Raw genomic sequence first — 54,675 nt, forward strand, 5'->3', positions numbered from 1 at the left:
GTGGCGAAATGCCAGTCGCCGACGTAGAAGTCGATCATATCGACCACGAAGCCGTGCCACAGGCGATCGAACAAGTTACCCAGCGCACCGCCGATAATCAGGGCGTAGGCAATATTGTTCAGCTTTTGCGTCGCCTTCGAACGGTACATCAGTACCGTCAGCACCACACAAATGCCGATCGCGATCCCGGAAAAGAACCAGCGCTGCCAGCCGCCGCTGTCGGCGAGGAAACTAAACGCCGCGCCATAGTTGCGGGCATAATGCAGATTAAGCGACGGGAACAGCGGAACCGTCTCCCCCAGAGCGAAGTTCTGGAGGATCAGGAATTTGCTACCCAGATCGATAATCAGCACGGCTACGACGACCCACAGCCAGCGTAGCCCCGTTGAACAGATCGATTTACTCATCAGGCGAATTTACGTTGCTCGCCGTTACCGGCGACGTTGCTCACACAGCGACCGCAGATTTCTGCGTGTTCCGCTACCTTGCCGACGTCACTGGTGTAATGCCAGCAGCGTGGGCACTTCTCGCCCTCGGCTTTACTCAGGACCACTTTCAGCCCTTTCAGCAGATCGCTCTGCCAGGCATCAGCCGGCGCCTGCGCATAATCGGCAACGTTGGCGCCGGAGGTCAACAGGACAAATCGTAATTCATCGCCCAGCGCGTTGAGCTTGGTCGCCAGGTCGGCATCGGCATACAGCGTGACCGCTGCTTCCAGAGAGCCACCGACTTTCTTATCCGCACGCGCTTGCTCGATCACCTTGTTGACTTCGCCGCGCACCTTGAGCAATTCATCCCAGAAACCGTCGTTCATCGCTTCATCGTCGGCCAGGCCGAACAGACCTTCATACCACTCGCCGGTGAAGACATATTTCTCACGATCGCCCGGCAGGTAGCCCCAGATTTCGTCCGCGGTGAAGGACATGATCGGCGCCATCCAGCGCACCAGCGCTTCCACGATATGGAACAGCGCGGTCTGGCAGCTGCGACGCGCCACGCTGTCCGCTTTCGCGGTGTACTGGCGGTCTTTGATGATGTCGAGGTAGAACGAGCCCATTTCGATGGAGCAGAAGCGCATCAGGCGCTGTACCACTTCATGGAAGTCGTAGGATTCGTAGGCTTTCAGGATATCTTCCTGTGCCGCCTGCGCGCAGCCGACTGCCCAGCGGTCCAGCACCACCATCTCTTCCGGTTTAACCATGTCTTTCGCTGGATCGAAACCGTTCAGGTTCGCCAGCAGGAAGCGCGCGGTGTTACGGATACGACGATAGCTGTCCGCGGCGCGTTTGAGGATCTCATCGGAGACCGCCATTTCGCCGGTGTAGTCGGTGGAAGCCACCCACAGACGCAGGATATCGGCGCCCAGCTTGTTCATCACGTCCTGCGGGCTAACGGTGTTACCGATAGACTTGGACATTTTGCGGCCCTGGCCATCGACGGTGAAGCCGTGGGTCAGTACCTGGCGATATGGCGCTTTGCCTTTCATCGCCGTGGAGATCATCAGTGAAGACATGAACCAGCCGCGATGCTGGTCAGAGCCTTCCAGATACATGTCCGCGGAGTGACCGGCGAATTCCGGACGCACATCAACCACGGAAGAGTGGGTCGACCCGGAGTCAAACCACACGTCGAGGGTATCCGGCACTTTCTCGTAGCTGTCGGCGTCATCGCCAAGGATGTCGCGGGAATCGAGATCCCACCACGCCTGGATGCCGTCAACTTCAACGCGTTTCGCCACTTCTTCCATCAGTTCGAGGGTACGCGGGTGCAGTTCGTGGGTTTCTTTGTGCACGAACAGCGACATCGGCACGCCCCAGGTACGCTGACGGGAGATACACCAGTCAGGGCGGTTGGCCACCATCGATTCGATACGCGCCTGGCCCCAGTCCGGGATCCACTGCACGCCTTTGATCTCTTTCAGCGACTGCGCGCGCAGGCCTTTCTGATCCATGCTGACGAACCACTGCGGGGTGGCGCGGAAGATGATCGGCGATTTGTGGCGCCAGCAGCACGGATAGCTGTGCTGCATTTTTTCCACGTGCAGCAGCGCGCCGCTGTCACGCAGCATCTCAACGATGATGTCGTTGGCTTTGAAGACGTTGATACCATCCAGAGACGGGTAAGTACCTGGCAGGTAAGCACCGTCCGGGCCAACCGGGTTGGCGATTTCCAGACCGTATTTCTGGCTGATGGTGTAGTCGTCCGGACCGTGGCCGCCGGCGGTATGCACCGCACCGGTACCCGCGTCCAGCGTCACGTGGTCGCCAAGGATCGCCGGCACGTCGAAATCGAGGAACGGATGCTTAAAGCGCATCAGTTCAAGTTCTGAACCTTGTACCGCCGCCAGGATACGGTAATCCGTAACGCCAAGGCGCTTCATCACGCTCTCAACCAGGTCTTTCGCCAGGATCAGCGCCTGACCGTCAACCTGCACCAGCGCGTAGTCGAATTCCGGCGACAGAGAGATGGCGCGGTTAGCCGGCAGGGTCCACGGCGTGGTGGTCCAGATAACCAGGGAAACCGGGCCGTTGACGTCGGCTACGCCGAATTTCGCCAGTACCGCGGCTTTGTCTACCGCGTGGAACGCCACATCGATAGACGGAGAGGTTTTGTCGTAATACTCCACTTCCGCTTCCGCCAGCGCGGAACGGCAGTCAACGCACCAGTGCACCGGCTTAGCGCCTTTATGCAGATGACCGTTGCCGATGATTTTACCCAGCGCACGGATGATGTTGGCTTCGGTTTTGAAGTCCATGGTCAGGTACGGACGCGACCAGTCGCCCAGCACGCCCAGGCGGATAAAGTCTTTACGCTGACCGTCGATCTGCTCCGCGGCATATTCGCGGCACTTGGCGCGGAATTCTGCGGCGGTGAATTTCTCACCCGGCTTGCCGTATTGTTGCTCGACTTTCAGTTCGATCGGCAAACCGTGGCAGTCCCAACCCGGAACGTACGGCGAGTCAAAGCCCGTCAGTCCTTTGGACTTAACGATAATGTCTTTCAGAATCTTGTTAACCGAGTGACCAATATGAATGCTGCCATTCGCATAAGGAGGGCCATCATGCAGAATGAAGGTTTTTTTGCCTTTTTTGGCTGCACGAATGATGCCGTACAGGTCATCATCGGTCCAACGCGCCAGCATTCCCGGTTCGCGTTTGGCGAGGTCGCCACGCATAGGGAACCCTGTTTCCGGCAAATTCAGGGTCGATTTATAGTCACTCATCAGATTCTCGGTTCCGTATTTCGGTTTGATAAATACCAGCGGCTCAGGCCTGGCTGGTCAGCCCAAATAATTCGCGGGCCGTTAACTCATCACGTGCGATTTGCGCCTTCAGCTCGTCCAGCGACGCAAACCGCTGCTCGTTACGTATCTTTTTACGCAGTACTACATTGATATGGCGACCGTAGAGGTCCATTACAACGTCCAACAGATGTACTTCAAGCTGCTGACGCACGCCCGCGACCGTTGGACGGGTGCCAATATTGGCGACGCCCGCTATGGGTTTGTCGCCCAGCCCTGTCACTTCTACCGCATAGACCCCTTTAACCGGGGAAACCTGACGACGCAGCGGTAAGTTCGCCGTCGGAAAACCTATGGTACGGCCCAGTTCATCACCATGAACGACGCGTCCGGAGATGCTAAACGGATGGCCCAGCAGCGTCTCCGCCAGCAGGAGATCGTCATCCGCCAGCGCCTGACGCACCGCCGTACTGCTGATACGCACCCCACCTTCGCAGAAAGTCTGGGTGCTGGTCACGTCGAAGCCGTATTCCGCTCCGGCCTTTTGCAATAACAAGAAATCCCCCTGGCGACCAGCGCCAAAGCGGAAATCATCACCGACGGCAAGGAACTGCACACCCAGGCGGCGCACCAGCAGTTCGCTGATAAAATCCTGCGCGGTTAGCGCGGCGAACCGGCGGTCAAAGCGAACGCACAATACATAGTCGACCCCGCTTTCAGCCAGATAGCCCAGCTTTTCACGCAGGCGGGTCAACCGCGCCGGGGCTTTATCGGCGGCAAAGAGCTCCAGCGGTTGGGGTTCGAAAATCATCACCACCACCGGTAAACCGCGCTGGCGGCCCTCTTCGCGCAACCGCTGCAGCAGTGCCTGATGCCCACGATGCACGCCGTCAAAATTACCAATGGTCAGCACGCACCCGTGCGGCGCCTGACTGAGATTATGTATGCCGCGTATCAGCTTCATGTCTGGCTCAAAACAGTGAAAATCGTCCGAGTATACCTTGTACAACTGTCAACGTTAACCAGCGATTGCACCTCGGCAACGAAAGTTCTCAGGAATTCATTCACTCAGCGCGAGAAAGCGGGAAAACTGGCCGCGCCCGGCGATTTTTATGGTGGAAAAGCTGTATTCGACTGCAACAAGCTGGTAGAATCTTGCGCCATCACTACGTAATGAAGCGCTGTGGTGTTAAACGGCGCTTATTTGCACAAATCCATTGACAAAAGAAGGCTAAACGGGCATATTCCTCGGCCTTTGAATTGTCCATATAGAACACATTTGGGAGTTGGACCTTGGCTAATATCAAATCAGCTAAGAAGCGCGCCGTTCAGTCTGAAAAGGCTCGCAAGCACAACGCAAGCCGTCGCTCTATGATGCGTACTTTCATCAAGAAAGTATACGCAGCTATCGAAGCTGGCGACAAAGCTGCTGCACAGAAAGCATTTAACGAAATGCAACCAATCGTGGACCGTCAGGCTGCTAAAGGTCTGATCCACAAAAACAAAGCTGCGCGTCATAAAGCAAACCTGACTGCACAGATCAACAAACTGGCTTAATCGCCTGCTTGCTGAACTTTGTTAAAGAAACCCGCGAAAGCGGGTTTTTTTATGCCCGCCATCTTCCCCCGCTAACGCACGCTGGCGCGGCCAGCGCCACGCCAGCCCACGCCGGCAGGCTATCGGGGTTCGGTAAACAGGGACGAGTAATCGCGATTACAGATGCGCTGAACCGCGGGATGCTGAATCATTCGCTCGGCAAAAATAGCGTGATACTCCTCCATCACGCTATCCATGCGGCCAATTTCGATAATCGATTCGTCATAGTAGAAATCATGCGCATAGAGCGTCGGCGCGACAAATATCGCATTATGCGCGGCGCCGAAGGCTTTCATGAGCGCCGCATCGTCAAATTCGCCGAGGATCTCCACCTTCAGGCCCTGCACGTTAATCCAGTTCAGCAGTTTACGCCCCAGCATCGAACGCCGACCGGGGATCAGCAGCCGCCGCTCTTCCAGACAGGCCGGAAACGGCTTCGTCGGCGCCGGGTTCATGCACCAGAAGCTGACGCTGCACTCGCCAATCTTCACCGAAAATAGCCCTTCCTGCTGTGTCGAGTCGATCGGACAGTCAGAGATAATCATATCGAGCTTATGCTGGCTCAGTTGCTCCAGCAGCAGCTCATGGGTGGATTCAAAACAGCGCAGATGGATCTGCTCACTCTCAACGACGGCGGCATCCAGCACGCCGCTGACCAGCCGCTTGGATAACGCATCAGCGACGCCGACATCAAACAGCAGATTCGACTCTTTGCGGTAGTTGACGATGTCGAGCATCTCCTGGCTGAGGGTAAACATGCGGTCGGCATAGCGGAAGACCAGCTCGCCCAGCTCACTCGGCTCCAGTCCCCTTCCTTTTCGCTTAAACAACTTACCCTGCAGGCGCTCTTCCAGGGCTTTGATCTGCCCGGTAATCGTCTGCGGCGTCAGAAACAGCGCCTCCGCCGCGCCAACGACGGACCCTTCTTTATACACGTGCCAGAAGTAGTACAGATGGTTGTAGTTGATATGTGACATGCTTCTCTCCCTGATAATGTCCAGGAGAGCCACGCAGGCTCTCCTGCAGAAAGGTTATACCGCGAGGCGAGTCTCCGTCACGCGCTGACGCAGTATGAGATATCCGATGACTGCTGATAGCACTGAGCCAATCAGGATGCCAAGCTTGGCCCAGTTGATCAACGCGGGGTCGACGCTGCCGAAGGCCAGAGTGGCGATGAAAATCGACATCGTAAAGCCAATCCCACACAGAATACCCACCGCCATGATCTGCTTGCAGGTGGTCCCCTCCGGCAGCGAGGCCCACTTCAGCTTCAGCGCCAGCCAGCAGAACAGGCTGATCCCCAGCGGCTTGCCGATAAACAGCCCGACCATAATGCCCAGCGGCAGAAGCGACGTCAGTCCGGCCAGGGTGACTCCCTGCAGCGAAACGCCAGCGTTGGCGAAGGCGAACAGCGGCAGGATCATAAACGCGACCCACGGGTGCAGGACATGCTCAAGCGCTTTGGCCGGTGACTTGCCATGCTTTTCCTCGAGCGGGATCATAAAGCCGACGATCACCCCGGCAAGGGTCGCATGAACGCCAGACTTCAGCACCGCCGTCCACAGCACCGCGCCAACCAGAATATAGATCCCGGTACGCCGCACGCCGCTGAGGTTCAGGGCCACCAGCACCGCAATTGCCGCCGCCGCCACGCCCAGCGAAAGCATGGACAGGTCGTGGGTATAAAACAGCGCGATAATCACGATAGCCCCGAGGTCATCAATAATCGCCAGCGCCATCAGGAAAATCTTCAGCGCCGTCGGTACCCGGCTACCTAACAGCGCCAGCACACCGAGCGCAAAGGCAATATCCGTCGCCGCGGGGATCGCCCACCCCTCTCTGGCGACAGGATCCTGGGCGTTAAAAGCCAGATAGACCAGCGCCGGCACAATCATCCCGCCGAGCGCGGCAATCACTGGAAACACCGCCTGACGACGGCTCGCCAGCGACCCCTGAATCAGCTCACGTTTGACCTCCAGGCCAATCAGTAAAAAAAACACCGCCATCAGGGCATCATTGATCCATAACAGCATGTTTTTATTGATCTCCAGCGCCCCGACTCGCAGCTGAACTGGCGTCTCCAGGAAGGAGTGATACAGACCGCTGGTCACGCTGGTATTGGCCATCACCATCGCCAGCGCGGCGGCAATGATTAAGACAATGCCGCCGGAAGCATCGCTACTAAAGAATCGTTGCAGATGTTTCACTTTTACTTTCATCCTGTTGGTGAATAACTCGATAAAAGCATAATACACACACTGATAACTCGAAAAAATCAGATTTAAATTGCTTTAAAGTTCGTTTTTTACGAATAAAAGAGGAGGCGTAAGGCAAAAAAAGCCCGGGCAGCAAGGCCCGGGCCGGATATCAGGAAAAGCGGAATTAGCGGGTCAGGTCGTCGAAGAACTTCTTCACACCGTCGAAGAAGCTTTTCGAACGCGGGCTGTTGTTTTCCCCGGTCGGGCCGCCGAAGCTCTCCTGCAGCTCTTTCAGCAGCTGCTTCTGCTTCTCATTCAGCCCTACCGGCGTCTCCACCACCACGCGGCACAGCAGATCGCCCTGGGCGCCGCCGCGAACGGATTTCACACCTTTGCCGCGCATGCGGAACAGCTTGCCGGTCTGGGTTTCACCCGGCACTTTCAGACTGACGCGACCGTCGAGCGTCGGCACTTCAATCTCACCACCCAGCGCCGCCATCGTGAAGTTGATCGGGACTTCGCAGTACAGGTTATTACCTTCACGCTCAAAGATAGCGTGCTGCTTCACCTGGACCTGTACGTACAGATCGCCTGCCGGTGCGCCATGCTCGCCAGCTTCGCCTTCGCCCGCCAGACGGATCCGATCGCCGGTGTCCACACCTGCCGGAATTTTAACCGACAAGGTTTTCGTTTTCTCTACACGCCCATGACCATGACATTTGTTGCATGGATCTTTAATCAGCGTACCGCGTCCCTGACAGTGCGGACAGGTCTGCTGTACCGCAAAGAAGCCCTGACGCATCTGCACCTGGCCTGCGCCATGACAGGTCGGACAGGTCTGCGGCTTGCTGCCGGCCTTGGCGCCGCTGCCGTGACAGACGTCGCACTCTTCCAGCGTCGGAATACGGATCTCTTTGGTGACGCCACGCACCGCTTCTTCCAGCGTCAGCTCCATGTTGTAACGGAGATCGGCGCCGCGCGCCGCGCGCTGACGACCACGTCCGCCGCCAAAGATATCGCCGAAAACATCGCCAAAGATATCGCTGAAATCCGCACCGCCGCCAAAACCGCCGCCGCCGCCCATGCCGCCCTGTTCGAAGGCCGCGTGGCCGTACTGATCGTAGGCCGCACGCTTCTGGGCATCAGTCAGGATTTCATACGCTTCTTTGATTTCTTTAAATTTGGCTTCGGCCTCTTTATCACCCTGGTTGCGGTCCGGGTGATACTTCATGGCCAGGCGCTTGTAAGCCTTTTTGATTTCACGCTCTTCCGCTGTTTTGGAGACGCCTAAAATCTCGTAGTAATCTTGCTTTGCCATCGGTGTTTTTCAGCCCCTTAACATGCGTGCACGGGCGGAGAGGAAACCTCTTCGCCCGTGCCAGTGTTTTACCCGTTCAAAGGGCGATTATTTTTTATCTTTCACTTCTTCGAACTCAGCGTCGACAACATCGTCGTCTTTCGCGTTGCTCGCCTGAGCGTCAGCGGAACCCGCCTGCTGCTGAGCGTGCTGCTGCTGAGCAATTTCCATCAGCTTCTGAGAAGCCTGCGCCAGCGCCTGCATTTTCGCTTCGATGTCCGCTTTGTCTTCGCCTTTCAGGGAAGTTTCCAGCGCAGTCAGCGCAGACTCGATAGCGGTTTTGTCATCAGCCGGCAGTTTATCGCCTGCTTCTTCAACCTGCTTACGAGTGCTGTGCAGCAGATGGTCACCCTGGTTACGGGTCTGTACCAGCTCTTCGAACTTACGGTCAGATTCGGCGTTAGCTTCTGCTTCGCGAACCATTTTCTGAATTTCTTCTTCATTCAGACCGGAAGACGCCTTGATGGTGATCTTCTGCTCTTTACCGCTGTTTTTGTCTTTCGCGGAAACGTGCAGGATACCGTCAGCATCGATGTCGAAGGTGACTTCGATCTGCGGCATACCGCGCGGCGCCGGGTTAATACCATCCAGGTTGAACTGACCCAGTGATTTGTTATCAGACGCGCGTTTACGCTCACCCTGCAGCACATGGATGGTTACCGCAGACTGGTTGTCTTCTGCAGTAGAGAACACCTGGCTGTGCTTGGTCGGGATAGTGGTGTTTTTGTTGATAAGCACTGTCATCACGCCGCCCATGGTTTCGATACCCAGCGACAGCGGGGTTACGTCCAGCAGCAGAACGTCTTTCACATCACCCGTCAGTACACCACCCTGAACCGCTGCGCCGATCGCCACAGCTTCATCCGGGTTAACGTCTTTACGCGGCTCTTTACCGAAGAACTCAGCGACTTTTTTCTGCACCATCGGCATACGAGTCTGACCACCAACGAGGATCACGTCGTTGATATCGGAAACGGACAGACCGGCATCCTGCAGGGCCACTTTCAGCGGCTCGATGGAACGGTTAACCAGGTCTTCTACCAGGCTTTCCAGTTTCGCGCGAGTCACTTTGATATTCATGTGTTTCGGACCGGTCGCATCTGCAGTGATATACGGCAGGTTAACGTCGGTCTGCTGAGCAGAAGACAGTTCAATCTTCGCTTTCTCAGCGGCTTCTTTCAGGCGCTGCATGGCCAGCGGGTCGTTACGCAGGTCAATGCCCTGATCTTTCTTGAACTCATCAACGAGGTAGTTGATCAGACGCGTATCGAAGTCTTCACCGCCCAGGTGGGTGTCACCGTTGGTCGCCAGTACTTCAAAGGTTTTCTCGCCGTCAACTTCGTCGATTTCGATAATAGAGATATCGAAAGTACCACCACCGAGGTCGTATACCGCGATAGTGCGGTTACCGACTTCTTTATCCAGACCGTAAGCCAGCGCGGCCGCGGTTGGTTCGTTGATGATACGTTTGACTTCCAGACCGGCGATACGGCCGGCATCTTTGGTTGCCTGACGCTGCGCATCGTTGAAGTAAGCCGGTACGGTGATAACCGCTTCAGTTACCGGTTCACCCAGGTAATCTTCAGCCGTTTTCTTCATTTTTTTCAGCACTTCAGCAGAGATCTGCGGCGGTGCAGTTTTGGTGCCTTTCACATCCAGCCATGCGTCGCCATTGTCTGCGGCAACAATTTTGTATGGCATGATAGAAACGTCACGCTGAACTTCTTCGTCCTGGAAGCGGCGGCCAATCAGGCGTTTAATCGCAAACAGGGTGTTTTGCGGGTTTGTCACTGCCTGACGTTTAGCCGGCTGACCAACCAGAGTTTCACCATCCTGGGTATAGGCAATGATAGAAGGCGTGGTGCGATCGCCTTCGGCGTTCTCCAGCACGCGTGCAGTAGTGCCATCCATAATCGCTACACAAGAGTTGGTAGTACCCAGGTCGATACCAATAATTTTACCCATCTAAACGTCTCCACTAAAAATTCGATCAACATGTGGTTGTGAACCTGTAATAAGGGCGAAACGTGCGGTTTCAACTGCCCAGACATCATTTTTTTTCAGGTTCTTCACTGCGGTTGACTACAAGATGGGGTCGCCCACCCCGGCATCAAGGGGCAAGCCTAAAAATTTTTTGCACCGGGCCCCGACCTGAGTCGTGAAAAGCGTCCCGAGCGACATTGTCAGGCGCCAAAAGAGGCAGCGAAATGCATATATAAATGATGAATGTGAAAACAAAATATATTCATAATATCATTGACATAACCCGCAATACTTGCGCGCTAATGGCCCCACGCCCCTGGTGATAATATCCCTCGCCGTCGCACTTTACTTATTCAGGGGACAGATTGATGAAACCACTATTCCGGATTTCCGCGGGACTTATCCTCGGCTTATCGTTTATCACCTCGGCGGCCGCCAACGACCATAAAATCCTCGGTGTGGTAGCCATGCCGCGCAATGAAACCAACGACCTGACGCTGAAACTCCCGGTCTGTCGGGTCGTCAAACGCATTCAGCTCAGCGCCGAGCGCGGCGATGTACAGCTCTCCGGGGCGACGGTCTACTTTAAGGCCAGCCGCGGCGCCAGCCATACGCTGAACGTCCCCGCCGGGATAAGAGAGGGCAGCACCTCCGGCTGGATCAACATCAATAGCGATAACGACAGCAAACGCTGTGTGAAGAAAATCGCCTTCTCCGGCCACACGGTCCACTCCTCAGATATGGCCTCATTAAAAATTATCGGCGACGACTAACCTCGTTATCCTGAGGAGGGATGATTTATGCATATTAACTATCTGGCAGATGACGATCTGGCCTTTCTTCCTGAGTGCAGCGAGGCGCATCTGGAAGCTTTTACCCGTATTCTGACCCACGGCGAAAACGGCAAACCCCGTCTCTCCAGCACGCTGCTGCGCAACGAGACCTTTTTAGCAATGGAGGGCCACCCTGAACGCTATCGCCGCAACTGGCAGCTGATTGCCGGAGAGCTACAGCATTTTGGCGGCGACAGCATCGCCAACACCCTACGCCGCCACGGCAAATTTTATCGCGCGATCCTGCTGGATGTGTGTAAACGGCTGAAGGCGAAGGTCGACAAACAGATGACGACGCCGCAGATCGAACAGCAGTTACTGGAACATTTCCTGCAGCACAGCTGGAATAAGCTGGATGCGGAGCAAAAGGCACAATTTCTTGCCGCGGTGGATTGCCGGAGCCATGAGCTGGAAAATCTGTTGCCCCATCTGCTGAGGCACCGCAAGCTAAGCGAAGGGGTCGCCCTGTTGCTGGACGAGCGCTTAACCGCCATTCTGCGCACCCATGCCGCCGTAAGCGTTATTGGTCATGGTCTGGTGCGCGGCGCCGGGCTGGGCGGGCCGCTCGGCGCCGCGCTGAACAGCGTCAAAGCGGTGAGCGGCAGCGCTTACCGGGTCACCATCCCTGCGGTCCTGCATATTGCCTGTTTACGGCAAATGATCCAGCCGCCGTCGGGCGCAACAGAAATTGGTGAAAAATACCCCGCCAGATCATAGACAGCCCTTCAGCGCCTCATTATTATGCCGCGCCCCGCCGCCAAGTCGCGGGGTAATGCTTCCCTTTTAATGATAATTTTGAGGAATTATGGGCAACACTAAGTTGGCTAATCCGGCACCGCTGGGCCTTATGGGCTTCGGCATGACCACTATTCTGCTTAACCTGGCGAATAGCGGCCTGTTCGCATTCGATGTAGCTATCCTGGCGATGGGCATTTTTTACGGCGGCATTGCGCAAATTTTTGCCGGCCTGCTTGAATACAAGAAAGGCAACACCTTTGGCTTAACCGCTTTTACCTCCTACGGCAGCTTCTGGCTGACGCTGGTGGCTATCCTCCTGATGCCGAAAATGGGTCTGGCGGAAGCGCCGAACGCGCACTTCCTCGGCATGTACCTCGGCCTGTGGGGCGTCTTTACCCTGTTTATGTTCTTTGGCACCCTGAAAGCAGCCCGCATGCTGCAGTTTGTCTTCCTGAGCCTGACCGTGTTGTTGGCGCTGCTGGCGATTGGTCATCTGGTGGATAACGAAGGCATTGTGAAAGTCGCTGGCTGGGTCGGCCTGGTTTGTGGCGCCAGCGCTATTTACCTGGCGATGGGTGAAGTGCTGAACGAGCAGTTCGGCCGCACCGTGCTGCCGATCGGCGAACCACGTTAATCGTCCGCCGCCGTCCTGTCACAGGGCGGCGGCAGGTCATCATCGGTAAACCAGACTCAACGCTGCAGTTCCCCTTCCGGCAATCCCGCCGACGCCGTCATCCCCTGACGCAGCCAGATACCTAATCCTAGCCCCATCAGCGAGAGGGCCAGCACATACCAGGCTGGCGCCATCGGCGACACGCCCATCAGCATGGTGACCGCAATCGGCGTCAGGCCGCCAAAGATCGCGTACGACAGGTTGTAGGAAAATGAGATGCCGGTGAAGCGCACTTCAGCCGGGAAGGCCCGCACCATGACATAAGGCACCGCCCCTACCACCCCGACGCAGAGCCCCACCGTGCCGTAGAGCAGAAACAGCCGCTGCGGGCTGGCGCCGGACAGGTGGTAAAATGCCCAGCTGGCAACCGCCAGCAGCAGGCTGCCGACGATGAAAGTCCGGCTGGCGCCAAAGCGATCCGCCGCCAGCCCGGCGAGCAGACAGCCGATGCACAACATAATCGTGGCGATGCTATTGGCCTGCAGGGTAATCGCCGGCGCGAAGCCATAGTGTTTCTGCAGCCAGACCGGCGACATCAGGATCACCACCACCACGCCTGCCGACAGCAGCCAGGTCAGCAGCATAGAGATCACCACCGCCTTCTGGTGCTTCAGCGCTACTGCTTTTACCGGCAGCTCCTGCGCCAGCGCTTTACGCTGCTGCATCTCAAGAAAAATCGGCGTCTCCTGCAGCCAGCGACGCAGATACATCGCAATCAGACCAAATACACCGCCCAGCAGGAAGGGGATCCGCCAGCCGCCGTCGTGGATCCCCTGCGGCGTCAGGCTGGTGTTGATAAGCGTCGCCACCACCGACCCCAACAGAATGCCAACCGTCAGGCCGGCCGTCAGCGTACCGCAGGCGATACCAATGCGTTTTTCCGGGACATGCTCGGCGACAAACACCCAGGCGCCAGGAACTTCCCCGCCGATCGCCGCCCCCTGCAGAATACGCATCAGCAGTAACAGCAACGGCGCGACGATGCCCACCGAGCTATAGGTTGGCAGCAGGCCAATCGCCAGGGTCGGCAGCGCCATCAGCAGGATGCTGAGGGTGAACATTTTCTTGCGTCCCACCAGATCGCCAAAGTGGGCCATGATGATCCCCCCCAGCGGGCGCGCCAGATAACCGGCGGCGAAAATGCCAAAGGTTTGTACCTGACGGAGCCATTCGGGAATATCTGCGGGAAAGAAGAGCTCACCGACGACGGCGGCAAAGAAAACGAAAATGATAAAGTCATAAAACTCCAGCGCGCCGCCCAGGGCGGCCAGCGTCAGCGTTTTATAATCCTGGCGGTTTAGCGGTCGGTTTGCATATGACATAACGCGATTTCATCCTGAGGTGTGCAGCGTGATTTATAGCGTGTAAAGTAAACAGCACTATATCGTAAATAAAACGGCACACCATCAGCGATGCAGGTTATGTCACAAATGCATTAAATTCAGGATAAAGTTTCGCGCCTGGCGCTCTTAGGACGAAATGCTTCTACCACACGGCCATCGGTTTCCACATAAGGCCCCTCCAGCAACTGTACACAATAAGGTACACTTGCAAAAATACCGTGCACCAGTACCTTGCCGTCAGCATCTTTTACCCCTTCCAGGGTCTCCTGAATCGCTTTCGGTTGTCCGGGAAGGTTGAGGATCAACGCCTGCTTGCGGATCACCCCGACCTGCCGGGAAAGGATAGCCGTCGGCACAAAGTGTAGGCTAACCTGGCGCATTTGCTCGCCGAAGCCCGGCATCTCGCGATCGGCAATCGCCAGCGTTGCGTCAGGCGTCACATCGCGACGCGCAGGGCCGGTTCCGCCGGTGGTCAGCACCAGATGGCACCCCATCTCGTCAACCAGTTCGCACAGCGTTTGCTCAATGATCACCTGCTCATCCGGAATCAGGCGGGTTTGCAGTTCGAAAGGGGTGGTGAGGGCACGCGCCAGCCACTCTTCCAGTGCCGGGATGCCTTTATCCTGATAGACGCCGCTGGAGGCGCGATCGGAGATGGAAACTAAGCCGATTCGTAAGGTATTCATGGTTATTCCGTTCAAACTGTGGCGTTAAACGAAATGATACACTGCCGGAGGCGGGACAGACAGTGTAATGTGGCCGACGGGCGTCGGCCACCTGCGGGATTACAGCAGTTCGCCGATCATTTTTTCCAGTTTTTCCTGGTCGATCGCAAACTTACGGATACCTTCCGCCAGTTTGTCTACCGCCATCGGATCCTGGTTATGCTGCCACAGGAACTCAGATTCGGTAATACGTTCCGGACGCGCTTTCACTTCGCCGGTATAAACCAGTTTACGCTCAACGGCGCCTTCGCTTTCAGACAGCTCTTTCAGCAGCGCCGGGGCGATGGTCAGGCGGTCACAGCCGGCCAGTTCCAGGATTTCGCCAACATTACGGAAGCTGGCGCCCATCACCACGGTTTCATAGCCGTGCTGCTTGTAGTATTCGTAGATTTCGCTGACGGAAACCACGCCCGGATCTTCTGCCGGCGCGTACTCTTTCTTGTCGGTGTTGGCTTTGTACCAGTCGAGGATACGGCCAACAAACGGCGAAATCAGGAAGACGCCCGCTTCGGCGCAAGCGCGAGCCTGAGCGAAGGAGAACAGCAGCGTCAGGTTACAGTTGATGCCTTCTTTTTCCAGCTGTTCAGCGGCGCGAATGCCCTGCCAGGTGGAAGCCAGCTTGATAAGTATACGATCGTTGCTGATGCCCGCGTCGTTATACAGCTTGATGATGCGCTTGGCTTTCGCGATAGACGCTTCAGTATCATAGGAGAGGCGTGCATCCACTTCAGTGGAAATACGGCCCGGGATCAGTTTCAGGATTTCGAGACCGATGTTCACCGCCAGCTTGTCGGAAGCATCGAGGATCTGCTGTGCGCGATCGCTGCTCTGGCTACGTGCCCAGGCCACAGCGTCATCAATCAGCTTACGGTACTCAGGGATCTGAGCCGCGCCGAGAATCAGGGAAGGGTTGGTGGTGGCATCCTGAGGCTGATACAGCTTCATTGCCGCAATATCTCCGGTGTCAGCGACGACAGTGGTGTACTGACGCAGAGAAGTTAATTTATCCGTCATGATATATTTCTCTTAAACAGCAGTTAAGGGGATGTAACCGGTCTGCCCAGATGATAACACGCTGCCGGGTCAGCGCAACCGCCGACGAGAGAAGAGCGCAGAGTGTGATAAACTGTGCCGCTTAATTTGCTGAAAGCGAAAGGATTGTCACTTAATTGGTAACGCTTACACAAGCGTACCGGCATGGACAAGAGGATGTTTAATGCCTGATTTTCTCTCATTTATCAATGAAATACTCTGGGGCTCAGTGATGATTTATCTGTTACTGGGGGCGGGGATCTGGTTTAGCTGGCAAACCCGGGGTATTCAGTTCCGTTACGTGCGCAAATTCGGCCGCAGTCTGAAAAAAAGCCTGCACCCGCAGCCGGGCGGTTTAACGTCCTTCCAGGCGCTCTGTACCAGTCTTGCCGCCCGGGTCGGCAGCGGCAACCTTGCCGGGGTGACGCTGGCGATCGCTGCCGGCGGGCCTGGGGCCGTATTCTGGATGTGGGTTTCCGCCCTGCTCGGCATGGCCAGCAGCTTCGCTGAGTGTTCTCTTGCGCAACTATACAAAGAGCGCGACAGCCAGGGACAGTTTCGCGGCGGCCCGGCGTGGTATATGGCGCGCGGTCTCGGCATGCGCTGGATGGGTGTCCTGTTTTCGATCCTTCTGCTGCTGGCCTATGGATTTATCTTTAATACCGTGCAGGCCAACTCGGTGGCCCATGCCCTGCACTATGCGTTCGATCTGCCAGCGGCAGTCAGCGGCGGCGTGCTGGCCATTTTCGTTTTCCTGGCCATTCTCCGTGGCCTGCGCGGCGTGGCGCGCCTGATGCAGTGGCTGGTGCCCATCATGGCGCTGCTGTGGATCGCCACCAGTCTGCTCATCGGCCTGTGGCACGTCACCGCCCTGCCGACCATTTTTGCCACCATCTTTCGCTGCGCCTTCGGCTGGCAGGAAGCCGCCGCCGGCGCGGTGGGCTACTCCATCAGCCAGGCACTGACCAGTGGCTTCCAGCGCGGCATGTTCTCCAATGAAGCAGGGATGGGTTCTTCGCCTAACGCCGCCGCGGCCGCCGCCTCCTGGCCGCCGCACCCGGCAGCGCAGGGGATCGTGCAGATGATTGGCGTGTTTATCGATACCATCGTGATCTGTACTGCCAGCGCGATTATCGTCATGCTGGCGCCGCGCCCCGACAATGAATATACGCTCAATGGCATTCAGGACTTGCAACATGCGATGAGCGTGCTGGTCGGCGGCTGGGGAGCCGATTTTATCGCCCTCATCGTGCTGCTGTTCGCCTTTAGCTCTATTGTGGCCAACTACGTGTATGCGGAAAATAATCTGGTCTTTCTGCGTCTGGATAAGCCTCGCTACATCTGGGGGCTGCGATTACTCACCGTCCTGATGGTGCTGCTGGGAACCCTGGTTAGCCTGCCTGTCGTCTGGCAGAGTGCGGATATCATCATGGCGCTGATGGCGATGACCAACCTGACGGCCATCCTGCTGCTTTCCCCGACGGTGCGGATTATCGCCAGCGATTATCTGCGCCAGCGGCGGCTGGGTATCCAGCCCACTTTCGATGCCGCCCGCTACCCGGATATTCACCAGCAACTGGCCCCGGGCGCCTGGAATGAACTGCCGCGCGAATAGCGCGGCAATCGCAGCTATCGATCCCACCATGCACTTTTTTTGTTAAAATTCGTCGAAATTACCTGCAAGGACTGGATATGCTGATTCTGATTTCACCTGCTAAAACGCTCGATTATCAAAGCCCGCTGGCAACGACTCGCTATACCCAGCCCGAACTCCTCGAGTATTCTCAACAGCTTATCGGCATCGCTCGTAAGCTGACCGCGCCGCAAATCGGCAAGCTAATGAGCATTAGCGATAAGCTGGCGGATCTGAACGCCACCCGTTTCCACGACTGGCATCCTGACTTTACGCCGCAAAATGCCCGCCAGGCGATCCTTGCCTTTAAGGGCGATGTCTACACCGGCCTGCAGGCAGAGACGCTCACCGAGGACGACTTTGACTTCGCCCAGCGACACCTGCGCATGCTCTCCGGCCTGTATGGCGTGCTGCGCCCGCTGGACCTGATGCAGCCCTACCGCCTGGAGATGGGGATCCGTCTGGAAAACCCGCGCGGCAAAGATCTGTACCAGTTCTGGGGCGAGACCATTACCGAGAAGCTGAATCAGGCGCTGCAGGCTCAGGGCGACGATATCGTCATCAATCTGGCTTCCGATGAGTATTTTAAATCGGTGAAAACGCAAAAATTGCAGGGTCAGCTGATCAAGCCGGTCTTCCTCGATGAGAAAAACGGTAAATTCAAAGTGATCAGCTTCTATGCGAAAAAGGCGCGCGGTCTGATGAGTCGCTACATTATCGAAAACCGCTTAACCCAGCCGGAGCAGCTCAAAGCCTTTAATAGCGAAGGCTATTTCTTTGATGCGGACGCCTCGGAGAAAGGTGAGCTGGTGTTTAAACGCCACGAGCAGTAACACGTTACGGTAAAAAAAGGGGAGTCATTCCCCTTTTCAATATAATTAAACAGATTATTACTTATTTTAACGCACCCAGTTTTCCACTACGCCTTTTTCATCGAAGAAAATCATCAACGAGTTCGAATCTTTTTGGCTGGACTTATCGACCGCATCGGCAGCTTGCGATGCCCCGGTTACCGGGATCATGGAACCCGCGAGGCTGACCAGGTTGATCCCTTTATCTACTGAATAATACCAGCTCTCTTTACCCGACGCCGTCACCGTCGTATGACCAGAATCCGGGGCACCAAAATACTGACGAACCTCGGCTTTGGTGGTTTTCCCGACAATGAGATGTTGTTTCAGATAGGCTGGCGTTAATTTATCTTCATTACCGCCAATCGTTGTTCCGGAGCACCCGATTAAAGCGAACACCACGAAGAGAAGAGATAAAATACGCATGTTTCCTCCTTGAAAACCTTGTGCATTAACAATGCATCTATAACAAATTATATCTATAGCCGCATCATAATAAAATCAGCAGCATAAATATAACCAACATGAAATAATAAATAAAAAAGATAATCCAGTGAAAATACCCTGCAAAGAGGACAATCCGGAAACGAGTTTGCAATAAAAGCAGTGCGCTGACAATAAAATAGTGTGGGGAATTTAATGGAGAGAAGTTTTTTGATATGGAAAAGGTGCTTTAAATATAAAAACCGGGCAATAGCTGCCCGGTTTGATCGATCAGGTTGCCGATATTATTGCCTGGCTTAACCCATCATCAGCTTACGCAGCGCGGCGAAATCCGCCGGCAGATTGTGGGACAGCAGCGGCAGGTCGGCACGGTCGGCCAACTCCTTCGGCAGCGGCAGGGTTTCCTGCAGGATCTCTTCCACGCTCTCTTTAAACTTCGCCGGATGCGCGGTGCCGAGGAACAAGCCGTACTCTCCCGGCTGCAGCTGATCGCGCAGCGCGCGCCAGGCAATCGCCGCGTGCGGCTCAGAGATGTAGCCGATGGCCTTCAGCTCGCGCATCGCCGCTTTGGTGGTCTCATCATCGACCGCGGCGTAACCCAGCTCGCTCAGGCGCCAGATTTTACGGCGGAACAGCTCCTCGACGCGCGGCCAGTTGTTCGGCTGGCTGACGTCCATGGCGTTAGACAGCGTCGCCTGGGTGGCTTTTGGCGCCCACTCGCCGCCCTGCAGATAACGGGGAACGGTGTCGTTCGCGTTGGTGGCGGCAATAAAGCGCTTAATCGGCAGACCCAGCGACTTGGCCAGCAGACCAGCGGTCAGATCGCCGAAGTTGCCGCTTGGCACGGAAATCACCAGCTGATTGCGAGCTTCCTGCGGCAGCTGCGCCGCCGCTTCGAAGTAGTAGCAGATCTGCGCCAGCAGGCGGCTGATGTTGATGGAGTTAGCCGAGTTGAGCCCCAGCGTGGCCTTCAGCTCTTCATCGTCAAACGCCTGCTTCACCAGCGCCTGGCAGGCATCAAAGTCGCCATCAATCGCCACGGTTTCAATGTTGCCGCCGAGGGTACAGAACAGCTTCTCCTGCAGCGGGCTGATCTTACCGCGCGGATAGAGGATCACGACCTTGACGTTCGGCAGACCGTAGAAGGCATGCGCCACCGCCGCCCCGGTGTCGCCAGAGGTTGCGGTGAGAATGGTGACCGGCTTATCGCCGGCGATATGGGTCAGCATCTGCGCCATAAAGCGGCCGCCAAAATCTTTAAACGCCAGCGTCGGGCCGTGGAACAGCTCCAGGCAGCCGACATCGTCCTGAACCTTGCTTACTGGCGCCGGGAACGCAAACGCTGCGCGCACCCGCTGCTGCAGGACATCCTGCGGGATCTCATCGCCGATAAAGGCCGATAAAATTTTGGCGCTGCGGGTGACAAAATCCTGCGCCAGCATGTCGTCGATTTCAGTCAGGCTGAATTCCGGCAGATCGTGCGGAAAGAACAGACCCTGATGCTTGCCAAGTCCCTGGGTGACGGCCTGCGCAAAGCTGACCTGCTCGTTATGATCTTTTAAGTTATACAGTTTCATTGGTTATCCCACTACGCGTGCGCCCGCCGTGTCCAGCCGGCAAATATGAACAAAGCCTTCCTGATTCTGCAGATAGTGCGCGCCAAGCCAGTCGGCGACGCGCTGTGCGGTGTCCGGTTTATCACACAACGCAAACAGCGTCGGGCCAGAGCCGGAGATGCCGCAAGCCTGCGCACCGATCTCCATTGTCGCCTGGCGCGCTTCGCTAAAGCCCGGCAACAGTTTGGTACGGTACGGTTCGGCAATGACATCTTTCATCAATTTTGCCGCCAGCTGCGGCTGGCGGGTGTAGCAGGCATGAATAAAGCCCGCGAGGTGGCGACCATGGGCGATACAATCCTGGCGGCGGTATTGTGCCGGCAGAATCGCCCGCGCTTCTGCAGTGGATACTTTAATCCCCGGATAGGCCAACACCCACAGCCACTCATCAAACCCCGGCACCTGCTGGCTGATAATCCCGTTCTCTTCGATCATCAACTGCATGCCGCCAAGATAGCACGGCGCCACGTTATCGTAGTGAATGCTGCCGGAGATACGCCCTTCCATCTCCCCCATCAGCGCCAGCATCCGCGTCTCGTTGAGCGGCTTACCGCAGAACTCGTTCATGGCCACCAGCGCGGCGACCACCGAGCAGGCGCTGGAGCCGAGCCCGGAGCCGATCGGCATGTTTTTTTCCAGGGTCATCGTCACCGGTACCGTCTTACCGATCTCCCGGCAAAAGCTTTCCCAGCACTGATAAACAATGTTTTCCTGCGGCGCCGTCGGCAGTTTGCTGGCGAAGCGTCCCAGATTGTGCAGACTGAATTGCTCTGCCGCTTCAACAGTGACGTTATCGCCCAGCAGCGTGCCATCCACCGGCGTGACCGCCGCGCCCAACACATCAAACCCGACGCTCATATTGGCACTGGAAGCCGGGGCATATACTTTGACCATCTTAAACTCCTAACTTCCAGGACAAGGTGCGCAGCAGGTCGGCAAATACGCCGGCCGCCGTGACGTCGTTCCCGGCGCCATAGCCGCGCAGCACCAGCGGCAGTGGCTGATAATAGTGGCTGTAAAAGGCCAGCGCGTTCTCACCATTTTTGACTTTGAATAACGGATCGTTGCCGTCAACGGCGGCAATTTTCACGCGGCAGGTACCATCCTCTTCGATGTTACCGACGTAGCGCAAGACTTTACCTTCATCACGTGCCTTAGCAACCCGCGAGGCAAACCCATCGTCCAGCGAGGGCAGACGGGCCATAAAGGTTTCGACGTCGCCGCTGGCGTCGAAGTCCGCTGGCAGCGCCGACTCGACGATAATGTCCGACAGCTCCAGTTCACGCCCGGTCTCACGGGCCAGAATCAACAGTTTACGCGCGACATCCACCCCGGATAAATCGTCGCGCGGATCCGGCTCGGTATACCCCATCTCACGGGCCAGCGCCGTCGCGGCTGAGAAACTCACCCCCTCGTCCAGCTTGCCGAAGATAAAGGACAGAGAGCCGGAAAGGATCCCGGAGAAGTGGCGCAGCTCATCGCCGGCGTTGAGCAGGTTCTGCAGGTTCTCAATCACCGGCAGGCCAGCGCCAACGTTAGTGTCATAGAGGAACTTACGGCGCGAGCTGCTGGCCGCATGGCGCAGCTGGTGATAGTAATCCAGCGAAGAGGTATTGGCCTTTTTGTTCGGCGTCACCACATGGAAACCTTCGCGCAGGAAGTCGGCGTACTGATCGGCGACCGCCTGGCTGGAGGTACAGTCGACGATCACCGGATTGAGCAGGTGGTACTCTTTCACCAGGCGGATCAGACGGCCAAGATTAAACGGCTCTTTCGCCTCAGCCAGCGCTTCACTCCAGTTCTCCAGATTCAGGCCATGAACGCTGGTCAGCAGCGCCTGAGAATTGGCTACACCGCAGACGCGCAGATCGATATGTTTGTTCTTCAGCCATCCCTGCTGGCGCTTGATCTGCTCCAGCAGCGCGCCGCCGACGCCGCCGACGCCGATGACAAACACTTCAATCACCTGGTCGGTGTTGAACAGCATCTGATGGGTCACGCGCACGCCGGTGGTGGCGTCGTCATTGCTGACCACCACCGAAATAGAGCGCTCGGAAGAGCCCTGGGCAATCGCCACGATATTGATATTGGCGCGGGCCAGCGCCGCAAAAAATTTCGCCGAGATACCGCGCAGGGTACGCATCCCGTCGCCCACCACGGAGATGATGGCCAGACGCTCCATAATGGCCAGCGGCTCCAGCAGCCCCTCTTTCAGCTCGAGATAAAACTCATCTTCCATCGCCCGTTTGGCACGCGCGCAATCGCTCTGCGGCACGCAGAAACTGATGCTGTACTCCGAAGAGGATTGGGTGATCAATACCACCGAGATGCCAGCGCGGGACATGGTGGCGAAGACGCGTGCCGCCATGCCGACCATACCTTTCATCCCCGGACCGGAGACGTTGAACATCGCCATATTGTTGAGGTTAGAGATGCCTTTCACCGGCAGGTCGTCTTCATCGCGACTGGCGCCGATGAGCGTTCCCGGCGCCTGCGGGTTGCCGGTATTTTTGATCAGGCATGGGATCTGAAACTGAGCGATAGGGGCAATGGTGCGCGGATGCAGCACTTTCGCGCCAAAGTAGGAGAGCTCCATCGCCTCCTGATAAGACATTGATTTCAGCAGGCGCGCATCTGGCACCTGGCGGGGATCGCAGGTATACACCCCGTCGACATCGGTCCAGATTTCGCAACAGTCCGCGCGCAGGCAGGCGGCCAGTACCGCCGCCGAATAGTCGGAGCCGTTACGCCCCAGCACCACCAGTTCGCCCTTCTCATTGCCGGCGGTAAATCCGGCCATCAGGATCATATGGTCTGCCGGGATCTGGCTGGCGGCAATGCGGCGGGTGGATTCGGCGATATCGACGGTGGATTCCAGATAGTGGCCCACGGCGAGCAGTTTTTCGACCGGGTTAATCACACTGACTTTATGTCCACGGGCTTCCAGCAGACCCGCCATGATGGCGATGGAGAGCTTTTCGCCACGGCAGATCAGCGCGGCATTCACTCCGTCCGGGCACTGGCCCAGCAGGCTGATGCCGTGCAGGACATGCTTAATCTGAGCAAATTCCTGCTCAACGAAGGCTTTCAGCTGGGCAAGCGGGAAAGCGGGCTGCGCATCGGCAAGGCCCTGAAGAAGTTCGGCAAAAATGCGTTCAGCGTCGGTAATATTCGGGAGGGCATCCTGGCCACCGATCGTTTTTTCAATCATCGCCACCAGGTGGTTGGTGATCTTCGCCGGGGCAGACAGTACGGTCGCTACCTGCCCCTGCCTGGCATTACTCTCCAGAATATCGGCAACCCGCAGAAAACGTTCCGCATTTGCCACTGATGTACCGCCGAACTTCAACACTCGCATGGTTCTTACCCCTTGATCTCTTGTCAAAAAAAAAGCCCGCACTGTTCAGGTGCGGGCTTTTTTCTGTGTTTCCTGTACGCGTCAGCCCGCACCGTTACCTGTGGTAATGGTGGTGGTGATAATGGTGGTAATCATGCCGATGCGATTCATGGATGTTGTGTACTCTGTATTTTTATCTGTCTGTGTGTCCTGCCTATATTGGTTAAAGTATCTGCCTTCTTAAGTCAATGAATTTCTCAATTAACCCCATTTCAGCCAGCTTACGTATTGCGCCGTCATGGCAAGAAAAAACATCCAGTTCGGCGGAATTCAGCCCACAAAAACAGCACAGATAACTATAAACAAAAAATATGACAGATCTTTATTCTGGCAGGTTTTTTTCAATATCATGCAGCAATCGATGCAACATTGCCGTGTCGCGCTGCTGCAGCAGCCCCATTCGTTGCGCCAGCCAGTCGGCCAGTTTGGCATCCTCTTCCACGCCTAAACGCGAAAGCAATGCCTCGGTGCGGATGCGTAATGCCTGCAGCTGATGATGATCTGCCGCGGCGGCGGCGGGGGCCGTTTGTTGTATAAGCGATGCTAATTGATAACAGTAGACCATCACCGACTGGCCGAGATTGAGCGATGGATAATCCGCTACCATCGGCACGCCGGTGAGCACATCGGCCAGGGCCAGCTCCTCATTGCTCAACCCGGAGTCTTCACGGCCAAAAACCAGCGCCGCGTGCGTCATCCACTGCGCCTTCTCCTCCAGCAGCGGCAACAGTTGCTGCGGCGTGGCGTAGTAGTGAAACCGCGCGCGACTGCGGGCGGTGGTGGCGACGGTAAAATCGACGTCGTGCAGCGCCGCAGCAAGGGTTGGATAGGTAGTGACGCCATCGAGGATGTCACCTGAGCCATGCGCCACCCAGCGTGCCGCTGGCGCCAGGTGGGCTTCACTGTCCACGATCCTGAGATCGCGAAATCCCATCGTTTTCATTGCTCTGGCAGCGGCACCGACGTTTTCTGCCCGGGCTGGGGCGACTAAAATAATCGTTAAACGCATTGCGGTTTCTTTCTCTCTCTCAGGCGTTGGCGAAGCGCTGGCCCCACCATTTTACGCGGTGAAAATTTACAAATTTGCAACAAAAATCACTAAAATTGCGTTTGCTAACCCATAAAAAAATCTAAACTGTTCTCAGGAGGCCATGACGAGGAGTATGTTAACAGAACCCATTTATCCATATGATGGGCAATGAAATTTCATCTGAGCCATCGTTCCATGCATTGGATTCACTGTATTTATTAATTTATCCACGCAACTAGTTGAGCTGTGTAAGGATTGTGACTATAAAGAGCATGACGATGCAATGATTTCACAAGACTGTTAACGTGCTACAATTGAACTTGATATATGTCAACGAAGCGTAGTTTTATTGGGTGTTCGGCCTCTCTTAGCCTGTTATGTTGCTGTTAAAATGGTTAGGATGACAGCCGTTTTTGACACCGTCGGGTCCAGAGGGAAAGTACCCACGACCAAGCTAATGATGTTGTTGACGTTGATGGAAAGTGCATCAAGAACGCAATTACGTACTTTAGTCATGTTACGCCGCGCATGTTAATTTGCGACATGCAGCAGGCAGGTCAGGGACTTTGGTACTTCCTGTTTCGATTTAGTTGGCAATTTAGGTAGCAAACATGCAGACCCCGCACATTCTTATCGTTGAAGACGAGTTGGTAACACGCAACACGTTAAAAAGTATTTTCGAAGCAGAAGGTTACGATGTATTCGAAGCGACCGATGGCGCGGAAATGCATCAGATCCTGTCTGAAAATGATATCAACCTGGTAATCATGGATATCAACCTGCCGGGTAAAAATGGTCTTCTGCTGGCGCGCGAGTTGCGTGAGCAGGCTGACGTCGCGCTGATGTTCTTAACCGGCCGCGACAACGAAGTGGATAAGATCCTTGGCCTCGAAATCGGCGCTGACGACTATATCACTAAACCGTTTAACCCGCGTGAGCTGACCATCCGCGCGCGCAACCTGCTCTCCCGTACCATGAATCTCGGTACCGTGAGCGAAGAGCGCCGCAGCGTGGAGAGCTACAAGTTCAATGGTTGGGAACTCGATATCAACAGCCGCTCACTGGTGAGCCCGAACGGCGAGCAGTACAAGCTGCCACGCAGTGAATTCCGCGCGATGCTGCACTTCTGCGAAAACCCGGGCAAAATTCAGTCTCGCGCCGAGCTGCTGAAGAAAATGACCGGTCGTGAGCTGAAGCCGCATGACCGTACCGTTGACGTGACCATTCGTCGGATTCGTAAACACTTCGAATCCACTCCGGATACCCCGGAAATCATCGCCACCATTCACGGTGAAGGCTACCGTTTCTGTGGCGATCTGCAGGAATAATGCGTTTTATTCCGCAGCCATGATGTGAAAACGGCGCCTCAGGGCGCCGTTTTTTTATGTCGTCACTCTTTCCAGAGGCGCAGCTTGTCGTCATCGGCAGCCGGCGGCGGGGGCGCACTGCCTTTCGGTAACGATAACGCATACCAGTCCACCCGGCGGGTCAAAAACATCAGGACGCTCAGCGCCAGTACCAGTACCCCGGTACCCAGCAGTAGCGCGCTGTCCTCGGAATGCAGCAGAAACCACATCACCCCATCCAGCAGTAGCAGCGCGGCGACAAACAGCAGGCTGTTACGCCATCCCCTGAGCACTGCCTGTAAATAGACCCCGTTCATCACCGCGCCGGACAGGCTGGCCGCCAGCCACGCGGCGGTAAACCCAACGTGCTCCGAGAGCGCCAGCAGCACCAGGTAAAACAGCACCAGCGACAGGCCCACCAGCAGATATTGCATCGGATGCAGGGGACGACGGGTCAGGCTCTCGAACACGAAAAAGGCCATAAAGGTGAGCCCGATTAACAGGATGGCATATTTTGTCGCCCGATCGGTTAGCTGGTACTGGTCGGCAAGCGACATCACATCGGCACTGAACGCCGGCAGTCGCGACCACGGGATCTCCATATCATCCTTAAAATAGCTCCCCATATCGTTGGCGAACCAGCTGCTTTGCCAGTGGGCGCGATAGCCGGCAGCACTCACTTCCCGTTGCGTTGGCAGGAAGCTGCCGAGAAAGCCGGGATGCGGCCAGTTACTGGTTAACTGCAGCTCGCTGTTACGCCCGATCGGCACCAGTGAAAACTCTCCCGTCCCGTTCAGATCGAGTGAAAAGGCAATCTCAAGCGGCTTGTTGTCCTCCGCCAGCGCAGGCATTGGCATATGAATACCTGCGCCATCGCCGCTTATCCCCAGCCCCGGCTCCACGCTTAATACGTTACCGTTGACCTCCGGGGCATGGATGGCGCCAATACCGCGGGCATCGCCGACGCTCACCACCAGCCGCGGCTGGCCTAAGACGATATTCGTTTTTCTCAGCGCCGCCAGACGCAGCGGATCAAACGAGGCCTTAATCTGCAAGGCGTTATGCCAGACCTGGCCGCTGTAGATGCCCACCCTCCTCGACTCCACGGTCTGTTTGCCGGTGACCGCCAGCGACTCCGGCAGCCAGTAATACACCCAGCTCCGCTGATAGTTGACCTCTTTTTGGTTCTCCATGCGGGTCAGGGTCTCGGTTATCGGAATAGCGATCAGCGGCCCGGCAAGTTTTTGCGAACCACTGGTGCTTTGCTCAATGGCGTCCACCACTTCGCTACGATAATCCGCCCGCTCATTAATAAGCTCCCTGACCATCATTAACGGCAAAGATAACAGCACAACACAACCGATTAACGTGGTGATTTTCCAGAATAACGGTGATTTCAACATAGCCTTTCTCCCTATCGTGATGGCCTCACTGTAGAGCGGCTATGTGGGGGGAATTTGAAGCTATGTGAAGGGACGGTGAAGTCGCAGCGTGGCCACCACGCCGCCTTCGGGCCGATTGTGCAGATTGATATCGCCGTGATGCAGGCGCGCGACTTCACGAACGAACGCCAGTCCCAGGCCGCTGCTCTTATGGCCGTCTTCGCGCGGTAGCGAGTAGAATCGCTCAAAGATTCGTTCCAGGGCATAGTCCGGAATACCGCACCCGTTGTCGATAACGCTCAATTGCACCTCTTCATTTCGCTTCTCCGCAGCCAGGGCGATCTCGCCGCCCTTGGGGGTAAAGTCAATCGCGTTGTCGAGCAGATTACCCAGCGCCTGGGCCAGCAGCTCGCCATCGCCATTGACCAGCATCCCACTCTCCCGCCAGCGCAGGGTGATAGCTTTCGCCGCCAGAGCGATGTCACGCTCCTCCGTCAGCCGTTGGTATAGCGCATCTATCGACACCGGCTGCGGCTTTATCTCCAGCCGGCTTTCCAGTCGCGCCTGCTGGAGCAGCCGCTCCACCAGCAGTTGCATCCGGGTGTTTTGCGCGAGGATATTATCAGTAAACCGCGCCGCTACCTCAGGCGGCGGCCCTTCGCGCAGGATCTCCGCCGCGCCGCGGATGGCCGCCAGCGGGCTTTTCAGTTCATGGGTCAGGTCATAGACATAGTTTTCGATGGCATTCTTACCTTCGAGCTTTACCCGCATGCTCTCCAGAGCCTGGGCCAGCTTGCGCAATTCGCTGCTGCCAACCTCCGGCAGCGGCAGCGGGCGCTCAGCGGTCACCGAGTCCGCATAGCGCACCAGCTTGCCGATAGAGAAATTGATCCACCAGACGACGCCGACGCCAATCAACAACGCAATGCCCAGCAGGGCGCCGCCGGCCCAGAGGATCCGCCGTTCGCTGCGCTTGATGACCGGCGTCATCGCCAGGTTGGGTTTACCGACGCTCAGCACCCCGATAATCCGCCCCTTATCCATCACTGGCGCGGCGATATACATGACTGAGCTGGTTTCATCATGCGGATCGCTGCGCGTACTGCGCGCGCCGTACTGGCCGCGCAGGGTGAGCCAGACATCATTCCAGCGCGAATAGTCCTGCCCTGTCGCCTGTCCGCTGGAGTCAAACACTACCTTGCCCCTGGCATCGGTCAGATAGACACGGTACTCATTACGCACCTTTTTAATTCCGCCAATATGGGCGTTGATCGGCTGCTGGTTGAGCTGTTGAAAGGCCTGAGCCAGCCTGCCCTGCTGCGGATTTGCCGCCAGCAGATCCTCACGCGCCAGCGCCGCCAGCAGCGTGGCGGTATCGTTGAGGGTCCCCTCCGTCGCCCCGCGCACGCCTGGCTTCACTTCCTGGACAAAGATCGACAGCACAAACCACGCGGCGATAGCGACGATAAGAAAATAGCCCAGCAGCAGGCGCATGCCGATACGCATCAGCCACGCCCCAGGCTGTAGCCCATGCCGCGATGGGTATTGATCGGCGTAACCTCGGGATTCACGGCCCGCAGCTTGGCGCGCAGGGTTTTGATATGGGTATCGACGGTACGGTCGAGGCTTTCCCAGGCATCGCTCCACACCAGCTCCATCAATTGCTGACGGGAGAAGACGCGACCAGGCGCGTGAAGCAGGGTTTTCAACAGCAGGAATTCGTAGCGCGTCAGGTTCAGCGGCTGGCCGAACCAGCTTATCGACGCCGCCTGCTCATCGAGCACAAACTCGCCGACGCGCACCACCGGCGAAGGCGCGGCAAACTTCTGCAGTCGCCGCAGCACGGTTCGCACCCGCGCGCAGACTTCGCGCGGCGAAAACGGCTTGGCGATATAATCGTCAGCGCCGATTTCCAGCCCCAGCAGCTTATCGACCTCGTCGCTCCGCGCCGTCAGAAACAGCACCGGCAGCGCCGGATAACGCGTCAGCAGACGCCGACAGAGCTCAAAGCCGCTGATATCCGGCAAGCCGACGTCAAGGATGGCGACATCGGGCGCCTGATGCGCCGCCGCCTCCAGCGCGGGCAACCCGCGGCCAAAGACGATGACCTGGAAGCCCTCCTGCTGCAGCATGTAAACCAGGGTATCAGCGATACTCTGTTCATCCTCGACTAACCAAATCCGTGGCTGCTGCATGCGCGCTCCCGTTTATTTATTCCATGGCATGATCGGCACGGCGCTGATGGCGTTCTTCGGCGAGCCATCAACCACTTTATCCGAGTAGGTCAGATAGACCAGCGCATTGCGCTTGGCATCATAGAAACGCACGACCTGCAGTTTTTTAAACACCAGCGAGGTGCGCTTCTGGAACACCACGTCACCCTGGCTTTTGCCGTTTTTGATTTTGTCCGTCAGCTCAATCGGCCCGACCTGCTGGCAGGAGATGGCCGCATCGGAGGTATCTTCCGCCAGCCCCAACCCGCCTTTGATCCCGCCGGTTTTCGCCCGGCTGATATAGCAGGTCACGTTCTGCACATCCGGATCGTCAAAGGCTTCGACGACAATTTTGTGATCCGGCCCTAACCATTTGAAGACCGTATCCACGGAACCAATCTGCTCCGCCTGAGCCATCTGACAGCCGGCCAGCAGCAGCAGGCCCATCGCAAACTTCTTGTATTTCATATTGTTACCATTATTAAAAAATATAGCTGAGTGATTATCACGCACTTAGCAGAAAAGGTTTATAGATCACAGCTTTACAAAATTATCGTTCAGCTCCACTGACCTTCCGCATTTAAAAGCAAAAAAAACACTGAATGCTAAAACATCAAAAAATGCTATTATCCGCTACTTTAATATCAGGCACCTGTGTTTAAGGATGGGGACATTTTATGGATCAAGCAGGGATTATTCGCGATCTCCTTAGCTGGCTGGAAGGTCACCTGGATCAGCCGCTTTCTCTGGACAATGTGGCGGCGAAGGCAGGTTATTCCAAGTGGCATTTACAGCGAATGTTTAAGGATGTCACCGGCCATGCCATCGGTGCCTATATTCGCGCGCGCCGGTTATCGAAATCTGCTGTCGCATTACGTCTAACCGCCCGTCCAATCCTTGATATTGCGCTTCAGTACCGTTTCGACTCCCAGCAGACCTTCACCCGGGCATTTAAAAAGCAGTTCTCGCTGACGCCGGCGCTCTACCGCCGCTCCCCGGACTGGAGCTCGTTCGGTATGCGTCCGCCGCTGCGTCTTGGCGAATTCACGCTGCCAAAACATGAATTTGTCGCCCTGCCCACCACTCAGTTGCTCGGCGTCACCCAGAGCTATACCTGTAAGCTCGAGGAAATCTCCGATTTCCGCAACCAGATGCGCGTCCAGTTCTGGCGGGACTTCCTCGGCAATTCGCCGTCGATCCCTCCGGTGCTCTACGGGCTGCATGAGCCGCGTCCGAGCCTGGAGAAAGACGATGAGCAGGAAGTGTTCTATACCACCGCGTTGACGCCGGAGATGGCTAATGGTCATCTGCAGAACGCCCACCCGGTCACCCTGGAGGGCGGCGAGTATGTCATGTTCACGTATGAAGGACTGGGCACCGGCCTGCAGGAATTCATCCTGACGGTCTACGGTACCTGCATGCCGATGCTAAACCTGACCCGTCGCAAGGGGCTGGATATTGAACGCTTCTACCCTGAAGATGAAAACCGGGATCAGGCTACGCCGATTCAGTTACGCTGCGAGTATCTAATCCCGATTCGTCGTTAACGCTGCAGCTCGTCCATCGCGGGGGCGTCAAGATGCGAGACGTCGCCCGCCGTTTCCACCACCCAGCCGGAAGCCAGCCACGGGCTTTGCTGATAGTCAACGCGCGAGATAGAGCAGTTGCGCAGTCGCAAACGACGCTCAGCGTATGCCGGCAGCCCTAAAATCGTGCTTACCAGGCAGCCCAGCGCAATCCCATGACTCACCAGCAGCGGTCGGCTACCGGCCGGTAATTCCAGACAGGATGCCAGCGCCGCATGCATCCGCTCGCTGAGCTCCTGCATCGATTCGCCCTGCGGAATACGGCCATCCGGCGTGCCGTTGACCAGCTGGCGACGCCAGCCCTCTTCTTCGTCGCTGAGCGAGTCGATATGGCGCTTCTCCAGCACCCCCATATCCAGCTCGCGCAGACGCGCATCGGCGATCACGCTGCAGCCGCAGGCTTCGGCGATAATCTCTGCTGTGCGGCGGGTTCGTCCCAGATCGCTGGTAATAATATGGGTGATCCCCAGCGTTCTGGCGCGCTCGCCAACCTGCCAGGCCTGGCGCTCACCGTGTGCGGTCAGCGGGCTATCGGACTGACCCTGAATACGTCGCTCGGCGTTCCACTGCGTTTCACCGTGGCGAACAAGGTATACCTGTAACATGCTTTTTTTCCGTTCTGGACTCGTTATCAACCGGGTTTGGGCATTACCGCCTGCCCTGAGGGTGATTTAGAGTATACTGCGATGACGTTAGTTTATTCTGAGTTGTTTTGATTATGCACCATGTTGTCTCAGCGACCACTAATCCCGCCAAAATTCAGGCAATTCTGCAGGCTTTTAACGAGATTTTCGGCGAAGGATCCTGCCATATCGAGTCCGTCTCCGTCGAGAGCGGCGTGCCGGAACAGCCCTTCGGCAGCGAGGAAACGCGCGCTGGCGCACGAAATCGCGTCGCCAATGCGCGTCTTGTCCAACCCAGTGCCGATTTCTGGGTGGCCATTGAGGCCGGTATCGACGATGGCAGCACCTTTAGCTGGGTGGTCATTGAAAGCGCTGATCGGCGCGGAGAAGCGCGCTCAGCCACACTGCCGTTACCTGAGGTAATTCTTGAGCAGGTTCGCGCTGGTGAAGCCCTGGGACCGGTCATGTCGCAGTATACCGGCATCGACCAGATCGGTCGTAAAGAGGGAGCGATTGGGGTTTTCACCGGTGGAAAATTAACCCGCAGCAGCGTTTACCATCAGGCGGTCGTGCTGGCGTTAAGCCCGTTTCATAACGCTATTTATCGCTAGTCAGCAGCGTCTGTTCCAGCCACTGACGCAGTTCGGCCGGCGCTGATTTCAGGCTGTTCGACCCGCGGGTAATGGTCGCAATCCCGGCGCCGAGCTCATTTTTCAGCTCGCGCTGGCTCATCTCGCCGCGCAGCAGCTCTTCAATAATGCGCACCCGGGTGCCCAGCGCTTCGCGCTCGTCGGGGGTCAGCATCAGCTGCAGCAATGGCAGATGCAGATCCTCAGCATAGGCCTGCTGTAACAGCGCCACAAAGCGCAGCCACTCCTGATGACGTTGTTCGGCAACGGCCGCGGAATAAGGAGATTGTTGGGTCATATCGCGCCACCATATTGAGACGGGCAGCTTACGCTGCCCGTCGAATGTACTCTTCAACGAGTACAAAGCATAACATACTTCCCGGCGATCAGTAACGCTGCCGCCACTCCGCATCGCTGAAGAGCTTATCCTGCTGCCCCATAAAGTAACGATAGTAGGCATCATAGGAGAGGACATTCTTCACGTAGCCGCGGGTTTCCGAGAACGGAATACTCTCGACAAACGCCACCGCATCGATCCGTCCGGCGCTGTTCCCCTGCCAGGTACGAACCCGGCCCGGCCCGGCGTTATAGGCCGCCGAGGCATAGATACGGTTATTGCCGAACTGCTGGTAGACATACTGCAGATAGCTGGTGCCGATGTTGATGTTGGTTTCCGGATCCAACAGCTGCGACGGGCCGCTGTAGCCGGGAATGCTGAACATGCTGACGGTATGCGTCGCGGTGCCCGGCATAATCTGCATCAGTCCGCTGGCGCCAACCGGCGAGCGCACTTTCGGGTTCCAGGCACTCTCCTGGCGGGCAATCGCCATCGCATAGCTCTGCGGGATATCTTTGCCACTGATGTAACGCGCGAACAGATCGTTATACGCCAGCGGGAAGCGCTCCTCCAGCTGATCCCACAGTTTGCCGGCGATCGTCGCCTGCACGCTCAGATCCCACCAGTGCTGATCAAAAGCGTAACGCGCCAGCTGCGCCTGCTGGGATTTGGTTCGGCTGGTGACGAGGTTCGCCCATTCGGTGCGCGCGGTGTTATCCATATTCCAGTACATCAGCTCGCGTACCCGCGCCATCTCCGGACCGGAAGCCAGCGCCGGATCGATCGTTCCCGAGGCTTTATCGATGCGGAAGGTATACTCCTCGCCAAGTCGCTGCGCAGCGACCATCGGATAGAAGCCTCGCTGTTGCATCAACGAGCGAAGGATCGCCTGCGCCTCCTCGTCCCTGCCGCGCTCCAGAAGCAGATCCGCTTGCCAGTAGCGCCATTCGTCTTTCTCTTTCGCCTCCATCGGCAGGCGCGCCAGCCAGGTGTTCAGACCATGGCGATCGCCCGTCCCCAGCGCCATCCGCACGCGCCGCTCCACCAGCGGCGTGGACTGTGAGCGCATGATCGCGTCATCGCGCCAGATAGCCTGCTCTTCGGTTACATCGGTACCCATCAGGCGCCAGGCGACAATATCACGTAGCTCCTGAGTCTGATCCTCATTGAGCTGCTGAGCCTGCACCATCGAAGGGATCATCAGGCGGGCATTTTCCACATCCTGACGGGCGACGCTGGCGAAGGCGACGGCGGCCATCTGACGGGTAAAGTCTGTCGCCCCGGTGGTGCGGGCGAAGGTCAGAACGCTGTTTGGATCGTTAGCCAGGGCGACGACGGCGGAAGCGATGCTCTGATAGTTGCCGGGCATTTGCTGAGCCAGCGATTTGACCAGCCCGATATTGCCGGCCTTCATCGCCAGGCGGATCCGTTCGAGATAGGCTAGCGGATCCTGCTGTCCGGAGTCACGCCAGGCGCTGAACAGCGGCTCACAGGCGCCAGGCTGGTTCTTGCCCGTCAACCACAGGTCTTTCGCCCCGCTCCAGGCTTCCTGCGACTGCCCCACGCTCAACTTGGCGTAGTAATAGTTGCACTGTGCCTCGGTGCTGGTCGGCTTATCGGGACTAAACGCCAGTAGGCCGCGCCAGTCGCTGCGCCGGGCCAGTTCATTCACGAAGCGCGAACGTAAGGAACGCGCTGGGGGCAGCGTCGGATTGGCGTCAATAAAGTTTTTCACCACCAGCGCCGGCTGGTTCATCAGATCGTCGGTGATCTGCCGGTACTGCAAATAGGGGTACAGGGGATAGGTGCTTAACGTGGGCATCAGCTGGTCGACCACATCCATCTGCCGGTTATCCCACGCCTGCTTAATTTGTGCGTAGCGGTTGCGCTGTTCATCCAGTGAATCCGCATGCGCCAGCTGACTCAACGTCAACAGACCAACGCTGGCAGCCAAAAGACGCCACGCCATTTTTTTGGCTTTTTCCACAAGCTCTTCCTCTTTCCGGTGCATTTTCGCAGCATCGTGCCGCTTAAAAGCCCCCGCCGGTTCGGCAGGCAGCTTTACTTATGCTAATCAGACAACGCTAAACGCGCCATGTCCTGGACATTTTTTTACGCTTCTGTGAATCCTGTCGCCTCGCTGGGATTAGCGCGCGAAAAAGGCTACACTTCGGCTTTGAACTATCTATCAAAATAGAAAGAGGCGAAGTCCAACGTGGCTCAATTCGTTTATACCATGCATCGTGTCGGCAAAGTGGTTCCGCCGAAACGTCATATTTTGAAAAATATCTCCCTCAGCTTCTTCCCTGGCGCGAAAATCGGTGTGCTCGGTCTGAACGGCGCCGGTAAGTCTACCCTGCTGCGCATCATGGCCGGTATCGACACCGAGATCGAAGGTGAAGCGCGTCCGCAGCCAGGCATCAAAATCGGCTACCTGCCGCAGGAGCCGCAGCTCAACCCGGAACACACCGTGCGCGAGTCCGTTGAAGAAGCGGTCGCCGAAGTGGTTAACGCGCTGAAGGGTCTGGACGAAGTGTATGCCAAATACGCCGAGCCGGATGCGGACTTCGATAAGCTTGCCGCCCAGCAAGGCAAGTTCGAAGAGATTATCCAGGCGCACGACGGCCACAACCTGAACGTGCAGCTGGAGCGCGCGGCCGATGCCCTGCGCCTGCCGGACTGGGATGCGAAAATCGCGAATCTTTCCGGTGGTGAACGCCGCCGCGTCGCGCTGTGCCGCCTGCTGCTGGAAAAACCAGATATGCTGCTGCTCGACGAACCGACTAACCACCTGGACGCCGAGTCCGTCGCCTGGCTGGAACGCTTCCTGCACGATTTCGAAGGCACCGTGGTGGCGATTACCCACGACCGTTACTTCCTCGACAACGTCGCCGGCTGGATCCTCGAACTTGACCGCGGCGAAGGTATTCCGTGGGAAGGCAACTACTCCTCCTGGCTGGAGCAGAAAGATCAGCGTCTGGCGCAGGAAGCTTCTCAGGAAGCGGCGCGTCGTAAATCCATCGAGAAAGAGCTTGAGTGGGTTCGCCAGGGCGCGAAAGGCCGTCAGTCCAAGGGCAAAGCCCGTCTGGCGCGCTTTGAAGAGCTTAACAACGTCGAATACCAGAAACGCAACGAGACTAACGAACTGTTCATTCCGCCAGGCGCGCGTCTGGGCGATAAAGTTCTGGAAGTCAGCCATCTGCGCAAATCCTACGGCGACCGCGTGCTGATTGACGATCTGAGCTTCTCGGTACCGAAAGGCGCTATCGTCGGCATCATCGGTCCGAACGGCGCGGGTAAATCCACCCTGTTCCGCATGATGTCCGGCCAGGAGCAGCCAGATTCCGGCACCATCACCCTGGGTGAAACCGTTAAGCTGGCCTCCGTCGATCAGTTCCGCGACGCGATGGACAACAGTAAGACCGTGTGGGAAGAAGTGTCTGGCGGCCTGGATATCATGAAGATCGGCAACACCGAGATGCCGAGCCGCGCCTACGTGGGCCGCTTTAACTTCAAAGGCGTCGATCAGGGCAAACGCGTTGGCGAGCTGTCCGGCGGTGAGCGTGGTCGTCTGCACCTGGCGAAACTGCTGCAGGTCGGCGGTAACGTCCTGCTGCTCGATGAACCAACCAACGACCTGGATATCGAAACCCTGCGCGCGCTGGAAAACGCCCTGCTGGAGTTCCCGGGCTGCGCGATGGTTATCTCGCACGACCGCTGGTTCCTTGACCGTATTGCCACCCACATTCTGGATTACCAGGATGAAGGTAAGGTTGAGTTCTTCGAAGGTAACTTTACCGAATACGAAGAGTATAAGAAACGCACCCTCGGCGCCGACGCGCTGGAGCCGAAGCGAATCAAGTACAAGCGTATCGCGAAATAAAACGCAAAAAGGCAACTTCGGTTGCCTTTTTTAGGGTTTGCTCCCTCTCCCACCGGGAGAGGGTTGGGGTGAGGGCAACAGCCCGCAGAGGACCTACCCCTGCTCGCCCATCAGCTGCTTCACCAGCTCAACGCAGCGCAGGAACCGGGCATCGTAGTCCGACTCCTTAACATGGACAAACTCGATCTCGTTCTCTTTCAGCAGCGACACCAGCAGCGACTGAAACTCTTTACGATCCACCGAACTCCCAAGGCTGCGTAACCCATCGGCCACCCACGGGGTATTGTTCTCCAGCAGGATCACCAGGTCGAAACGGTATTCATCAATCAGCGCCTGCACGAACGGGTGCTCACGCCCCTCGTACTTCAGGCAGAAGGCCTGAGTGCTGACGAAGTCGGTATCGATAAACGCCACCTTGTTGGCGTATTTGACTGCAAAATCAATATACTGCGCATGTCCGAGGGCAATTTTATCGTAATCCGAATACTGGAGCGCCATCTCATCGCCGCCAAGATGCGAAAAGACATAATCCCGACCATACTCCCAGGCGCTGGTGGTATTGAAGATATTGGCGAGCTTATTGACCAGCGTCGATTTACCGCTCGACTCGCCGCCGAGGATCGCCACCGTCCGCACAAAGAACGGTTTCACTTCCGTCGGAATATATTCCCAGTAGCGGAACGGGTTCTCGCGGATCTGCCCGCCGCTAATATTCATAAAGGTCCGCTTAGGATCGATAAGCACCGTCTCGATCCCCAGATGCTCAAGGTACTGCGGCGCATCGGCCTCTTCCGAGGTATAGATCCGGTTCGGCTCGATCCCTTTTTCACTCATAAAAGCGCGGATCCCATGGCTCCAGACGTCCCAGCCATGCGGATAGGGCTCCATCCCCTCTTCATTGAAGGCGTGGATGCGAATATTCTTCTGATATTTAAAGGTCTGCAGCAGCCAGCGCAGGCGGTCAGGCACCGTCGGCTGCTGCGACATGGCGCTCTCTTCAAACAGCTCGCGGTCGCGGGTATCGTCATAGCCCATGATGATATGCAGCTCATCGACCTGGCTACAGGCGCGCTGTATCAGGTAGATATGCCCGGTATGCAGCGGGTAAAACTTACCAAACACCACCCCGACGCTTTTCTGCCGGCGGGGAAACTCCAGCCCGAGGAAACGATGCAGCGCTTCAAGCTTCTGCGCGCTCGGGCTTTTGATTTTGGCATTCAGCAGCTGGCTGAGATACCCCTTGGTCATTCCGCTGGCTTCCGCCACCTGCTGCAGGGTACAACCTTTCTGCTTAATGGCGCTTTTTAAATAGTCAAATGACGACATCGCTAATCTCCTTTTAACTTATTATAAGTCGTCAAAAACGCTTAGCGCGTCTGAAAGCTTTTTCACACCAAAGATTTGCATGCCTTCCGGTACTTTTTTCGGCACATTGGCCGCCGGGACGATGGCGCGGCGGAAACCATGCTTCGCCGCTTCGGATATACGCTCCTGACCGCTCGGCACCGGGCGAATTTCCCCGGCCAGCCCGACTTCGCCAAAGACCACCAGATCCTGCGGCAGCGGGCGATCGCGCAGGCTGGAAACCATCGCCAGCAGCAGCGCCAGGTCAGCGCTGGTTTCGGTGACCTTCACCCCGCCAACCACGTTGACGAAGACGTCCTGATCGGCCATCTGCAGGCCGCCGTGACGATGCAGCACCGCCAGCAGGATCGCCAGACGGTTCTGTTCCAGCCCCACCGCCACGCGGCGCGGGTTGGACATCATCGAGTGATCCACCAGCGCCTGGATCTCCACCAGCAGCGGGCGGGTCCCTTCCCAGACCACCATCACCGAACTGCCGGAGGTGATTTCATCTCCCCGGCTAAGGAAGATAGCGGAGGGGTTGCTGACTTCGCGCAGGCCCTGCTCGGTCATGGCGAAAACGCCGAGTTCATTGACCGCGCCAAAGCGGTTTTTGTGGCTACGTAACGTGCGGAAACGGGAATCGGCATCCCCGTCCAGCAGCACCGAGCAGTCGATACAGTGCTCCAGCACCTTCGGACCGGCCAGCGAGCCGTCTTTGGTGACGTGGCCGACCATCACAATCGCCACGCCGCGAGTTTTAGCAAAGCGCGTCAAATAGGCCGCGGTTTCACGTACCTGGGCGACACTGCCCGGCGACGACTGCACGTCGGCCATATGCATCACCTGGATGGAGTCGATCACCATCAGCTGCGGCTTTTCTTCATCGGCGATCTGACAGATCTGCTCAATGCTGGTTTCCGAGAGCATGTTCAGGTTGGCCGTCGGCAACCCGAGACGATGGGCGCGCATCGCCACCTGCTGCAGGGACTCCTCCCCGGTGACGTACAGGGTTTTCATCCCCTCCGCAAGTTTGCAGAGGGTTTGCAGCAGCAGCGTCGATTTCCCGGCGCCGGGGTTGCCGCCAATCAGGATCGCGCTGCCCGGCACTACGCCGCCGCCCAGCACGCGGTCAAACTCTTTAAAGCCGGTGGAGAAACGCGGCAGCGCCTCCAGGCTGATATCTGACAGCTTCTGCACCTTCGACACGCCGGCGTTACCGGCATAGCCTGAAAGACGCTCGTTTCTCGCCACCTGCGGCGACGCGGCGATGCGCATCTCGGTGATGGTGTTCCAGGCATGGCAGGCGCTGCACTGCCCCTGCCAGCGCGGATAATCCGCACCACATTCATTACAGACAAATGCGCGTTTTGGAGCTTTCGCCACGTTTACCTCTTACTTTTGGTTCATGCTGCCCGAGAGAATACAGAATACCCCCATCAGGTCAGCGTGGCGGATAGTCACTTCCGCCTGTTCATTCACTTTAGGCTTCGCGTGATAGGCGATGCCGAGGCCTGCCGCCTTAATCATCGGCAGGTCGTTGGCGCCATCACCGATAGCCACAGTTTGCGCCGTTGGGATCTCATACTTTTCCGCCAGCTTGCGCAACGTATTGGCTTTATATTTCGCATCGACGATATCGCCGAGCACGTTGCCGGTGAGCTTGCCGTCGCGGATCTCCAGTTCATTGGCGAACACCGCGTCGAGATGTAGCTTGTCGCGCAGGTACTCGGCAAAGAAGGTGAAGCCGCCGGAGGCGATCGCCACTTTCCAGCCTAACGCTTCCAGCTTGAGCACCAGCTGTGCCAGGCCCGGCATCAGCGGCAGCGCGTCGCGCACCTGCAGCAAAATACTGGCATCCGCATCTTTCAGCGTCGCCACGCGCTGGCGCAGGCTGGCGGTGAAGTCCAGCTCCCCACGCATCGCCCGCTCGGTCACTTCCGAGACCAGCTCGCCGGTGCCAGCCAGTTTCGCAATCTCATCGATGCATTCGATCTGGATCGCCGTGGAGTCCATGTCCATCACCAGCAGGCCCGGGGTGCGCAGATGGGGGATTTTACCCAATGGCGCGACGTCCAGCCCCGCCTCATGCGCCAGTCGCGTCGCACGGGGAGTCAGCGAACCGGCCAGGCGGATCACCTGGTAATCCTCGACCACCCAGGAGGCAACGATCACTAACGCGGCGCCCAGCTCGCGCTGCCAGTCCGTCAGACGGCGCTTATTCAGACCGCGACCATACAGCAGCCAGCCGCTGCGCCCGGCGTGATAATCCAGCGGCATGACCTCATCGCCGCTCAGGGAAAGCGGCAACCCAGGCCACAGGGAAACGTCTTCAGGCAGGTCGCACCAGGTCAAACTGTTAGGCATTACGGCTCCACATCTCTTCATTCAGGCGAGGAAAATAACGCATGAGGCTACCTTGTAACCAGCGCTTCTGGCAACATTAAGCTGCAAATTTTCAAAGGTGGAATATGGTTCGCGCAAAACTGAAATTCCGGCTGCATCGTGCGGTCATTGTCCTTATCTGTCTGGCGCTGCTCGTCGCACTGATGCAGGGCGCCTCGTGGTTCAGTCAGAACAGTCAGAAACAACGCAATCCGCAGCTGGAAGAGCTGGCCCGCACGCTGGCGCAGCAGGTGGTACTGAATCTCGTGCCGCTGATGCGCAGCGAAACACCGGACGAGAAGCGCATTAATCAACTGTTGACGCAGCTGACCCATAACAGCCGCGTACTGGACGCCGGCGTGTATGACGAACAGGGCGACCTGGTGGCACGCTCTGGCGAAAGCGTCGAGGTTCGCGACCGGCTGGCGCTGGATGGCAAAAAAGCCGGCGGCTACTTCAACCAGCAGATTGTCGAGCCGGTTCCGGGAAAAAACGGCCCGCTGGGCTACCTGCGTCTGACCCTCGATACTCATACCCTGGCGACCGAGGCGAAGCAGGTGGATAATACCACCAATATATTACGCCTGATGCTGTTACTGTCCCTGGCTATCGGCGTGGTGCTAACCCGCACGCTGCTGCAGGGTAAACGCACCCGCTGGCAGCAATCGCCCTTCCTGCTCACCGCCAACAAGCCGGTTGAGGATGAAGACGATGAAAAGAAAGGAAATCTATAATGTCCACATTGCGCCTCCTGCTCTCTGACTCTTACGACCCGTGGTTCAATCTGGCGGTCGAAGAGTGTATTTTCCGCCAAATGCCCGCCACCCAGCGGGTGCTGTTCCTGTGGCGCAATGCCGATACCGTGGTCATCGGCCGCGCGCAGAATCCGTGGAAGGAGTGTAATACTCGCCGCATGGAGGAAGATCACGTGCGGCTGGCCCGTCGCAGCAGCGGCGGCGGCGCGGTGTTCCACGACCTCGGTAATACCTGCTTTACCTTTATGGCAGGCAAACCGGAGTACGACAAAACCGTCTCCACCGCTATCGTGCTGGCGGCGCTCAATTCACTCGGCGTAACCGCCGAAGCCTCCGGGCGCAACGATCTGGTGGTCAAAACCGACAGCGGCGATCGCAAGGTGTCTGGTTCCGCCTATCGTGAGACCATCGACCGCGGTTTCCATCACGGCACCCTGCTGCTGAATGCCGATTTAAGTCGCCTCGCTAACTACCTTAACCCGGACCAAAAAAAGCTACAGGCCAAAGGCATTACCTCGGTGCGCGGTCGCGTGGCGAACCTGGTTGAGCTGCTGCCGGGTATTACTCATCAGCACATTTGCGAGGCGATTCAGGAGGCGTTCTTCAGCCATTACGGCGAATGGGTGGACGCCGAGGTGATCTCCCCGGACAACACGCCGGACCTGCCGAATTTTGCCGAGACCTTCGCCCGCCAGAGCAGCTGGGAGTGGAACTTCGGCCAGGCGCCGGCCTTCTCTCATCTGCTGGACGAGCGCTTTCGCTGGGGCGGCGTTGAGCTGCATTTTGACGTCGAGAAAGGCCATATCACCCGCACGCAAGCCTTTACCGATAGCCTGAACCCGGCGCCGCTCGAGGCCCTGGCGGCACGCTTAGTTGGCTGTCAGTATCGGGCGGAAGTCTTGCAGCAGCAGTGTGAGGCGCTGGTCGGCGATTTCCCGGAGCAGGAAGCGGAACTCAAAGAACTGTCGGCGTGGATAGCCGGCGCGGTGCGCTAATAAAAAAAGCCCGCTGCGCTTAGCGGGCCTGGAAAACCGTAGGCCGGGTCAGGCGAAGCCGCCACCCGGCACAACAGGTCTTATTCTTTATCGCCCAGCAGTACCGATTCCAGTGCGATTTTGATCATATCGTTGAAGGTCGTCTGACGTTCAGCGGCAGTGGTCTGCTCGTGGGTACGGATGTGGTCGGAGACGGTGCAGATGGTCAGCGCTTTCGCGCCGAATTCTGCCGCCACGCCGTAGATCCCGGCCGCTTCCATTTCCACGCCCAGGATGCCGTATTTTTCCATCACGTCGAACATGGACGGGTCTGGCGTATAGAACAGGTCAGCGGAGAAGATGTTGCCTACGCGCGCGTCAACGCCCAGCGCTTTCGCCGCGTCTACCGCGTTACGCACCATGCCGAAATCGGCAATCGCCGCGAAATCATGGTCTTTGAAACGCAGACGGTTCACTTTAGAGTCGGTGCACGCGCCCATGCCGATCACCACGTCACGCAGTTTGACATCTTCACGCACCGCGCCGCAGGAGCCCACGCGGATGATTTTCTTCACGCCGAAATCGGTGATCAGCTCTTTGGTGTAGATTGAGCAGGACGGGATACCCATCCCGTGGCCCATCACGGAGATTTTGCGGCCTTTATAAGTACCGGTGAAGCCCAGCATGCCGCGCACGTTGTTCACTTCACGCACGTCTTCAAGGAAGGTTTCTGCAATGTGCTTCGCGCGCAGCGGGTCGCCCGGCATCAAAACGACGTCAGCGAAATCGCCCATTTCTGCGTTAATGTGAGGAGTTGCCATCTTCAGTTCCTTTTACATTGTTGTTTTTGCCGGGTGGCGGCTACGCCTTACCCGGCCTACAAATCGTAGGCCCGGATCGCTGTGCGCCACCGGGCAATGACCTCAGAACATGGCTTTGCCATATTCCATGTCAGACGTACCAAAGTATTTCGCAATAGTCTGGCCGATGTCCGCGAAGGTTTCACGGTGACCGAGCGAACCCGGTTTCACTTTCGGGCCATATACCAGCACCGGAATATGCTCGCGGGTATGGTCGGTACCGGTCCAGGTCGGGTCACAGCCGTGGTCGGCGGTGAGGATCAGAATGTCGTCTTCGCCAACCAGCTCCATCAGCTCCGGCAGACGGCGGTCGAACAGCTCCAGACCCGCCGCGTAGCCGGCGACATCGCGACGGTGGCCCCAGGAGGAGTCAAAGTCGACGAAGTTAGTGAAGACGATGGTCTCGTCGCCCGCTTCCTTCATCTCTTTGATGGTCGCGTCGAACAGCGCGTCCAGCCCGGTGGCTTTCACTTTCTTAGTGATGCCGCAGTTGGCGTAGATGTCGGCGATTTTACCCACGGACACCACGTGGCCGTTCTTCTCGTCAACCAGCTTCTGCAGCACGGTCGGCGCCGGCGGTTCGACCGCCAGATCGTGACGGTTGCCGGTACGCTGGAAGTTACCGGCTTTGTCGCCGATAAACGGACGGGCGATGACGCGGCCAATGTTATAGCCGCCTTCGGTCAGCTCTTCACGCGCGATTTCGCACAGCTCATACAGCTTGTCGAGGCCAAAGGTCTCTTCGTGACAAGCGATCTGGAACACCGAGTCAGCGGAGGTATAGAAGATCGGTTTCCCGGTTTTCATATGTTCTTCGCCGAGCTGATCGAGGATCACCGTCCCGGAGGAGTGGCAGTTGCCGAGGTAGCCCGGCAGGTTGGCGCGTTTCACCAGCTTATCCAGCAGCTCCTGCGGGAAGCTGTTTTCATGGTCGCTAAAGTAGCCCCAGTCAAACAGCACCGGCACACCGGCGATTTCCCAGTGACCGGACGGCGTATCTTTACCAGAAGAGAGTTCATGCGCCCAGGCATAGGCACCAATCACTTCGGCATTGCCATCCATTCCGGCGGCAATTTTACCGGTAGAACCTTCATGCGCTTTCACCAGACCCAGACGGGTCAGGTTCGGTAAATTCAGCGGGCCTTTGCGGCCATTGTCAGCCTCGCCTTTGGCGCAGGCTTCCGCAATGTGGCCCAGCGTATCGGCGCCGACGTCGCCAAAGCGGTCTGCGTCTTCCGTTGCACCAATCCCAAAGGAGTCCAGCACCATGATAAATGCACGTTTCATCTTGTTCTCCATACATCTTGCGCTGCAAAAAAGCGATCAGATCAGTATATCGCTATTCAGTGATGCGGCGATAGACTGTCGGTGTAATTTCCGGGGCTTTATCGTCCAGTTTAATGGCCGCTTTGACCGCTTTCGCGGCCTCCTGCCAACTGTTCTCGTCTTTGGCATGGATCACCGCCAGCGGACGCTGTCCGTCAACGTGGTCACCCAGACGCGCCATATCGGTAAAGCCAACGCTATAGTCAATGGTATCTGATGCCTGGCGGCGGCCGCCGCCCATAGAAACCACTGCCATTCCCAGCGCGCGAGTATCCATCGCGCTGATAAAACCTTCGGTATCAGCATAGACCGCTTTGCTCAGCATCGCCGTCGGCAGATAATGATCATAATTCTCGACAAAGTCGGTCGGCCCTTTCTGCGCCGCGACCATGCGGCCAAAGACTTCCGCCGCTTTACCGTTCTCCAGCACCGCCTGCAGCTTCGCGCGCGCCTCGGCGTCATCCGCCGCCAGCTTGCCGGAGATCAGCATTTCCACACACAGCGCCATCGTCACGTCGAACAGGCGTGGGTTGCGATATTCGCCGGTCAGGAACTGCACCGCTTCGCGAACTTCAACGGCGTTGCCGGCGCTGGATGCCAGCACCTGATTCATATCGGTCAGCAGCGCGGTGGTACGCACGCCGGCGCCGTTGGCAACACCCACGATCGCTTCGGCCAGCGCGGCAGAGAGTTCATAAGTCGGCATAAAGGCGCCGCTGCCGACTTTGACGTCCATCACCAGCGCGTCCAGCCCTTCCGCCAGTTTCTTGGCCAGAATCGAGGCGGTAATCAGCGGGATGGAGTCCACCGTCGCGGTAATATCGCGGGTGGCATAGAAACGTTTGTCGGCCGGAGCAAGCGAGCTGGTCTGCCCGATAATCGCCACGCCGACATCTTTAATAATCTCGCGAAAGCGGTTGTCGTCCGGGAAGATATCGAAGCCCGGGATCGCTTCCAGTTTATCCAGCGTACCGCCGGTATGGCCGAGGCCACGCCCGGAGATCATCGGTACATAACCGCCGCAGGCGGCCACCATTGGCCCCAACATCAGCGAGGTCACGTCACCCACGCCGCCGGTGGAGTGTTTATCGACGATCGGGCCGTTGAGGTTAAGGCTTTTCCAGTTGAGAACGGTGCCGGAATCCCGCATCGCCATGGTCAGCGAAACACGCTCCGGCATGGACATATCGTGGAAGAAAATGGTCATCGCCAGCGCGGCGATTTGCCCTTCTGAGATAGTATTGTCGCGGATGCCGTTGATGAAAAAGCGGATCTCTTCATCGCTTAATGCATGACCATCACGTTTTTTACGAATAATTTCTTGTGCGAGAAACACGGTAACCTCCCAAAGAGAATAAATTGCCGGATGACGGCGCGAGCGCCTTATCCGGCCTACAGGCATCCATTCGTAGGCCGGATAAGCGCAGCGCCATCCGGCAAATCAAGGGATTAGTAGCTGCTGGCGCTCTTGCCGTCGCCGTGACCCAGCGCTTTCAACAGGCTAGCCAGCAGGCTGGATGCGCCAAAACGATAGTGACGAGAATCGGCCCAGTCGGCGCCGAACAGTTCATCAGCGATCGCCAGGAACTGCTGCGCATCTTCCGCGCTGCGTACGCCGCCGGCAGGCTTGAAGCCAACGGTTTTCTCAACGCCCATATCGCGGATCACTTCCATCATGATGCGCGCGCTTTCCGGCGTCGCATTCACCGGCACTTTACCGGTCGAAGTCTTGATAAAGTCAGCGCCTGCCTTGATAGAGATTTCAGACGCTTTGCGGATCAGCGCTTCTTCTTTCAGCTCACCGGTTTCGATGATCACTTTCAGCAGCACGTTGGCCGCCGCGCAGGCCTCTTTACAGGCTTTCACCAGCTCGAAACCGACCTGCTCGTTGCCGGCGATCAGCGCGCGGTACGGGAAGACCACGTCCACTTCATCGGCACCGTAAGCGATCGCTGCGCGGGTTTCCGCCAGCGCAATGTCGATATCGTCATTACCGTGCGGGAAGTTGGTGACCGTGGCGATGCGAATATCCGGCGTTCCTTGCTCGTTCAGCGTTTTACGGGCAATCGGGATGAAGCGCGGGTAGATACACACCGCCGCAGTGTTACCCACCGGGGTTTTCGCCTGATGACACAGGGCAATGACTTTCTCATTGGTGTCGTCGTCATTCAGGGTGGTCAGGTCCATCAGTTTTAACGCGCGCAGGCTGCTTGCTTTTAAATCAGTCATTTCATACTCCGCCGGCGTCATGCCGGATCAATAGTTTGTTCACCTTGCGAGTCTGTTACTATTGTAACATCCACTCGCTGTTACACTTCGACATTCATCACAGTTAATGAAAACTACTTACTAATTTGCATTACTGTGATGTGATGTAAGTCACAATTAATCATCCATCATCGCGACGCTTACCTTTACGTCCTGTTTAAGCAGGACCGGCAAAGCGCAGTGAGTGATGATGTTATTATTCTAACATATCCTACTAAGGTTTCTCGACGCCATGGCGCACAATTTGTGCACATCGTCGCCATAAACAACAGTTTATTATTGAGATATAAAGAATTTTAGATGGACAAAAAAATGATGGAATTATCACAGCAGGCCAAAATCGAGGCCTGATTCGTCTCAGGCGGAAAAGGAGAGGCTTAGCCCGCGAGCGCGGAAAAGAGGCTTTTTGTATTCGCCAACACCGCGGCTTCAATCGTCGGTGCCGGTTCCGCGCGCAGTTCACATAGCGCGTCAAATACGCGCGCCACCTGTTCAGGGCGGTTGGGCTGACCCTGAAAACCATTCAGCGGCATATCCGGCGCATCGGTCTCCAGCAGCAGCGCGGAAAGCGGCAGACGCGCCATCACTTCGCGGGTTTTGCTGGCGCGCGGATAGGTAATAGTGCCGCCAACACCAATCTTATAGCCGAGCTGAACGAAGCGCTCGGCCTGCTGTAGGCTGCCGGCGAAGCCATGTACCACGCCGGTGCGCGGCAGGGCATGTTTTTTCAGCAGCATCGCCAGCTTATCGTGGGTACGTCGGGAGTGGAGGATCACCGGCAGATCGTAACGCTTCGCCAGCCTCAGTTGCTCCTCCAGCAGCGCTTGCTGGCGGTCAAACTGCGGATCGTCGCGATAGAGATCGAGGCCAATCTCCCCCACCGCCACCAGTTTTGGCGGACGCAGGGACAGACACCTCTCCAGCTGCGCCAACCCCTCATCGGCATGCTGCTCAATGACGATCGGATGCATGCCCAGCGCGGCGTACAGCGCCTCATGCTGCGCCGCCAGCGCCAGCACCCGGTTAAAACGCGCAGCGGAGATGGCCGGGACAATGATCTGCCCGACACCGGCCTGGGCCGCGCGCGCCAGGCTGGCGGTTTCATCCTCGGCGAAGGGAGGAAAATCGAAGTGGCAGTGGGTATCGATAAAACGGTGGCTCATGCCAGATCCTCATGATCAAAGCTGGCGTCATTCGCCTGCGGTGCAGGAATGACAGTCGCCTGAGGCGCTTCATTGGCCACCGGTACGGGCGGCACCACCACCGGCGCAGGCCGGGCAATACGCGGCGCATGGCGCAGCAGCGGCGGTTGGTCGGCCAGCAGTTTACCCACCGTCGCCAGGAAATAGCGGCCACACTGACGTCCGGTTTTGTAGTCCTCCAGCAGCGCCGGCAGCCGACTGCCAAGCGCCATACTGCGCAATGGCCGCTGCGGGTAGATTTCGAAGATCCGCAGCTTGCCGGGTGGCTTCTCGATGAACTGCTGGATAGCGCGGTAAGTGTTTTCGTGGTGGTGCACCAGATTGACCAGCGGCTGCAGGCTGCTCTCCCCCAGCCAGCGCTCCATCCGCTTAAACCACTGCGGGGTATAAAACATCTGCGAGGGGACGGTACGGATCACCACGATGGTCTGCGCGCCGCGGCGGGCCGCCTCCTGCACCGGGATCGCATCGCTGACGCCGCCGTCAAGGTAGCTGACGCCGTCGAGCAACACGCCGCTGCGATAAAAGCCGGGGATGGCGCTGGAGGCGCGGATCAGGTCCAGCCACGTTTGCGGCGTCGGCGAAAAATAGCTGGCAGAGTAATCGTCACCGCGGCAGGCGCACAGCCACAGCTCTTTCCCCAACGCGAACTGCGCTTCAGCATAATTCATGGCCAGCGGCATCTGCTGCGAAGTGGCCTCCACCAGCCAGTCGAGATCGATAAGGTTGCCGCCGCGCACAAAGCGCATCGGATCGAAAAACTGGCGTGAGGTGGTGTAGCGGGTGATAACTTTGCGGGCATAGCCTTGCTGATTACACATGTAGGCGGAGAGGTTTTGCGCGCCGGCGGAGGTCCCCAACATCAGATCAAAGGGGTTAAATCCGGCGCGCATAAATTCGTCCAGCACCCCGGCAGTAAAAATCCCTCGCTGTCCCCCGCCTTCGCATACCAGCGCCAGCTTACCTGGTCGGAAGGGTTTAACCGCCAGCGGGGCGATATTGCCCAGCGTGACGGGAATGCGTTGCCCCACCCTGCTTTCCTGTTCGATTGGTCTTCTCCTGACAAGGTAACGCAATTTGCCCACCGCTTAAACCGCGAAAGCCAGTCCGCAGGACTGGCTTTGTGTAAGATGACGTGTCAGTAAAAATGCTCAGGCTTCAGCATCGCCCGCATCGCGGGCCACCTAAGGACGTCTGCGTCCTGTAAACAGGCTCACCAGGAACAGGATAATCCCGACGACAAAGACGATTTTCGCGGCGCCAGCGGCAGTACCCGCCAGACCACCAAAGCCCAGGGCCGCAGCAATTAATGCAATGACCAGAAAAATAATTCCCCATCGAAACATACTTTTCTCCTTACCATAATGGACGGTGAACAGCGGTTTGCGCACCCTTTCTGTATAGCTCATCGCTCAGAGGATGCTGCTATTCGTTCGGCAACCTTGGCCAGACAACACTTTTGTTAATAACTCGATTTACTTAACGCTAAGATCGTTGCGGACGCTTTTCACGCCGGAGACCGCTTTCGCAATCTCTGCCGCACGCTCCGCCTGCGCCGCGGAAGCCACCGTACCGGTCAGATGCACCGCGCCGGCGTTGGTTTCGACTTTCACATTGCGCGAAGGGACAATGTCATCCGCCAACAGCTTGGCTTTCACTTCGCTGGTAATGGCGGTATCCCCGGCATAGCCTTTCAGCGTCGCCGTCTCGCTCGATGATTTATGATGGACCGTCAGCTTGTCGTTAACGTGCGAGACGCCTTCGACCCCTTTCGCTACGCTCAGTGCCTGACTTTTCTGTTCAGTACTGGTGACGTCGCCGCTGAGGGTGACCACTTTATTCTCCGTTTTCACCGAAATATCGCCGGAGTTAATATCTTTATGGTCGATCAACGCCGCTTTTACCCGCGCGGTAATGGTGCTGTCATCCATAAAATCGCCGACTTTATTAATCGAATTGTCTACCGCCTCTCCCGCATTGCTGGCAGCCGACTTCGCACTGTCTACCGTTGTTTTTTCCGTCTCTGCCGAGGCGTTCAACGCGGCTAAGCCTAAGAAGAGCGCCAGCAACATATTGGCATTCTTTAGTCTGGTCATCGTGATGTCCTCGTTTTTTCACCAGCGCTGGCGTCTGAAAGCAGTGAATTACGCCAGCATTTTTAAAATCACGAATTAAATATAGTAGACAGACGAAGGGGTTGCGGATGATATGGACAAAAAACAGACGAATTAGCGGTGTTTTAAGAACTTTCCAGAAGGAGGGAAACGCGAGCGTGGAAAGAAAAAAGCGCGGGCTATGCCGCGCTTCATCAGGGATTAGTGCTCGCGCGTTTTGCGGAACACCACGTCAGGATAACGCTCCTGCGTCAGGTTCAGGTTGACCATTGTCGGGGCGATATAGGTCAGATTATCACCGCCATCCAGCGCCAGCTGAACTTCGTTTTTACGTTTGAACTCTTCGAATTTCTTCACATCCGTGGATTCAACCCAGCGCGCGGTGGCCACGTTGACCGATTCGTAAATCGCTTCCACGTTGTATTCGCTTTTCAGACGCGCTACCACCACGTCAAACTGCAGCACACCAACGGCGCCGACGATCAGGTCGTTATTGGCGATCGGACGGAAGACCTGTACCGCGCCCTCTTCAGAGAGCTGAACCAGCCCTTTCAGCAGCTGTTTCTGCTTCAGCGGATCCTTCAGGCGAATACGACGGAACAGTTCCGGTGCGAAGTTCGGAATACCGGTGAACTTCATCATCTCGCCCTGGGTGAAGGTATCGCCAATCTGAATGGTGCCGTGGTTATGCAGGCCGATAATATCGCCCGGATACGCTTCTTCAACGTGAGAACGGTCGCCGGCCATAAAGGTCAGCGCGTCGGAAATCACGACGTCTTTACCGATACGCACCTGACGCAGCTTCATGCCTTTTTCATATTTGCCGGACACCACGCGCATGAAAGCCACACGGTCGCGGTGTTTCGGGTCCATGTTGGCCTGAATTTTAAACACGAAGCCGGTAAATTTCTCTTCCGTGGCGGTGACTTCACGCGTGTCGGTGTTACGCGGCATCGGCGCCGGCGCCCACTCCACCAGGCCATCCAGCATATGGTCAACGCCGAAGTTACCTAACGCGGTCCCGAAGAACACCGGGGTGATTTCGCCCGCCAGGAACAGATCTTTATCGAACTCGTTTGACGCGCCCTGCACCAGCTCCAGCTCGTCGCGCAACTGCTGCGCCAGGTCTTCCCCCACCGCTGCGTCGAGTTCCGGGTTGTTGAGCCCCTTCACGATGCGCACTTCCTGAATGGTGTGGCCTTTACCGGTCTGATACAGGTAGGTTTCATCTTTGTAGAGATGATAAACGCCTTTGAACAGCTTGCCGCAGCCGATAGGCCAGGTAATCGGCGCGCAGCCGATTTTCAGCTCATTCTCAACTTCATCCAGCAACTCCATCGGATCGCGGATATCACGGTCGAGTTTGTTCATAAAGGTGAGGATCGGCGTGTCGCGCAGACGGGTAACTTCCATCAGCTTACGGGTCCGGTCTTCAACGCCTTTCGCCGCGTCGATCACCATCAGACAGCAGTCAACCGCCGTCAGAGTACGGTAGGTATCTTCGGAGAAGTCTTCGTGCCCCGGCGTATCCAGCAGGTTCACCAGGCAGTCGTGATACGGGAACTGCATCACCGAGGTGGTGATTGAGATCCCACGCTGCTTTTCCATCTCCATCCAGTCGGACTTTGCATGCTGGCTGGAGCCACGGCCTTTTACGGTACCGGCGGTCTGAATCGCCTGTCCGAACAGCAGCACCTTTTCGGTGATGGTGGTCTTACCGGCATCCGGGTGAGAAATAATGGCAAAAGTGCGGCGTTTGGCCACCTCTTGCAGATAAGGAGACAACGTCATAATTAATCTTCTAAGTAAACGCAGCAACGGGCTGCGCATGTGGAATACGAAAAATTGCGGCTATTTTACCCATCAATGGGGGGGAGGCAATCAGTGTTTACACAGGAGCTGCTCCAGTTCGCTTAACGAGGTCACCGTCCAGTCGGGCTGCAGGTCTACCGGCAGCGTTTGCTGGTGCGCATTCAGCCAGCAGGTCGCCAGGCCGGCATTCACGCCGCCGCGGATATCCGACTCGGCGGTATCACCGACCATCAGTACTCGCGAGCGCGGTGGATTACCCGCCTGCGCCAGCGCGTAATCGAAGATGCGCGCATCCGGCTTGGCGACGCCGACTTCTTCAGAAATAATCAGTAAATCAAAGTGATCGCGTAAACCTGTGCGTTCCAGACGAGTCTGCTGCAGCGAGGTAAAACCGTTGGTGATGATGCCCATCCTGACCTTGCCCTGCAGCGCGTTGAGCAGCGAGACCGCCCCCGGCAGCGGGGCACAGATTTCCGCCATCGCATTCATAAACGCGTCGTTGAGCTCACCCGGCTTAACATTCAAACGTTCCGCCCAGCTGTCAAAGCGCTGGTGCTGCAGCTGCAGCGAGGTGATGACGCCGTTTTGATAATCCACCCACAGCGGCTTATTCACGGCCTGATAGTCCTGAAAATCTTCGGCGGTAAATGTCACGCTGTAGTCGAGAAACATCCGCTGTAAGCCGCTGAAAGAATCAAACGAAAACAACGTTTCATCGGCATCAAAGAAAATCCAGTCCCATTTCATCGTATCACCTTGTCTTACATACTGATTGGCAGAGCCATAATAATGGCGTCTTCGCGCCCGTCGACCGTCGGATAGTAGTTGCGGCGGATGGTCGCTTCGTTAAAGCCTACGCTTTCATAGAGCGCAATGGCGGCAGCGTTGGAAGCGCGCACCTCCAGCCATAGCGTGACGACGCCGCGTTTTTCAACTTCATCAATAACATGTTCCAGCAGTTCCCGTCCCAGGCCACGGCGCTGGTATGCGGGGTCGACGGCGATGTTAAACAGCGTCGCTTCATCAAGGACAATCTGAGTAATGGCAAATGCCGCCATTTCCCCATCCACTGCCAGTTGGTAATTCAGATAACGTTCACCCTGATTGCTGGCAAAGGTCTGTTCGCTCCACGGGAAAGCGTGGGCGCGTTTTTCGATTTGCCAGGCGTTGGATAAATCAGCCGTGCTGAGGGTAGAAATCGTGTTCATGTGCGCAGATTTGTTGCCAGAGCGCCCTGCGAGCAGGCGCGCTGGTCTGAAGTTCATCAAAAGCGGGGGTGGACACCTGGGCGCCCGCCAGCGGCAGCGACGCCTCTGTGCCCAACCGCCAGCTGTTGCAACGGCTGTCCTGCGGCAGCATCGCCACCCGCTCGGGGGTAAGCTGCAGGACCTGATCTGGCGTCACGGCCAGCGCGCGTAATATGTCGCCAATCAGCGGCTCTGTCAGCGACGGCGGGGTTTCTGCCACCATCACCAGACGAATATGTTCAGGAAGCGAGATAGCGATTTCGCCCTGCAACGCCCCCGGTCGGCGCAGCGACCACTGGGTAATGCCCAGCTGCTGTAATTGCCAGTCTCGTCGGGATGTCATAGCGAAACACTCCTGGTAAACAAGCGCGCAATATAGCAAATCCGTCGTATCTGCGCCAACAAACTACTATAATCGGCGCCAGTCTTAATGAAGGAGTGTTTCATGTCCGCTTTTACCCCGGCAAGTGAAGTCTTGCTGCGCCACAGTGATGATTTCGAGTCCGCCCGCGTTCTGTTTGCCGGTGACCTGCAGGATGACCTGCCTGCGCGTCTGGATACCGCGGCCAGCCGCGCTCATACCCAACAGTTCCACCACTGGCAGGTGCTGAACCGTCAGATGGGTGACAACGTCCGTTTTAGCTTAGTGGCCGAGGCCGCCGACGTCGCCGATTGCGACACCCTGATCTACTACTGGCCGAAGAACAAACCCGAGGCGCAGTTCCAGCTGATGAACCTGCTCTCTCTGCTGCCGGTGGGAATCGATATTTTCGTCGTCGGGGAAAACCGTAGCGGCGTTCGCAGCGCAGAGCAAATGCTGGCCGAATATGCCCCGCTGAATAAAATCGACAGCGCCCGTCGCTGTGGCCTCTACCATGGTCGTCTGGAAAAGCAGCCGACCTTCGACGCCGAAGCATTCTGGGGCGAGTATGCGCTGGATAATCTGACGATTAAAACGCTGCCTGGCGTGTTTAGTCGCGACGGTCTGGACGTCGGCAGTCAGCTGCTGCTGTCCACTCTCGAGCCGCATACCAAAGGGAAAGTGCTGGATGTCGGCTGCGGCGCGGGCGTGCTGGCCGCAGTGCTGGCCAGCCATTCGCCGAAGGTGCGTCTGACCCTGTGCGACGTCAGCGCCCCGGCGGTCGAAGCCAGCCGCGCGACGCTTGCCGCTAATGGTTTTGCAGGCGATGTGTTTGCCAGCAACGTCTTTTCGGAGGTCAATGGTCGCTTCGACATGATCATCTCCAACCCACCATTCCATGATGGGCTGCAGACCAGCCTCGAAGCGGCCCAGGCGCTGATCCGCGGCGCGGTTCGCCATCTGAACAGCGGCGGCGAATTGCGCATTGTCGCCAACGCCTTCCTGCCGTATCCCCAGGTACTGGATGAGACATTTGGCTTCCATGAAGTGATCGCCCAAACAGGACGGTTTAAGGTCTATCGCACCATCATGACCCGCCAGGCGAAAAAATAATCGTCTTCTGGCGCCAGCGGCCCACTTGCGGTGCCGCTGGCTCTTCTTCGCGGCAAACCCGCCCATTTTTGCAGCAATCGATACAACCTGCATAATTAACTATTGACGTGCCGCCGAAAACCACTAGAATGCGCCTCCGTGGTAACGATACTTTCATAGTGTCGATGGTATGCGAAGGTGGCGGAATTGGTAGACGCGCTAGCTTCAGGTGTTAGTGTCCTTACG

The 54,675-nt window shown here is 57.1% G+C and carries 52 protein-coding genes, 1 pseudogene and 1 other annotated feature (1 of these 54 only partly in view); of the genes and pseudogenes, 13 read left to right on the forward strand and 40 right to left on the reverse strand.

What is annotated here, in order from left to right; translation table 11 throughout:
• The 4 genes and pseudogenes from lspA to NKJ21_RS27850 all read right to left on the reverse strand — a co-directional run.
• A protein-coding gene (gene lspA / locus NKJ21_RS14240; protein ID WP_008807492.1) for a signal peptidase II crosses the window boundary here: on the reverse strand, window positions 1–407 show its 5' portion. Its footprint begins 94 nt before the window's first position; only the first 407 of its 501 coding nucleotides appear in the window; the start codon lies at window positions 405–407; its stop codon lies off the left edge, out of view.
• Window positions 407–3,223, reverse strand: coding sequence for an isoleucine--tRNA ligase (ileS, locus tag NKJ21_RS14245; protein WP_239270615.1), 2,817 nt, complete (start codon window positions 3,221–3,223; stop codon window positions 407–409). Before ileS ends, lspA begins: the two co-directional genes overlap by 1 nt.
• A gap of 43 nt (window positions 3,224–3,266) precedes the next feature.
• On the reverse strand, window positions 3,267–4,205 hold the full coding sequence (ribF, locus tag NKJ21_RS14250) for a bifunctional riboflavin kinase/FAD synthetase (RefSeq protein WP_008807494.1): 939 nt from the start codon (window positions 4,203–4,205) through the stop codon (window positions 3,267–3,269).
• A gap of 7 nt (window positions 4,206–4,212) precedes the next feature.
• Window positions 4,213–4,418: pseudogene (locus NKJ21_RS27850) on the reverse strand (DUF2575 domain-containing protein); the annotation flags it as partial.
• A 116-nt stretch (window positions 4,419–4,534) separates the two neighbouring features.
• On the opposite strand from NKJ21_RS27850, the gene rpsT reads away from it, so the two are divergent.
• Window positions 4,535–4,798 carry a 30S ribosomal protein S20 gene (gene rpsT, locus NKJ21_RS14255; protein WP_002887965.1) on the forward strand — a complete coding sequence of 88 codons (264 nt, stop codon included), beginning with the start codon at window positions 4,535–4,537 and terminating at the stop codon, window positions 4,796–4,798.
• Window positions 4,799–4,917: 119 nt separating this feature from the next.
• Here the strand turns inward: rpsT and nhaR are convergent, their stop codons facing one another.
• The 4 genes from nhaR to dnaK form a co-directional block, all read right to left on the reverse strand.
• Window positions 4,918–5,814 carry a transcriptional activator NhaR gene (gene nhaR, locus NKJ21_RS14260; protein WP_008807495.1) on the reverse strand — a complete coding sequence of 299 codons (897 nt, stop codon included), beginning with the start codon at window positions 5,812–5,814 and terminating at the stop codon, window positions 4,918–4,920.
• Window positions 5,815–5,868: 54 nt separating this feature from the next.
• Window positions 5,869–7,044 (reverse strand): Na+/H+ antiporter NhaA, encoded by a 1,176-nt coding sequence (nhaA, locus tag NKJ21_RS14265; protein WP_254732952.1) that lies wholly within the window; start codon window positions 7,042–7,044, stop codon window positions 5,869–5,871.
• A gap of 175 nt (window positions 7,045–7,219) precedes the next feature.
• On the reverse strand, window positions 7,220–8,353 hold the full coding sequence (gene dnaJ, locus NKJ21_RS14270) for a molecular chaperone DnaJ (protein WP_008807497.1): 1,134 nt from the start codon (window positions 8,351–8,353) through the stop codon (window positions 7,220–7,222).
• An 87-nt stretch (window positions 8,354–8,440) separates the two neighbouring features.
• Complete coding sequence (gene dnaK / locus NKJ21_RS14275) at window positions 8,441–10,357, reverse strand: molecular chaperone DnaK (RefSeq protein ID WP_254732954.1); 1,917 nt, start codon at window positions 10,355–10,357, stop codon at window positions 8,441–8,443.
• A gap of 386 nt (window positions 10,358–10,743) precedes the next feature.
• Between dnaK and NKJ21_RS14280 the strand changes: the two genes are divergently transcribed.
• The 3 genes from NKJ21_RS14280 to satP all read left to right on the forward strand — a co-directional run bounded on the left by NKJ21_RS14280 (window position 10,744) and on the right by satP (window position 12,580).
• The gene (locus NKJ21_RS14280) at window positions 10,744–11,148 is read left to right on the forward strand and encodes a DUF2541 family protein (protein ID WP_023339565.1); all 405 of its coding nucleotides are present in this window, start codon (window positions 10,744–10,746) and stop codon (window positions 11,146–11,148) included.
• A 27-nt stretch (window positions 11,149–11,175) separates the two neighbouring features.
• Complete coding sequence (msyB, locus tag NKJ21_RS14285) at window positions 11,176–11,925, forward strand: acidic protein MsyB (protein ID WP_008807500.1); 750 nt, start codon at window positions 11,176–11,178, stop codon at window positions 11,923–11,925.
• Window positions 11,926–12,013: 88 nt separating this feature from the next.
• Window positions 12,014–12,580, forward strand: a complete 567-nt coding sequence (gene satP / locus NKJ21_RS14290) for an acetate uptake transporter (protein WP_239270614.1) — start codon at window positions 12,014–12,016, stop codon at window positions 12,578–12,580.
• A gap of 56 nt (window positions 12,581–12,636) precedes the next feature.
• On the opposite strand, the gene NKJ21_RS14295 is transcribed toward satP, so the two are convergent.
• The 3 genes from NKJ21_RS14295 to tal all read right to left on the reverse strand — a co-directional run bounded on the left by NKJ21_RS14295 (window position 12,637) and on the right by tal (window position 15,701).
• Window positions 12,637–13,941: an MFS transporter gene (locus NKJ21_RS14295; protein WP_016160273.1), complete on the reverse strand. Its 1,305-nt coding sequence runs from the start codon at window positions 13,939–13,941 to the stop codon at window positions 12,637–12,639.
• Between the two features lie 119 nt (window positions 13,942–14,060).
• Window positions 14,061–14,648: a molybdopterin adenylyltransferase gene (gene mog, locus NKJ21_RS14300; protein ID WP_008807503.1), complete on the reverse strand. Its 588-nt coding sequence runs from the start codon at window positions 14,646–14,648 to the stop codon at window positions 14,061–14,063.
• A 99-nt stretch (window positions 14,649–14,747) separates the two neighbouring features.
• Complete coding sequence (tal, locus tag NKJ21_RS14305; RefSeq protein WP_004204228.1) at window positions 14,748–15,701, reverse strand: transaldolase; 954 nt, start codon at window positions 15,699–15,701, stop codon at window positions 14,748–14,750.
• A 202-nt stretch (window positions 15,702–15,903) separates the two neighbouring features.
• On the opposite strand from tal, the gene NKJ21_RS14310 reads away from it, so the two are divergent.
• Both NKJ21_RS14310 and yaaA read left to right on the forward strand, forming a co-directional pair.
• Window positions 15,904–17,334, forward strand: a complete 1,431-nt coding sequence (locus tag NKJ21_RS14310; RefSeq protein ID WP_044613398.1) for a sodium:alanine symporter family protein — start codon at window positions 15,904–15,906, stop codon at window positions 17,332–17,334.
• A gap of 77 nt (window positions 17,335–17,411) precedes the next feature.
• Window positions 17,412–18,185 (forward strand): peroxide stress protein YaaA, encoded by a 774-nt coding sequence (gene yaaA / locus NKJ21_RS14315; RefSeq protein ID WP_049157636.1) that lies wholly within the window; start codon window positions 17,412–17,414, stop codon window positions 18,183–18,185.
• Between the two features lie 66 nt (window positions 18,186–18,251).
• Here the strand turns inward: yaaA and NKJ21_RS14320 are convergent, their stop codons facing one another.
• The 7 genes from NKJ21_RS14320 to yjjY all read right to left on the reverse strand — a co-directional run bounded on the left by NKJ21_RS14320 (window position 18,252) and on the right by yjjY (window position 25,206).
• Entirely contained in the window at window positions 18,252–18,629 is a 378-nt protein-coding gene (locus tag NKJ21_RS14320; protein WP_008807506.1) for a hypothetical protein, read from the reverse strand.
• 314 nt (window positions 18,630–18,943) lie between these two features.
• Window positions 18,944–20,224: a threonine synthase gene (thrC, locus tag NKJ21_RS14325; RefSeq protein WP_008807507.1), complete on the reverse strand. Its 1,281-nt coding sequence runs from the start codon at window positions 20,222–20,224 to the stop codon at window positions 18,944–18,946.
• A 3-nt stretch (window positions 20,225–20,227) separates the two neighbouring features.
• Complete coding sequence (thrB, locus tag NKJ21_RS14330; protein ID WP_008807508.1) at window positions 20,228–21,157, reverse strand: homoserine kinase; 930 nt, start codon at window positions 21,155–21,157, stop codon at window positions 20,228–20,230.
• Between the two features lies 1 nt (window position 21,158).
• Window positions 21,159–23,621 (reverse strand): bifunctional aspartate kinase/homoserine dehydrogenase I, encoded by a 2,463-nt coding sequence (gene thrA / locus NKJ21_RS14335; protein WP_012542913.1) that lies wholly within the window; start codon window positions 23,619–23,621, stop codon window positions 21,159–21,161.
• A 25-nt stretch (window positions 23,622–23,646) separates the two neighbouring features.
• Window positions 23,647–23,764 (reverse strand) — a sequence feature (Thr leader region).
• Window positions 23,703–23,771 carry a thr operon leader peptide gene (gene thrL / locus NKJ21_RS14340; protein ID WP_004222578.1) on the reverse strand — a complete coding sequence of 23 codons (69 nt, stop codon included), beginning with the start codon at window positions 23,769–23,771 and terminating at the stop codon, window positions 23,703–23,705. It overlaps the preceding feature by 62 nt.
• 211 nt (window positions 23,772–23,982) lie before the next feature.
• Window positions 23,983–24,669 carry a tRNA/rRNA methyltransferase gene (locus tag NKJ21_RS14345; RefSeq protein WP_049011151.1) on the reverse strand — a complete coding sequence of 229 codons (687 nt, stop codon included), beginning with the start codon at window positions 24,667–24,669 and terminating at the stop codon, window positions 23,983–23,985.
• 396 nt (window positions 24,670–25,065) lie between these two features.
• Complete coding sequence (gene yjjY / locus NKJ21_RS14350) at window positions 25,066–25,206, reverse strand: protein YjjY (protein ID WP_001541509.1); 141 nt, start codon at window positions 25,204–25,206, stop codon at window positions 25,066–25,068.
• Between the two features lie 95 nt (window positions 25,207–25,301).
• Between yjjY and arcA the strand changes: the two genes are divergently transcribed.
• On the forward strand, window positions 25,302–26,018 hold the full coding sequence (arcA, locus tag NKJ21_RS14355) for a two-component system response regulator ArcA (RefSeq protein WP_002887843.1): 717 nt from the start codon (window positions 25,302–25,304) through the stop codon (window positions 26,016–26,018).
• Window positions 26,019–26,080: 62 nt separating this feature from the next.
• On the opposite strand, the gene creD is transcribed toward arcA, so the two are convergent.
• The 4 genes from creD to creA are packed head-to-tail and all read right to left on the reverse strand — an operon-like array spanning window position 26,081 to window position 30,099.
• Entirely contained in the window at window positions 26,081–27,439 is a 1,359-nt protein-coding gene (gene creD, locus NKJ21_RS14360) for a cell envelope integrity protein CreD (RefSeq protein WP_172602413.1), read from the reverse strand.
• A gap of 60 nt (window positions 27,440–27,499) precedes the next feature.
• Complete coding sequence (creC, locus tag NKJ21_RS14365) at window positions 27,500–28,924, reverse strand: two-component system sensor histidine kinase CreC (protein ID WP_023339560.1); 1,425 nt, start codon at window positions 28,922–28,924, stop codon at window positions 27,500–27,502.
• The gene (gene creB, locus NKJ21_RS14370; protein ID WP_239270613.1) at window positions 28,924–29,613 is read right to left on the reverse strand and encodes a two-component system response regulator CreB; all 690 of its coding nucleotides are present in this window, start codon (window positions 29,611–29,613) and stop codon (window positions 28,924–28,926) included. The genes creC and creB overlap by 1 nt, the downstream gene beginning before the upstream one ends.
• 12 nt (window positions 29,614–29,625) lie before the next feature.
• Window positions 29,626–30,099, reverse strand: a complete 474-nt coding sequence (gene creA / locus NKJ21_RS14375) for a protein CreA (RefSeq protein ID WP_012542917.1) — start codon at window positions 30,097–30,099, stop codon at window positions 29,626–29,628.
• A 209-nt stretch (window positions 30,100–30,308) separates the two neighbouring features.
• Between creA and robA the strand changes: the two genes are divergently transcribed.
• Window positions 30,309–31,178, forward strand: coding sequence for an MDR efflux pump AcrAB transcriptional activator RobA (gene robA, locus NKJ21_RS14380; protein WP_008807515.1), 870 nt, complete (start codon window positions 30,309–30,311; stop codon window positions 31,176–31,178).
• Here the strand turns inward: robA and gpmB are convergent.
• The gene (gene gpmB / locus NKJ21_RS14385; protein WP_008807516.1) at window positions 31,175–31,822 is read right to left on the reverse strand and encodes a 2,3-diphosphoglycerate-dependent phosphoglycerate mutase GpmB; all 648 of its coding nucleotides are present in this window, start codon (window positions 31,820–31,822) and stop codon (window positions 31,175–31,177) included. The genes robA and gpmB overlap by 4 nt on opposite strands.
• A 113-nt stretch (window positions 31,823–31,935) precedes the next feature.
• Here gpmB and yjjX point away from each other — a divergent pair, with 113 nt between their 5' ends.
• Window positions 31,936–32,451 (forward strand): inosine/xanthosine triphosphatase, encoded by a 516-nt coding sequence (gene yjjX, locus NKJ21_RS14390; RefSeq protein WP_008807517.1) that lies wholly within the window; start codon window positions 31,936–31,938, stop codon window positions 32,449–32,451.
• On the opposite strand, the gene trpR is transcribed toward yjjX, so the two are convergent.
• Together trpR and sltY are read right to left on the reverse strand one after the other, a co-directional pair.
• Window positions 32,438–32,767 carry a trp operon repressor gene (trpR, locus tag NKJ21_RS14395; RefSeq protein ID WP_012542918.1) on the reverse strand — a complete coding sequence of 110 codons (330 nt, stop codon included), beginning with the start codon at window positions 32,765–32,767 and terminating at the stop codon, window positions 32,438–32,440. The two genes, yjjX and trpR, sit on opposite strands and share 14 nt — an antisense overlap.
• Window positions 32,768–32,855: 88 nt before the next feature.
• Entirely contained in the window at window positions 32,856–34,793 is a 1,938-nt protein-coding gene (sltY, locus tag NKJ21_RS14400) for a murein transglycosylase (protein WP_239270612.1), read from the reverse strand.
• Window positions 34,794–35,021: 228 nt separating this feature from the next.
• Between sltY and ettA the strand changes: the two genes are divergently transcribed.
• Window positions 35,022–36,689, forward strand: coding sequence for an energy-dependent translational throttle protein EttA (gene ettA, locus NKJ21_RS14405; RefSeq protein ID WP_012968984.1), 1,668 nt, complete (start codon window positions 35,022–35,024; stop codon window positions 36,687–36,689).
• 93 nt (window positions 36,690–36,782) lie between these two features.
• Here ettA and nadR read toward each other — a convergent pair whose 3' ends face one another.
• Genes nadR through serB form a run of 3 tightly spaced genes read right to left on the reverse strand, consistent with a single transcriptional unit; the run spans window position 36,783 to window position 40,400 of the window.
• Window positions 36,783–38,015, reverse strand: coding sequence for a multifunctional transcriptional regulator/nicotinamide-nucleotide adenylyltransferase/ribosylnicotinamide kinase NadR (gene nadR, locus NKJ21_RS14410; RefSeq protein ID WP_002887802.1), 1,233 nt, complete (start codon window positions 38,013–38,015; stop codon window positions 36,783–36,785).
• 21 nt (window positions 38,016–38,036) lie between these two features.
• Window positions 38,037–39,419: a DNA repair protein RadA gene (gene radA, locus NKJ21_RS14415; RefSeq protein ID WP_002887800.1), complete on the reverse strand. Its 1,383-nt coding sequence runs from the start codon at window positions 39,417–39,419 to the stop codon at window positions 38,037–38,039.
• Between the two features lie 9 nt (window positions 39,420–39,428).
• Complete coding sequence (gene serB / locus NKJ21_RS14420; RefSeq protein WP_032732483.1) at window positions 39,429–40,400, reverse strand: phosphoserine phosphatase; 972 nt, start codon at window positions 40,398–40,400, stop codon at window positions 39,429–39,431.
• Between the two features lie 104 nt (window positions 40,401–40,504).
• Between serB and NKJ21_RS14425 the strand changes: the two genes are divergently transcribed.
• On the forward strand, window positions 40,505–41,152 hold the full coding sequence (locus tag NKJ21_RS14425; RefSeq protein WP_012542920.1) for a YtjB family periplasmic protein: 648 nt from the start codon (window positions 40,505–40,507) through the stop codon (window positions 41,150–41,152).
• A complete protein-coding gene (lplA, locus tag NKJ21_RS14430) occupies window positions 41,152–42,168 on the forward strand; it encodes a lipoate--protein ligase LplA (RefSeq protein WP_064170626.1) in 1,017 nt (338 codons plus the stop codon). Before NKJ21_RS14425 ends, lplA begins: the two co-directional genes overlap by 1 nt.
• A gap of 80 nt (window positions 42,169–42,248) precedes the next feature.
• Here lplA and deoD read toward each other — a convergent pair whose 3' ends face one another.
• The 12 genes from deoD to NKJ21_RS14490 form a co-directional block, all read right to left on the reverse strand.
• The gene (gene deoD / locus NKJ21_RS14435) at window positions 42,249–42,968 is read right to left on the reverse strand and encodes a purine-nucleoside phosphorylase (protein ID WP_002887789.1); all 720 of its coding nucleotides are present in this window, start codon (window positions 42,966–42,968) and stop codon (window positions 42,249–42,251) included.
• Window positions 42,969–43,070: 102 nt separating this feature from the next.
• Entirely contained in the window at window positions 43,071–44,294 is a 1,224-nt protein-coding gene (gene deoB, locus NKJ21_RS14440) for a phosphopentomutase (RefSeq protein ID WP_016160264.1), read from the reverse strand.
• Between the two features lie 52 nt (window positions 44,295–44,346).
• The gene (deoA, locus tag NKJ21_RS14445; RefSeq protein WP_022065752.1) at window positions 44,347–45,669 is read right to left on the reverse strand and encodes a thymidine phosphorylase; all 1,323 of its coding nucleotides are present in this window, start codon (window positions 45,667–45,669) and stop codon (window positions 44,347–44,349) included.
• 113 nt (window positions 45,670–45,782) lie between these two features.
• The gene (gene deoC, locus NKJ21_RS14450) at window positions 45,783–46,562 is read right to left on the reverse strand and encodes a deoxyribose-phosphate aldolase (protein WP_002887784.1); all 780 of its coding nucleotides are present in this window, start codon (window positions 46,560–46,562) and stop codon (window positions 45,783–45,785) included.
• Window positions 46,563–46,978: 416 nt separating this feature from the next.
• On the reverse strand, window positions 46,979–47,764 hold the full coding sequence (locus tag NKJ21_RS14455; RefSeq protein WP_012542923.1) for a metal-dependent hydrolase: 786 nt from the start codon (window positions 47,762–47,764) through the stop codon (window positions 46,979–46,981).
• Window positions 47,761–48,834: a patatin family protein gene (locus NKJ21_RS14460; RefSeq protein WP_008807527.1), complete on the reverse strand. Its 1,074-nt coding sequence runs from the start codon at window positions 48,832–48,834 to the stop codon at window positions 47,761–47,763. The genes NKJ21_RS14455 and NKJ21_RS14460 overlap by 4 nt, the downstream gene beginning before the upstream one ends.
• Window positions 48,835–48,987: 153 nt before the next feature.
• The gene (locus tag NKJ21_RS14465) at window positions 48,988–49,149 is read right to left on the reverse strand and encodes a DUF1328 domain-containing protein (protein WP_002887716.1); all 162 of its coding nucleotides are present in this window, start codon (window positions 49,147–49,149) and stop codon (window positions 48,988–48,990) included.
• 129 nt (window positions 49,150–49,278) lie between these two features.
• Window positions 49,279–49,899: a molecular chaperone OsmY gene (osmY, locus tag NKJ21_RS14470; protein ID WP_008807528.1), complete on the reverse strand. Its 621-nt coding sequence runs from the start codon at window positions 49,897–49,899 to the stop codon at window positions 49,279–49,281.
• A gap of 219 nt (window positions 49,900–50,118) precedes the next feature.
• Window positions 50,119–51,708, reverse strand: coding sequence for a peptide chain release factor 3 (prfC, locus tag NKJ21_RS14475; protein ID WP_008807529.1), 1,590 nt, complete (start codon window positions 51,706–51,708; stop codon window positions 50,119–50,121).
• A gap of 90 nt (window positions 51,709–51,798) precedes the next feature.
• Complete coding sequence (gene yjjG / locus NKJ21_RS14480; protein ID WP_008807530.1) at window positions 51,799–52,476, reverse strand: pyrimidine 5'-nucleotidase; 678 nt, start codon at window positions 52,474–52,476, stop codon at window positions 51,799–51,801.
• Between the two features lie 14 nt (window positions 52,477–52,490).
• The gene (gene rimI, locus NKJ21_RS14485) at window positions 52,491–52,937 is read right to left on the reverse strand and encodes a ribosomal protein S18-alanine N-acetyltransferase (protein WP_008807531.1); all 447 of its coding nucleotides are present in this window, start codon (window positions 52,935–52,937) and stop codon (window positions 52,491–52,493) included.
• Window positions 52,906–53,319 carry a DNA polymerase III subunit psi gene (locus NKJ21_RS14490; protein WP_004146046.1) on the reverse strand — a complete coding sequence of 138 codons (414 nt, stop codon included), beginning with the start codon at window positions 53,317–53,319 and terminating at the stop codon, window positions 52,906–52,908. The genes rimI and NKJ21_RS14490 overlap by 32 nt, the downstream gene beginning before the upstream one ends.
• A gap of 102 nt (window positions 53,320–53,421) precedes the next feature.
• Between NKJ21_RS14490 and rsmC the strand changes: the two genes are divergently transcribed.
• Window positions 53,422–54,450, forward strand: a complete 1,029-nt coding sequence (gene rsmC / locus NKJ21_RS14495) for a 16S rRNA (guanine(1207)-N(2))-methyltransferase RsmC (protein ID WP_012542927.1) — start codon at window positions 53,422–53,424, stop codon at window positions 54,448–54,450.
• Window positions 54,451–54,675: the final 225 nt, after the last annotated feature.

The organism is Klebsiella sp. SWET4 (genome assembly GCF_024296565.1).
Taxonomy (GTDB): Bacteria; Pseudomonadota; Gammaproteobacteria; order Enterobacterales; family Enterobacteriaceae; genus Klebsiella; species Klebsiella variicola.

Bases quoted from the DNA above. Each gene is read 5' to 3' on its own strand.
- deoD (WP_002887789.1), bottom strand. From the start codon at position 42,968: ATGGCAACTCCTCACATTAACGCAGAAATGGGCGATTTCGCTGACGTC.
- NKJ21_RS14345 (WP_049011151.1), bottom strand. From the start codon at position 24,669: ATGCGTTTAACGATTATTTTAGTCGCCCCAGCCCGGGCAGAAAACGTC.
- NKJ21_RS14490 (WP_004146046.1), bottom strand. From the start codon at position 53,319: ATGACATCCCGACGAGACTGGCAATTACAGCAGCTGGGCATTACCCAG.
- nhaR (WP_008807495.1), bottom strand. From the start codon at position 5,814: ATGTCACATATCAACTACAACCATCTGTACTACTTCTGGCACGTGTAT.
- deoC (WP_002887784.1), bottom strand. From the start codon at position 46,562: ATGACTGATTTAAAAGCAAGCAGCCTGCGCGCGTTAAAACTGATGGAC.
- creC (WP_023339560.1), bottom strand. From the start codon at position 28,924: ATGCGTATCGGCATGCGCCTGCTGCTGGGCTATTTTCTTATCGTCGCT.
- mog (WP_008807503.1), bottom strand. From the start codon at position 14,648: ATGAATACCTTACGAATCGGCTTAGTTTCCATCTCCGATCGCGCCTCC.
- ribF (WP_008807494.1), bottom strand. From the start codon at position 4,205: ATGAAGCTGATACGCGGCATACATAATCTCAGTCAGGCGCCGCACGGG.
- yaaA (WP_049157636.1), top strand. From the start codon at position 17,412: ATGCTGATTCTGATTTCACCTGCTAAAACGCTCGATTATCAAAGCCCG.
- NKJ21_RS14320 (WP_008807506.1), bottom strand. From the start codon at position 18,629: ATGCGTATTTTATCTCTTCTCTTCGTGGTGTTCGCTTTAATCGGGTGC.
- msyB (WP_008807500.1), top strand. From the start codon at position 11,176: ATGCATATTAACTATCTGGCAGATGACGATCTGGCCTTTCTTCCTGAG.
- NKJ21_RS14455 (WP_012542923.1), bottom strand. From the start codon at position 47,764: ATGAGCCACCGTTTTATCGATACCCACTGCCACTTCGATTTTCCTCCC.
- thrB (WP_008807508.1), bottom strand. From the start codon at position 21,157: ATGGTCAAAGTATATGCCCCGGCTTCCAGTGCCAATATGAGCGTCGGG.
- rsmC (WP_012542927.1), top strand. From the start codon at position 53,422: ATGTCCGCTTTTACCCCGGCAAGTGAAGTCTTGCTGCGCCACAGTGAT.
- yjjX (WP_008807517.1), top strand. From the start codon at position 31,936: ATGCACCATGTTGTCTCAGCGACCACTAATCCCGCCAAAATTCAGGCA.
- dnaJ (WP_008807497.1), bottom strand. From the start codon at position 8,353: ATGGCAAAGCAAGATTACTACGAGATTTTAGGCGTCTCCAAAACAGCG.
- NKJ21_RS14280 (WP_023339565.1), top strand. From the start codon at position 10,744: ATGAAACCACTATTCCGGATTTCCGCGGGACTTATCCTCGGCTTATCG.
- deoB (WP_016160264.1), bottom strand. From the start codon at position 44,294: ATGAAACGTGCATTTATCATGGTGCTGGACTCCTTTGGGATTGGTGCA.
- satP (WP_239270614.1), top strand. From the start codon at position 12,014: ATGGGCAACACTAAGTTGGCTAATCCGGCACCGCTGGGCCTTATGGGC.
- creA (WP_012542917.1), bottom strand. From the start codon at position 30,099: ATGAAATACAAGAAGTTTGCGATGGGCCTGCTGCTGCTGGCCGGCTGT.
- NKJ21_RS14310 (WP_044613398.1), top strand. From the start codon at position 15,904: ATGCCTGATTTTCTCTCATTTATCAATGAAATACTCTGGGGCTCAGTG.
- rimI (WP_008807531.1), bottom strand. From the start codon at position 52,937: ATGAACACGATTTCTACCCTCAGCACGGCTGATTTATCCAACGCCTGG.
- thrC (WP_008807507.1), bottom strand. From the start codon at position 20,224: ATGAAACTGTATAACTTAAAAGATCATAACGAGCAGGTCAGCTTTGCG.
- dnaK (WP_254732954.1), bottom strand. From the start codon at position 10,357: ATGGGTAAAATTATTGGTATCGACCTGGGTACTACCAACTCTTGTGTA.
- yjjG (WP_008807530.1), bottom strand. From the start codon at position 52,476: ATGAAATGGGACTGGATTTTCTTTGATGCCGATGAAACGTTGTTTTCG.
- tal (WP_004204228.1), bottom strand. From the start codon at position 15,701: ATGACGGATAAATTAACTTCTCTGCGTCAGTACACCACTGTCGTCGCT.
- nadR (WP_002887802.1), bottom strand. From the start codon at position 38,015: ATGTCGTCATTTGACTATTTAAAAAGCGCCATTAAGCAGAAAGGTTGT.
- gpmB (WP_008807516.1), bottom strand. From the start codon at position 31,822: ATGTTACAGGTATACCTTGTTCGCCACGGTGAAACGCAGTGGAACGCC.
- lplA (WP_064170626.1), top strand. From the start codon at position 41,152: ATGTCCACATTGCGCCTCCTGCTCTCTGACTCTTACGACCCGTGGTTC.
- yjjY (WP_001541509.1), bottom strand. From the start codon at position 25,206: ATGACTAAAGTACGTAATTGCGTTCTTGATGCACTTTCCATCAACGTC.
- osmY (WP_008807528.1), bottom strand. From the start codon at position 49,899: ATGACCAGACTAAAGAATGCCAATATGTTGCTGGCGCTCTTCTTAGGC.
- NKJ21_RS14295 (WP_016160273.1), bottom strand. From the start codon at position 13,941: ATGTCATATGCAAACCGACCGCTAAACCGCCAGGATTATAAAACGCTG.
- arcA (WP_002887843.1), top strand. From the start codon at position 25,302: ATGCAGACCCCGCACATTCTTATCGTTGAAGACGAGTTGGTAACACGC.
- thrA (WP_012542913.1), bottom strand. From the start codon at position 23,621: ATGCGAGTGTTGAAGTTCGGCGGTACATCAGTGGCAAATGCGGAACGT.
- robA (WP_008807515.1), top strand. From the start codon at position 30,309: ATGGATCAAGCAGGGATTATTCGCGATCTCCTTAGCTGGCTGGAAGGT.
- ileS (WP_239270615.1), bottom strand. From the start codon at position 3,223: ATGAGTGACTATAAATCGACCCTGAATTTGCCGGAAACAGGGTTCCCT.
- trpR (WP_012542918.1), bottom strand. From the start codon at position 32,767: ATGACCCAACAATCTCCTTATTCCGCGGCCGTTGCCGAACAACGTCAT.
- creB (WP_239270613.1), bottom strand. From the start codon at position 29,613: ATGCAGCAGCCACGGATTTGGTTAGTCGAGGATGAACAGAGTATCGCT.
- prfC (WP_008807529.1), bottom strand. From the start codon at position 51,708: ATGACGTTGTCTCCTTATCTGCAAGAGGTGGCCAAACGCCGCACTTTT.
- NKJ21_RS14465 (WP_002887716.1), bottom strand. From the start codon at position 49,149: ATGTTTCGATGGGGAATTATTTTTCTGGTCATTGCATTAATTGCTGCG.
- serB (WP_032732483.1), bottom strand. From the start codon at position 40,400: ATGCCTAACAGTTTGACCTGGTGCGACCTGCCTGAAGACGTTTCCCTG.
- NKJ21_RS14425 (WP_012542920.1), top strand. From the start codon at position 40,505: ATGGTTCGCGCAAAACTGAAATTCCGGCTGCATCGTGCGGTCATTGTC.
- creD (WP_172602413.1), bottom strand. From the start codon at position 27,439: ATGTTGAAATCACCGTTATTCTGGAAAATCACCACGTTAATCGGTTGT.